Raw genomic sequence first — 57,671 nt, 5'->3', positions numbered from 1 at the left:
GTCCGATGCCGAGATTGCCGAGGCGTTGGAGATCGCGCACGCAACGGATTTCGTCGAGCAGTTGCCGTGGGGTCTGGACACTCGCATCGGTGAGCAGGGCATGAGTCTGTCCGGTGGGCAGCGGCAGCGGCTCGCACTGGCGCGGGCGGTGCTGGGCAAGCCACGGGTGCTGGTGCTCGACGACCCACTGTCCGCGCTCGACGTGGACACCGAAGCCAAAGTGCAGAAGGAATTGCGGCGTGTGTTGGCGCATTCGACGACAGTGCTGGTGGCGCACCGGCCGTCGACCGCTGCGTTGGCCGACCGCGTGCTGTATCTCGAGAACGGAAGAATCGTGGAGCAGGGAACACACGAGGGACTGCTGGCGTCGTCGCCGCGGTACCGCGAGGTGATGGGGTCGATTCATGGCTGAGCAAACTGCAGCTGCGGATTGGCGCGGCGTCGGCGGTGAGGAATCCGAGGTCGACGCAACCGGAAACCTGGTGTTGGCCGGGCGTTCTCGCCGGTTGCTCGTCTCGTTGGTGCGCCCGTACAAGAAGCAGGCCCTGCTGTCCTTCCTGATCATTCTGGTCGACAACATCACCTACGTTGCCGGTCCGCTGTTCATCGCCTATGCGCTGGACAACGGCGTCGGTGCTGCGGGACAGGGTGATTGGGGTCCGCTGCTGTGGGCGGTCGGCGGGTACACCGGCTTCGGTCTGCTCGGGATGCTCACCACCTACGCGTTTCTCACCGTCTCCGGTCGGCTGAGTCAGAACATCCTGTACGACCTGCGCGGACGGGTGTTCGACCATGCCCAGAAGCTGAGCCTGTCGTTCCACGAGAAGTACACCTCGGGACGGCTGATCTCGCGACTGACCAGCGATGTCGAATCTCTGCAGACACTGCTCGAGAGCGCGCTCAACGATGCCTTGACGGCCATCCTGTCGATGGTGTCGATCGCGATCATCCTGGTGTACCTCGACGTTCCGATGGCGATGATCGTGCTGGCCGGCTTCGTTCCGCTGGTCCTCGTCACCCGGTGGTCGCAGCGGCGGCAACGCCAGGGATACCGTCGAACACGGGTGGCGATCGCGCGCGTCGTGGTCCATTTCGTGGAGTCGATGGGCGGCATCCGCGCGGTGCAGGTGTTCCGACGCGAGGGCCGCAACGACGCCATTCTCAGTACCGAGGACTCGGAGTATCGCGACGCCACCACCGCGGCGCTGCGCGGTATGGCGAGCTACACCGGCATCGTGCGCTGGATCGGCAACGTCACGCTCGCCATCATCCTGGTGTTCGGTAGCTGGCGAGTGATCAACGGCCACATGGACATCGGCGTGCTCGCGGCCTACGTGCTGTATCTGCGCCGGTTCTACGGGCCGCTGGACGAGCTTGCGATGGTGTTCAACGCCTACCAGTCCGCAGCCGCTGCCCTGGAGAAGATCTCCGGTGTCCTCGAAGAGGAGCCGTCGGTGACGGCACCGAAGAACCCGGTGGAGATCGGAACTGCGAAGGGCGACATCACGTTCGACGACGTGCACTTCGCCTACGGCCCCGAACGCGTCGTGCTGCCGGAGTTCTCGCTGCACGTACCCGCCGGACAGGTGGTCGCGATGGTCGGAGCCACCGGAGCAGGCAAGTCGACACTGGCAAAGCTGTTGGCGCGCTTCTACGATCCGACGGCCGGAGCCGTGCGGCTCGACGGCGTCGACATGCGGGAGATCGGCGACGAGGACCTGCGCCGCAACGTCGTCATGGTGACACAGGAATCCTTCCTGTTCTCCGGCTCGGTGGCAGACAACATCCGCCTCGGACGTCCCGACGCGACGGACGCCGAGGTGCGCGCTGCCGCGGATGCCGTCGGACTGACCGAGTTCATCGCCTCGCTTCCAGAAGGGATCGATACCGACGTGCGTAAGCGCGGAGGCCGATTGTCCTCGGGCCAAAGGCAATTGGTGGCCTTCGCGAGGGTGTTCCTCGCTGCGCCGTCGGTGATCGTGCTCGACGAGGCAACGTCGAGCCTGGACATCCCGAGCGAGCGACTGGTGCAGCGCGCACTCGAGACGATCCTGCAGGGGCGAACTGCGCTGATCATCGCGCACCGCCTGTCGACGGTGGCGATCGCCGATCGGGTACTCGTCATGGCCGACGGCAACATCGTCGAGGACGGAACCCCCGAGGACCTCATCGCGGGAGAGGGACGCTTCGCGCACCTGCACGAGGCGTGGGAGGACTCGCTGGTCTAAGTCCAGGGAGTGATCGGCGGCTTGACCCACATGATCTTCTCGTCCGAGTGCTGGGGCGTCGCGCCGTCGTGGCCCGGGTGTTCGGCCGCCCATGCGGATTTACGGTCGAGCAACTCGGCCACGATGGTCCACGTCTCCATCGTGCTCGGTGGGTGCAGGTCGGCAGCGCGGGCCAGCTTTCGGCGGACGGCGTCGGTGAGGTCGAGGAGCTCGGCACCGGTGATGCCGCGATCCCACACGTAACGCGCCAGAGCGGTCGCCTTGTCCTGTCGACTCTTCGCGGCCTGTTCGGAGTGCGCGAAATCGAACTGCCCGCCGCCGGTGTTCTCTGTCGTCACGGGCACAACCTTAATGAACTGCGAGAAAAGGCACGTCCGCTTGATCTTCTGGGGGCCTCGTCGCCTACCGTAGGTGCGTGATCACTCAAGCATCGGGTGCAGAGCATGTCTCCATCCCCGCGACCGGCTCCGCAGACGCGAAAACCTGGCCCTCGATCCTCACGTGGCGAGCGCACGACGTTCCCCGTATGGAATCGGTGCGGGTCCAGCTCTCGGGTAACCGCATCAAGGCTGCCGGACGCATCATCGGTGCCGCGTGCAGCGATCACCCCGCCTTCAGCGCGTCCTACGACCTGGTGACCGACGAATACGGCGTCACCAAGCGGCTCTCGGTGCGCACCTCGCTCGCGTCCGGTGACCGGCAGGCCTCCGTCAGCCGCGACGACGAGGGCTACTGGATGGTGGAGAACAGCACCAGCCATCAGCGCTCGACCTACAGCGGCGCACTCGACGTCGACATGGTGCTCAGCCCCTTCTTCAACACTCTGCCGATCCGTCGATTCGGTCTGCACACCCAGGTTCAGGACCTCGAGGTCCCGACGGTCTACGTCAACGTGCTCGACCTCAGCATTCAAGAGGCGACGCTGACGTACAGCAGCGGTTCCGAGGGCATCCACGTCATCTCACCGGTGTCGACCTCGTCCGTCACGGTCGATGCCGACGGCTTCGTTGTCGACTACCCGGGACTGGCCGAGCGGATCTGACGCACGACGCCACCGCGTCGACCCGCGTTCTGTAGTTCTTCCCGCCAGCCCGGTTCGCCCGGGGTGATGTCGGTGATCTCGAAGCGTCGATGCTGCTCGTACTGCAGGCGCGCGCTGTTGCCGGCGTCGACCAGCGTCTTCGTCGAGCCCTCGTCCAGTTCCTCGCGCGCTGCGGTGAGTGCATCCAGCGCCTCGTCGAGCGCGGTGCGCAGGGCGGCCGCATTGCCCTCGGTCATCGCGCGGACGAGATTCGGCGACGACGACGCCACCCGCGTCCCGTCGCGAAACGAGCCCGCAGCCAGGCCCAACGCCAGCGGTCCGCCGGCCGCCCCCACCATTGCCAGCGCCTCGGCCAGCAGGTGCGGTAGGTGCGAGATTCTGGCGACCGCGCGATCGTGCTCGACGCTCTCGGCCGGTACCACCACCGAACCGCAGTCGAGGGCGAGCCGGGCCACCCGCACCCACACGTCGGAGTCGACGCCCGGGTCCGTGGCCACCACCCACACCGCGTCGGTGAAGAGAGTCGGATCGGTGGCCGACCACCCCGACTGGTTGGTGCCGGCCATCGGATGCCCACCGACATAGCGGGCCTGCAGTCCGCGAGCGGCCACGGCTGCGGCGACCTCGGCCTTGACGCTGACGACATCGGTGATCGGAGCAGCGGGCGCGTGCTCGGCGATTGCCGCCAGAACCGAGTCCACGGCAGGCATCGGAACGGCGATGACGATCAACGCGTCCTGCGCTGCGGCCCTGCTCAGCGCGGCTTCCAGGTCGGTACCGACGTCGTAACCGTCGGCGACAGCACCGGCGATCGCGTCGGCCGATCGGTTCCATCCCCACACCTGACGCCCCGCGTCGTGTGCAGCCTGCAGGATCGACCCGCCGATCAGTCCGAGACCCAGAACGCACACCGAGGAAGAAGTCACCCGATCAGATTGGCACAGGTGGGTGACGTCGACAGGAGGTGGACTTCGAATACCGGCCCCAACCGGACTACCGTTGCGCGCATGGCCGCACAGCGCGCGAACAACAACCGCGCATCCGCACCGGAGTACGACGACCTCGAGGGATTCGGCGTTGCAGTTGTCCGAGAGGAAGGCAAGTGGACCGTCACGCCGCTGTCCGACGACGCACTGACCAGTCTGTCGGCGGCAGAGACCGAACTGCGTGAACTTCGCAGCTCGGGAGCTGTGTTCGGACTGCTCGATGTGGACGAGGAATTCTTCGTCATCCTGCGTCCCGCACCGAACGGCACCCGACTGCTGCTGTCCGACGCGGTCGCCGCAGTGGACTACGAAATCGCCGCGGACGTTCTCGACGCGCTGAACATCGAGATTCCCGACGTCGACCCCGATGAACTCGACGACATCGAGCCCTACGAGGAAGGCGACCTCGCGCTGCTCGCCGACCTCGGACTGCCCGAAGCCGTCCTCGGCATCATCGTCGCCGAGACCGACGACTACCCCGACGAACAGCTGCAGTCCATCGCCGAACGCCTGGGCTTCGAGGACGAGTTCGCCGCAGCGGTGAACAAGCTGCGGCGGTAATCGATGCCGGTGTCCGACGCGGACATGATCCGAGCGGCCCTGTCGGCTGCGGCCGAGGCATCGGATGCCGACGTCCCCGTCGGAGCCGTCGTGTTCGACGCCTCGGGACGCGAGATATCCCGGGCCTGCAATGCGCGGGAGGCGTCGGGCGACCCCACCGGACACGCGGAAGTGATCGCGTTGCGTCGAGCAGCGGCTGTCCACGGTGACGGCTGGCGACTCGAAGGCTGCACCCTGGCCGTGACGTTGGAACCCTGCACGATGTGCGCTGGAGCGCTCGTGCTGGCCCGCGTCGGAGCGGTGGTGTTCGGAGCGTGGGAACCCAAGACCGGAGCCGTCGGCTCGCTGTGGGACGTCGTACGAGACCGTCGACTCACCCACAGGCCACAGGTTCGCGGTGGTGTGTTGGAAGCCGAGTGCGCCGAAATGCTGACCCGATTCTTCGCCCGTCAGAGATAACGATCTCGTCACATGGTGGCCTGGATGTTCGATTTTGTGGAGGGTGGAGGGCAGAGCGCAACGCTGCGCTCCGAACTTGCGAAGGAGACACTTATGGGACTCGGCGACAAGATCTCGAACAAGACCGAAGACCTCGGCGGCAAGGCGAAAGAAGCCGCAGGTTCGGCGACCGGAGACAGGGACCTCGAAGCAGAGGGCAAGGGCGACCAGACCTCGGCAGCATTCAAGGACGGTGCCGAGAAGGTCAAGGACGCAGCCTCGAACATCAAGGACAAGCTCACCGGCAACTAGATTCGACGGCTGAGCAGGCGATTTAGCCTCAGGCCGTCATTCCGGTACAGTCTTCTGCGGTGGCGTGTCCGAGCGGCCTAAGGAGCACGCCTCGAAAGCGTGTGACGGGTAATCCCCGTCCGAGGGTTCAAATCCCTCCGCCACCGCCAGGAACTCCCCACCCGATCCGTCGGGTGGGGAGTTTTTTGTGTGCTCGGTCTGGGGTGGGGCCGGCAGGGTTGGGTGCCGCCGCAAACGCGCGCGCATTCGTCGTACGCGCGCGGATTCGCCCCCGATTCGGGGTCTATTTTGCGCGCTCCTGGCAAATGCGCGCGCGTTTGCGGGATTACGGGGCGGGATTACGGGGCGGACGTGGGCGCACTCAGGAGTTCACGGGTGCTGGTGCACGGGTGCAGGGTTTCGGTCCTCTGCGGCTGAGTCTGTCGCAAACGCGCGCGCATTCGTCGTACGCGTTCGGATTCGCTAGCGATTCGGGGTCTATTTCGCGCGCACCTGGCAAATGCGCGCGCGTTTGCGGGGAGTGAGCCGGGGGCGGGGTGCGGGGATGGTGGCAGGGCGAGACCACGCAGCGACTCAGACCCTCAGCACTGTCCCGCACCCGCGGCGTCGAGTCCCCGCAGAATTTCGTTCTGATCGCTGGGTGGGACGTCGTTCCAGCTGGGTGCGGTGGTCATTTCGTTGCGCAGACCTTCGACCGACGTGGCGCGATCGGAGATCCCGGTCTGCTCCAGTGCATCGATCGACGTCATGAACTGCGTGCAGGTCTGCTGGTAGAGCGCTTCACCGGTGACGCCGGAGGTCGCGTCGCTCGGGGCCGCGGGCTCGGCGGCGGGCGGTGCCTCCGGTGCTTCGGCAGCAGGAGCAGGGGCAGGAGCCGGAGCGGGCGCATCGACCGTGGTGCTGGCGGGCACTGTCGTGGACGTTGCAGACGTCGTCGTGGCTGCGGCGGAAGTGGTCGACGCTTCCTCGGTCGACGGGTCGCTGCTACATCCGGCAATCGAGACGGCCACGATCAGCCCGAGCAACCCGGTCGCGATTTTTCCGTTCATCGCCACTGTGTACCACCCCGGCGAAACCACCGACGTCAGAGCAGTGTCTGCGCACGTCCGGTGATGGTGCTCAGAGCCGTCGACCAGGCGCGGTTCTTCGGGTCGAGGAACGCGCCGTGACCGGCTCCGGGCAGTACGACGAGCTCGGTGTCGGTGCTGCCTGCCTTGGTCGCGGCATCGACGTAGACGCGGCTCTGGTTCACCGAGACGGTTTGGTCGGCGTCACCGTGCAGCGCGGTCAGTGGGACGTCGAGCGGGAGATATTCGATGGGGGAGGCGATCTTGTAGCGTCCGGGCACTTCGTTGGGCATGCCGCCGAGGAAGGCAGGCACGAACTTGTCGCCGCCGATGTCGGCCGCTCGCTTCATGTCGAAGACGCCGGCCATGATGGTGGCGCTGCGGGGCTTGATCTTCGGTTCCGCTCCGGGCGCATCGACCGGCATCAGGTGTCGAGCGGCAACCCATGCGGCCAGCTGTCCACCGGCGGAATGTCCGGCGACGTGGACGCGATCGAGGTCGAGTCGCCCGTCCGCCGCACCCTGCACGACGGTTGCCAGTGCCTCGGTGGCGTCGTCGACGTCGGAGAGGGTGTTGGCCCAGTTGTTCGGGCCGCGCCGGTACTCGACGTTCCAGACGGCGATGCCTTGATCGGCGATGGCCTTCGACATCTGTTGGAAGTACGACAGGTCGAGGTCTTCCTGCCACCCGCCGCCGTGAATCATCACCACCACCGGAAGCGAACTGGCGGTGTTCTCGGGTAGGTACAGATCGCCGATGTTGTCCGAGTCGTATCCGTACTTCAGTCTGATGGGATCCCCGGCTGGGGCCGATACCGGTTGCAGCGCAGCCGAATACGTCTCGGCGGTACTCGGTGACGAGTCGGTGTCGGCGGAGCTGCAGCCGACCAGTGTTACAGCGAGCAGGCCGGAGAGGAAATGACGACGATTCACGCGCGCTGCGCCGTCCACTCGAGCAGTTCGGCGAGCGGCCAGGTGTTGATCACACGCTCGGTGGGGACGCCACGCGCTTCGGCGCGGATGCAGCCGTAGCCCTGCCAGTCGAGCTGCCCGGGTGCATGCGCGTCGGTGTCGATGGAGAACAGACAGTCGCGTTCGAGGGCGATGTCGATCAGTCGCTCGGGGGGATCCTGGCGCTCGGGCCTGGCGTTGATCTCCACTGCTGTGCCGAACTGGCGGCAACCCTCGAACACCACGGGAGCGTCGAACGTCGATTCGGGCCGGGTGCCGCGGCCGCCTTCGACGAGCCGTCCGGTGCAGTGACCGAGAACGTCGACGTGCGGGTTGGCGATGGCGGTGACCATGCGCTTGGTCATGGTCTTGGAGTCGGTTCGCAGATTGGAGTGCACGCTCGCCACCACCACGTCCAGCTCGGCGAGCAGACCTTCGTCCTGGTCGAGTGATCCGTCGTCGAGAATGTCGACTTCGATTCCGGTGAGGATGCGGAACGGTGCGAGCCGCTCGTTGAGCTCGGCGATGACGTCGAGCTGTGCTCGCAGGCGCTCGGCAGTGAGGCCGTTGGCGACCTTGAGGCGAGGGGAATGATCGGTGAGAGCGCAGTATTCGTGGCCGAGCCGCGCGGCGGTGCGCATCATCTCCTCGATGGGGCTGCCGCCGTCGGACCAGTTGGAATGGGTGTGCAGATCGCCCTTCAGTGCGCCGCGAAGTTCGTTGTCGCCGATGGGTTCTGCCGCGTCACGTTGCTCGCGGAGATAGTCCGGGACGTCCTGGGTCAGAGCCTGGCGAATGATCAGCGAGGTCTTGGCCCCGATGCCGGCCAGCGAGGACCAGCTGTCTGCCTTCTCGTGCTCGGATCGTTGTGCGGGAGTGAGGGATTCGACGACATCGGCGGCCCGGCGGTAGGCCTTGACTCGATGGGTGTCCGAGCGTGAGCGTTCGAGCCAATACCCGATCTCTCGAAGTGCGTCCACCGGATCCATGGGTTCCATTGTGCCTGGCGATACCGACACGTGTTCACGGGGTAAACGGACAAAACTCTCAGGGAGTTACCAGGTCGCTCACTACCCATAGGCTTGAAGCTGCAACTATCATCGGCAGTCATGACCAAGAAATGGTGGATCGTCGGAGTAGTTGTCGTCGTCGTGGCGGCGCTCGGGCTGTACTTCGGCCCCAAGATCTATGCATCGCTGCAAGGAGACGACGCACCGGCAGCATCGGTGTCCACCTCGGGCGCGCAGGCCGCCAGTACCGAGAGCATCGACGGGCGGTGGATCGTCACCGCAGGTGACGCTGCCAACGCGACCGCTGCGGGCTACACCGTCGACGAGGTGCTCAACGGATCCGATGTCACGGTCGTCGGGTCGACGACCGAGGTCGCGGGCAACGTCGTCATCGCCGACGACACCCTCACCGAGGGCCAGGTGGTCGTCATGACCAACTCGATCAGCACCGACAGTGATCGTCGTGACAGCCAGTTCCGCGGCAACATCTTCGACACCGCCACGTACCCGACGGCGACGTTCAACATCGACTCGCCGATCGACCTGTCCTCGCTGCCCAAGGACGGCACCACCGAAACCGTCACTGCCGAGGGCACATTGACGCTCAAGGATCAGACGCGTCCGGTCTCGGTGCAGATGGAGGTACTGCAGTCCGGTGACACGCTCATCGCGTCGGGCGCAATTCCGACCACGTGGGCCGATTACGGAATCGAACCGCCGTCGCTCGGCTTCGTCACCGTGGAGGGCTCGGGAACCGTCGACTTCCTGATCAATCTGAGTCAGCAGTAGCGCGTTCTCTCGCGGCCCCGGGCGTCCATCCCGGCGGTCCGACGAGATACCCGACGCGTTCCTTCCATGACCGCGATGCCGCAACATCCCGCGCGATGTTGCGGTATTCGTGTGTTTGGAGGGTCCAGATGTTGAACGTGTCGACGGGCTTGGTGAGGCCGTAGTTCGGGCGCTCGACCTCCTCGGCGTAGGTGCCGAACAAGCGGTCCCAGATGATGAGGATGCCGCCGTAGTTCTTGTCGAGGTACAGCGGATCGCGACCGTGATGGACGCGATGGTGCGAGGGCGTGTTGAAGACGAACTCGAACGGACGCGGCAGCCGGTCGATGCGCTCGGTGTGGACCCAGAATTGGTAGACGAGGTTGATGGAGAAGCCGACGAACACCATCCACGGCGGCATGCCCAGCAGGGGGAGCGGTAGCCACATGATGACCTCGCCGCTGTTGTTCCACTTCTGTCGTAGCGCCGCGGCGAAGTTGAAGTACTCGCTCGAATGATGGGCCTGATGCGTCGCCCAGATCAGTCGGGTTCGATGCGCGATGCGGTGATAGCCGTAGAACAGCAGGTCGACGCCCAGGATCAGGATCACCCACGTGTACCAGGCGTCGGCGGGGAGATGCCACGGCGCGACGTAGACATAGATGGCCGTGTAGCCGACGAGGGCCAGCGCCTTCCAGGCCGTCGTGGTCGCAATGGACACCAGGCCCATGCTCAGGCTGGAGCGCGCATCCCTGGCGGAGTAGCTACCGCGTTCACCGTCTTCGAGCTTCGCGGCCGCAATCCACTCGATTGCCAGCAGCAGTGCGAACGCGGGGATGGCCAACGCCACGGGATCGCGCAGCGGTTCGGGCAGAGCGTTCCACGCCGAACCGATCCAGTCGCTCATCGAACCTCCCGCGTGACAGTGAGAGGCCAAGTGTAACGCTGCCTGGCCGGCTTTCCTACGGCTCGTACCGTGGAGGACGCACCTATCGACCAAGTGATCGGAGTCGGACTTGTTGCAGAAAATCGCGTCCACGGCTGGAGAGGTGGTCTCGTCGGTGTTGGGTGTCGTCGGGATTCGGGTCGGTACCGAGGAACCGCAGCACACGAGCCGGCGACTGACCGACGCGGTGGAGATCCGTCGGTACGAACCACGCATCGCGGCGCAGACGACCGTGGACGCCGACGAGGAAGAGGCGCGCCAGGAGGGTTTCCGTCGCCTGGCCGGATACATCTTCGGTGGGAACGGGGGCAAACAGAAGGTCGCGATGACCGCTCCCGTCAGTCAGTCGTCCGCAGGCTCGCAGAAGATTGCGATGACTGCGCCCGTGTCGAGCACGCCCGGCAGCGACGGCTGGGTCGTCCGGTTCTTCATGCCGGCCGAGTGGACGATGGACACGCTGCCCACGCCCGACGACGACCGTGTGACGTTGACGGAGGTTCCCGCCGAGACGGTGGCCGTGTTGCGTTTCAGCGGTGGCCGCGGCCGGGGCGACGTCGAACCGCGGATGGCAGCGCTGACCGAAGCGCTGCGCGCACACGGCATCGAGATGCTGGGTGAGCCGATGACCTGGTTCTACGATCCTCCGTGGACCTTGGCGCCGTTCCGACGCAACGAGGTGGTCGTGGCGGTACCGGAAGGGTCCTGACGCGTCGGGGTATTCCGGCAACTGCTCGCTAATTTCCTACCGAAATGATAGGAATTTAGCGTGCACATCACGGCCAAGGCGGACTATGCGGTTCGGACGCTCGTCGAACTCGCTGCGGTCGGTGGGCAGCAGCCCGCAAAAGCCGAGGCGCTGGCCACCGCGCAGGGCATCCCGCACAAGTTCCTCGAATCGGTGCTCTCGGATCTGCGTCGTGCAGATCTGGTGTGCAGTAGAAGGGGACCCGACGGCGGCTACTGGCTGGCGCGGGAGGCGTCGGACATTTCTGTTGCCGACGTGATGAGGGCCGTGGAGGGCCCGCTGGCGTCGGTGCGCGGTCAGCGGCCCGAGGATGCGGAGTATTCCGGTCCGGCCGAGCCGCTCACCAGAGTGTGGCTCGCGGTACGCGCCAATCTGCGTGCGGTACTCGAATCGGTGTCGCTTGCGGACATCGTCGAGGACGACTTGCCGGACTTCGTCGGGGAGCTGATCAGCGAGCCGACCGCATGGGCGCGTCGATGACGTGAGTCACATCTGCTGGTCGGTGTGGCGCGATCGTCAAAATTGCACATCACTGCAAACTTGCAGGATCGTGCAAGTTCCGTAGGTTGGTATGCGTGACCTCTCCGACGGGCCTTCGCGATCTGAAGAAGGCCGCCACCCGCGACGCCCTCGGGATGGCCGCCGTGCGTCTGGGTAAGGAGCACGGCTTCGACGCGGTCACCGCCGACGCCATCGCGCACGAAGCGGGAGTCTCCACCCGCACGTTCCACAACTACTTCTCCAACAAGGAAGAAGCAGTTCTTCATCACATCGAAGTGTCTGCCCTCGAATGGTTCGAGCTGCTGCGCGCCAGGCCGTCTACCGAGCCCATCTGGGACTCGTTGCGGCACATCGCAATCAACCTCGTCGCGGACCCCGGTCGGGATCTGGACGACACCTTCGCGGCGGCGCGGCTGATCGAAGCCAACCCCGCCCTGATGGCCCGCAAGCTCGAGATGCACCAATCGCTGACCCGCAAACTCGGCGAAGCCATCGCCGAGCGAACCGGCACCGATATCGACACCGACCTCTACCCCAACCTGCTCCAGATGGCCGTCGGTGGTGCCGTCACGGCAGCACTGAACATCTGGGTCACCGACTCCGCCGGCGCATCGACGCCGAGGGCCCTCATCGAGGACGCCTTCGATCAACTCCGAGCCGGGTTGCCCGAGCCTCAGGGTCGTTCCGCAGGCTCCACTCCCGAACCCAACACCCTCACGTCCGAACCCAACCGAGGAGCTTGACAGTGGCCACCTATCTCTACCGAATCGGAAGATTCGCGTACCGACGCAAGGGCATCGTCCTCGGACTGTGGCTGGCGATTCTGGTTCTCGCCGGAGTGGGCGCTGCGACGCTGTCCGGCCCGACGGTCAACTCGTTCTCCATCCCGGGCACGCCCGCGCAGGCCGCGTTGGATCTGCAGTCCGAGCGCTTCGGCTCCGCAGAGGATCCGCTGACCGCAGTCAGCGCGGAATACGTCTTCCAGGCACCGGACGGGCAGACGCTGGACACCCCGCAGTACACCTCGGCCATCGATGCCAGCATTGCCGAGATCCAGAAGATCGACGCAGCCAAGCCTGCGGAAGGTGCTCCGGCACTGGCCAACCCGGTCGCGGCCAACCAGTCGATCGTCGAGCGGTACACCGAAGCGGCGACGGAGGCTGGCACCCCGGCCGACCAGGTAGCCGCCGACGCCGCTGCCACGTCACCGCTGAGCCCCAACGGCAACGTCGGCACGGTCACCGTGCCGATCAACGTCGAACTCGCCGACGTCACCGACCAGATCCGCACCGAACTCGACGAGGCCGCGCAGCCCGCCCGTGACGCCGGCCTGACCGTCCTGCTCGGCGGTACCGTCGCGCAGGAGAACGTCTCGCCCGGCGGAACCTCGGAGCTCGTCGGTCTGGCCGTCGCCGCCGTTGTGCTGCTCATCATGTTCGGCTCCGCAGCAGCCGCGAGCCTGCCGCTCATCACTGCCATCGTCGGCATCGGTATCTCGAGTCTGGCGATCACCACGGCAACCGGCTTCGCCGACCTGTCGTCGTTCACGCCGGTTCTCGCCATCATGATCGGCCTGGCCGTCGCCATCGACTACTCGCTGTTCATCCTCGCCCGCTATCGACACGAGTTGACGCTCACCGACGACCGCGAGGAGGCCGTCGGGCGGTCCGTGGGAACCGCAGGCTCGGCCGTCGTGTTCGCCGGCGCGACCGTGCTCATCGCCCTCGTCGCACTGCGCGTCGTCGGCATCCCGTTCCTGTCCCAGATGGGTGCGGCAGCCGGGTTCGCGGTGTTCATCGCGGTACTTATCGCACTGACGTTCCTGCCCGCCATGCTCGGCCTCTACAAGGGCAAGGCCTTCGCAGGCAAGATCAAGGGCGTCAACACCACCGACCCGGAAGACCCGAACGCCAAGCCCACCAACGGACTCCGGTGGGCCCGCTTCCTGGTCAAGAAGCCCGCTCTCGGACTCATCGGCGGCATCGTCCTCCTCGGCGTCATCGCAGGCCCGACCACAGGACTGTCGTTGGCACTGCCGTCCACCGCCACCGCCGACCCGTCGACGCCCGCGCGTCAGGCCTACGACATCGTCGACGAGGGCTTCGGACCGGGACGCAACGGACCGCTGCTGGTCATCGCCGACGCGTCGAACGTGGCCGAGGCCGATCGGACTGCCTCTTTCGGCAAGGTCGTCGAGGCCATCACCGGTCAGTCGGACGTCACGAACGCGCAGATCATCGCCGTCAACCCGGCCGGTGACACCGCACAGATCCTCGTCACCCCGTCGTCCTCGCCGAACAGCGAGCAGACCAAGAACCTGGTGGCGAACCTGCGTGACGCCGAACCGGGCGTGGTGGCCAGCGACGGCGTCTCCTACGGCGTCACCGGCCAGACGGCGCTCGAGCTGGACGTCTCCGAGCGACTGCAGGACGCGTTGATTCCGTACCTGGCGGTGGTCGTCGGCCTGGCATTCGTGCTGCTGATGCTGGTGTTCCGTTCCATCCTGGTGCCGCTGACCGCAACACTCGGCTTCCTGCTCAGCGTGCTGGCCACGTTCGGTGCCACGGTGTTCATCTTCCAAGAGGGTGGGCTCGGCCTGATCTCCAACCCGCAGCCGATCGTCAGCTTCATGCCGATCTTCCTGATCGGTGTCGTGTTCGGCCTGGCGATGGACTACCAGGTGTTCCTCGTCTCGCGAATGCGTGAGGAGTTCGTCCACGGAGCCGCCGCCAAGGATGCCGTCGTCAACGGCTTCAAGTACGGCGCACGCGTGGTCACCTCGGCAGCGATCATCATGATCTCGGTGTTCGCCGCATTCATCGCCGAGCCGGACTCGTTCATCAAGTCCATCGGATTCGCGCTCGCCGCCGCCGTGTTCTTCGACGCGTTCGTCGTGCGCATGGTGCTGATTCCGTCCGTGATGGCGCTGCTCGGCGACAAGGCCTGGTGGCTGCCGAAGTGGCTGGACAAGGTTCTGCCGGACGTCGACATCGAAGGTGCCAAACTGAAGACTGCACCGGAGAAGTCCGCGTAGTTCTCGACTGCAGCCGGTCGGCCGAAGATTGCCCGCAACACTCGAAAAACGGAGAGACTGTTATCCATGTGTACGAGTAATCTTCGGCCATCATGCTGATCCCCCTGCTGCGCACGTATCTGGCTCCCTACAAGATGCCGATCGTCGCGCTGATTCTGCTCCAACTGGTCGCCACGCTGGCGGCACTGTTCCTGCCCAGTCTCAACGCCGACATCATCGACAAGGGCGTCACCACCGGCGACACGGGCTACATCCTCTCCGCCGGCGGAGTGATGTTGCTGGTGTCTGCAGTGCAGATCATCAGCTCGGTGTCCGCGGTGTTCATCGGTGCGCGCGCGGCCATGGGTGTCGGACGCGACCTGCGTGGGGCCATCCTGCATCGCGTCGGCACGTTCTCCGCCCGTGAGGTCGGCCAGTTCGGCGCGCCGTCGCTGATCACCCGCAACACCAACGACGTTCAGCAGGTGCAGTTGGTGATCGTCATGGGGTTCACCATCGTGGTGATGGCCCCGATCATGTGCGTCGGCGGCATCGTGATGTCGCTGCGCGAGGATCTCGGGTTGTCCTGGATCCTGATGATCGCGGTGCCGGGGCTCGCGATCTCCATGGGCCTGATCATCATCAAGATGGTGCCGGCCTTCCGCTCGATGCAGAAGCGGATCGACGCCGTCAATCGTGTTCTGCGTGAGCAGATCACCGGAATTCGCGTGGTGCGAGCGTTCGTTCGCGAGGATTTCGAGATCGACCGTTTCGGATCGGCCAACGCCGCGCTCACCGGTACCGCTCTGCGCGTCGGACGGCTCATGGCCCTGATGTTCCCGACGGTCATGCTTATCAGCAACGTCACCAGCGTCGCCGTCATCTGGTTCGGCGGCCATGCGATCGACGAGGGCACGATGCAGATCGGCTCGCTCACAGCACTTCTGAGCTACATCATGCTCATCCTCATGTCGGTGATGATGGCCTCGTTCATCGCGATGATGGTTCCCCGCGCGTCGGTGTGCGCCGATCGCATCAGCGAGGTACTCGCCACCGAATCCTCGGTCGTGTTGCCCCGCGAGCCCAAGACGTTCGCGTCGTCGCCGGGAACCGTCGAGCTCGTGAACGCCGAATTCTCTTTCCCCGGAGCCGAATATCCGGTGCTGTGCGGGGTGAACCTCACAGCCGAGGCAGGCAAGATCACCGCCATCATCGGCGGCACCGGCTCGGGAAAGTCCACTCTCGTCAACCTGATTCCGCGACTCATCGACGTCACCGGCGGTGAGGTACGCGTCGGCGGAGTCGATATCCGCGAACTCGATCTGGACCTGCTGCGTTCCGAGATCGGTCTGATCCCGCAGAAGCCGTACCTGTTCTCGGGCACCATTGCGAGCAACCTGCGCTACGGCAAATCCGATGCCACCGACGACGAACTGTGGGAGGCACTCGAGATCGCCCAGGGAGCCGACTTCGTTCGCGCCATGCCCGAGGGATTGGAGACGCCCGTCGCACAGGGCGGTACGACGGTCTCCGGCGGTCAGCGGCAACGCCTCGCCATCGCTCGCGCGCTGGTGCGCAAACCCAGCATCTATCTGTTCGACGACTCGTTCTCCGCGCTGGACCTCACCACCGACGCCAATCTGCGCGCGGCTCTGAAGGCAGTGACGCGAGATGCGTGCATGATCGTTGTCGCCCAGCGCGTCTCGACGATCATCGACGCCGATCAGATACTCGTACTCGACGACGGAAAGCCGGTAGGTGTGGGTACCCACGACCAATTGATGGCCGATTGCCCCACCTACGCGGAGATCGTCGACTCGCAGCACGCAGTGGGTGCACTGTGACCGCGCAGGTGGAGAAGGCGGAAGAGGAGGACATCGCCCCCGTCTCCAAGACTGTGAAGCCGGGAACCAAGGCCCGCAACTTCAAGGGTTCGTTCAAGCGTCTGGTGGGCCTGCTCGCTCCCGAGCGAATGCTCCTGTCGGTGATGCTGGCATTCGGTATCGCCAGCACCGTGCTGACCGTCGCAGCACCCAGCGTCCTCGGACACGCGACGGACCTCATCTTCAACGGGGTTGTCGGCCGCGAGCTCGATCCGGGTCAGACCAGAGATCAGGCCATCGACCAGCTCCGGGCGGAGGGGAACGATTCCATCGCAGATCTGGTGTCCGGGACGAACCTGACCCCCGGAGCCGGAATCGACTTCGGTGCAGTGGGAACCGTGCTGTTGTGGGTGCTGGTTCTGTATGTGCTCTCTGCGGTGCTGGCCTGGGCGCAGGGATACATCCTCAACATCGCGCTGCAGCGTCGAATCCTGTTGCTGCGCGGCAGCGTCGAAGCGAAGGTGCATCGACTGCCGCTCAAGTACTTCGACAATCATGCTCGCGGTGAGACACTGAGCCGCGTCACCAACGACATCGACAACGTCTCCACGAGCCTGCAGCAGACGCTCAGCCAGTTGATCACCGGCATTCTCACCGTGCTGGGCATCCTTGGCGTCATGATCTGGATCTCGCCGTTGCTGGCTCTCGTTGCGGTGCTGACCATTCCGGCGTCGTTCGCGGTGACCGCCGTCATCGCCAAGCGTTCACAGCCGCACTTCGTGGCGCAGTGGAAGCACACCGGCAAGCTCAACGCGCAGATCGAAGAGACGTACACGGGCCACGAGATCGTCAAGGCCTTCGGTCGTCAGGCAGAGGTGGAACGCGAGTTCGGCGAGCGCAACGAGAAGCTGTTCCAGTCGAGCTTCCGGGCGCAGTTCATCTCGGGCATGATCATGCCCGTCATCATGTTTCTCGGGAACATCAACTACGTGGTCATCGCCGTGGTCGGCGGGCTGCGGGTCGCGTCGGGCACGCTCACGCTGGGTGAGGTGCAGGCGTTCATCCAGTACTCGCGTCAGTTCACGCAGCCGCTCACCCAGGTGGGTTCGATGGTGAACCTGGTGCAGTCGGGTGTCGCGTCGGCCGAGCGCATCTTCGAGGTACTCGACGCCGAGGAAGAGGACGCCGACCCGGCCGATGCGGTGCGGCCCACCGAGCGCCGAGGACGCGTCGAATTCGAGGACGTCTCGTTCGGCTACTCGGCCGACCGTCCGCTGATCGAGAACCTCTCGCTGGTTGCCGATCCCGGGCATCTGGTCGCGATCGTCGGACCGACCGGCGCGGGCAAGACCACCCTGGTGAACCTCATCATGCGGTTCTACGAGATCGATTCCGGCCGAATCACCCTCGACGGCGTCGACACCAGGAAGATGACCCGCGAAGAACTACGCGCTCGCACCGGAATGGTGCTGCAGGACACCTGGCTGTTCGGCGGAACCATTCGCGACAACATCGCCTACGGCGACCCGAGTGCCAGCGAGGAAGAAATCCTCGAGGCCGCGCGCGTCAGTTACGTCGACCGCTTCGTGCACTCGTTGCCCGACGGCTACGACACGATCATCGACGAGGAGGGCAACAACGTCAGCGCCGGTGAGAAGCAGCTCATCACCATCGCCCGTGCCTTCCTGGCCAAGCCGCTGATCCTCATCCTCGACGAGGCCACGAGCTCGGTCGACACCCGAACCGAGCTACTGGTGCAGAAGGCCACCGCGAAGCTACGCACCGATCGCACCAGCTTCGTTATCGCACATAGGCTTTCGACCATCCGCGACGCGGACACCATCGTGGTGATGGAGAATGGCAGCATCGTCGAGCAGGGCAATCACGAGGAACTGCTCGCGGCCAGGGGTGCGTACTTCCGCCTCAATGCGGCTGGAGCGGCTCCGCCGCAGGTGCACGGCTGAGTCACCGGTCGTTCCGCAGGCTCCACTCCTGCCTCGTAGTGGGCTACGAATTTCCACTCACAAGCAGCGAAGCCGCATACTGACGTGGTGAGTTCCTCCAGTTTCGGCTTCGATATCGGCACCCGGCTCGACGGTGAGCTGGGCCGCACCGGCACCATCCACACCCCACACGGTGACATCGCCACCCCCGCGTTCATCGCGGTGGGAACCAAGGCGACCGTCAAAGCGGTGCTGCCCGAGGCGATGAAGGAACTCGGCGCGCAGGCTGTGCTCGCCAACGCGTACCACCTGTATCTGCAGCCGGGCTCGGACATCGTCGACGAGGCAGGTGGGCTGGGCAAGTTCATGAACTGGGACGGGCCGACGTTCACCGACAGCGGCGGCTTCCAGGTGATGTCGCTCGGTGTTGGGTTCAAGAAGGTCATCTCGATGGACGCCACGCGCGTGCAGTCCGACGACGTCATCGCCGAGGGCAAGGAACGGCTGGCTCACGTCGACGACGACGGGGTGACGTTCAAGTCCCATCTCGACGGCTCCAAGCATCGGTTCACTCCCGAGGTGTCGATGCAGATTCAGCATCGCCTCGGAGCAGACATCATGTTCGCGTTCGACGAGCTGACCACGCTGATGAATACCCGCGGCTACCAGGAGAAGTCGGTCGATCGGACGCAGGCGTGGGCGAAGCGGTGCGTCCTCGAGCACGAGCGTCTCACGATCGAACGCGCCGACAAGCCGTATCAAGCGCTGTTCGGGGTGGTGCAGGGCGCGCAGTACGAGGATCTACGACGCAAGGCCGCACACGATCTCGAGACCATCACCGGAGAGACGGGTCGCGGTTTCGACGGCTACGGCATCGGCGGTGCACTCGAGAAGCAGAACTTGGGCACCATCACTCGGTGGGTGAACGAGGAACTGCCCGAGCACAAGCCGAGGCACATGCTCGGCATCAGTGAACCGGACGACTTCTTCACCGCCATCGAGAACGGTGCCGACACGTTCGACTGCGTCAATCCCTCACGCGTGGCACGCAATGCGGCGATCTACGTGTCGACGGGGCGCTTCAACATCAACACCGCCAAGCATCGACGCGACTTCACCCCGATCGACGAGAACTGCGACTGCTACACCTGCGCGCACTACACCCGCGCGTACATCCATCATCTGTTCAAGGCCAAGGAAATGCTCGCCTCGACCTTGTGCACCATCCACAACGAGCGCTTCACCGTCAAACTCGTCGACGACATTCGCGCCGCCATCGATCAGGGACGCTTCGCGGAATTCAAGACGGAGTTCCTGGGTCGTTTCTATGCGTCGAAGACTGCGTGAGCTGATCTTCGAGCTCCGAAATGCGCTGTAGCAGCTCCTGTTCGCGCTCGGCGGCCTTGCGCTGGTAGACCTCGGACAGCTCCGCGAGGTAGGCCGCGTCGTAGCGGGGGATGATGCTGCGAGTGCAGTTCCAGTCGAATGCCTCGACGTCGATGACGACGCTGCGTTCGCACCTGGCCGCGACGGTCATGTCGCCGATCTTCCGCAGTCGGTCCAGCAGCTCGGGGTCGTCGGCCTTCTCGACGGTACGTGCCCGTCCGTAGAGCTTGAGCCGTTGGCGCAGAGGGTAATTCACCAGAAGCAGCGCGACGCGATCATCGTGATCGAGATTGGCCGCCGTCACGTACTGGTGGTTTCCGGCGAAGTCGGCGAAGCCCACCGTGCGATCGTCGAGAACCTGCAGGAAGCCTTTCGGTCCACTTCGATACTGGATGTAGGGCCAACCGGTCTCGGCGACAGTGGCGATCTGAAACTGATCCAGCGCGCGAATCATGGCCTTCTCGCGAGTGTCGAGAGGCGTCGGACCGTCGTCGGGTCGTTCGGTCTGTGAGCCGTGGGCGGTGTAACTGCCGTCGACCTTCTGCCGCGCAATCGCAGCAGGACCGAACATCAGATGGTGATAGTGGTTGCTCTGCGGCACGGGGTTCACCATAGGGCAACCACCGCGTCGACGTAGCTCCGCGACGTTGCTGCGGGGCTACGTCGACGCGGTTGTCGATGGCGGTCGGTCAGGCCGGGAGGCCCAGCCCGATAAGGGTGCCGATTCCGACAACGGTGACGAAGATCAGCGGGATGCAGATGATGTCGATGAAGACACCGGTGCCGATCATGCGCTTCATGGGAATGAAGCCCGATCCGTAGACGATCGCATTCGGGGGTGTCGATACCGGGAGCATGGCTCCGGCATTGGCGCCGAAGACGCCCGCCATGGCGGGAATGATCGGGTCCACTCCGATCGCGATGGCAATCGGAATGATGATGGGGACAACGATTCCGACACTTGCGGTGTTGCTGGTGGTCTCCGAGATCACCAGGGCGATGACGATTGCGATCAGACTGAGCATCCATGTGCTGTTGACGCCGGTCAGGTCCGCCAGGCCTTCACCGAGGGTGGCCGCGAGTCCGGTCTTGTTCATCATCGCACCGATGGTCAGTCCGACACCGACGAGAACGACAGTGCCCCAATCGATTGCTGCCGCCTCCTTCCACGTCAACGTTGGCTCACCCGAGCCGTTTCCGCGAGGAAGGAAGAACAGAACGCAGGCAGTGAGGATGACGACGGATCCCTCGTTGAGGTTGTCGGTGACATTGGTGACGACGGCCGTGGTGACGCCGAAGGTGGTGACGAGTGACGGCAGAATCCACAGCACCACGGTGCCGACGAAGACGATCAGAACGTTGCGCTCCGGAACGGTCATCGAACCGAGCTCGGAGTACCGTGCGCGGAAGTACTCCTGGCCTCCGTGAATCTTTTTCACTTCCGGTCGATTGACGATGATCAGTGCAATCCACATGACTGCGGCCATGGCCACCAGGTAGGGGCCGGACATGGACACCCAGTCGAAGAGGTCGACCTTGTAGCCGGTCATCGTCTCGATGGTTCCGCGTCCGATGACGTTGGCAATCCCGGTGATCGGCGTGAGTACCGAGCCGACGCTTGCGCCGTACGCGATCGCCAACATGAGCAGGCAGGAGAATTTGGTTCGATTGGTCTTGATGTCGGGGTTCTGCTTCTGGATGAGATCGCCGATGGTCTTGACGACACCGATTCCGATCGGCAGCAGCATTGCTGCTGTGGCCGAGGCGGATACGAACATCGACAGAATGCAAGCGACCAGTCCGAACGCGCCGGCAGTGCGGTACGTACTGTTACCGACCCCGGGCAGTGACAGGACCTTGAGGGCGAATCGTCGGTCGAGTCCGTGCACGGTCATGGCCCTGGCGAGGATGAAGGCACCGATCACCAGGAATACCGTCGCCGATCCGAATCCTCCGTACACCTCGGTCGGTGTGCCGACTCCGAGGACGACCATCGCGGCGATACCGAGCAGTGCGGTGACGGGAATCGGAACGGGCTCGGTGATCCACATCAGGACCACCACGGTGAGCACGGCCAGCATCGATTGTTGGTTGCCCGGTAGATCGAGTGGGGCGAACAGGATGCCGAGAAGCAGAATCGGAGCCCCGATCATGCCGATACGGCCCCTGATCAGATCGAAGCGCTCTTCGCTGGCGAGTTTTGCGGGTTCTTCCGTGGTGCTGTGGGGTGCGATGGTCATGAGGTCACCTGTGCAAGGTCGTCGATACGGGTCAGCGTGGGCCTGGTGACAGGGAGCTGCTGCCAGGTACGAACAGCATTCGAGACGATTCCGACGGCCTCGCCGAGATAGTCGTCGGCAGTGGTGAGCTTCTCGGGCAGAAGCGATTCCTTCCCGGCTTCACGGGCGACTTCGGGCAGAGTGTCGGCGAGCACGCGACGAGTCGATCGAGCGCGCGCAGCTGCTTCGTACACCAGGTCGTGGGCGTGCTCTCGGCCCATGGCGTCGGCGAGATGGATCATGTGGGCCTCGGCCATGACGAGTCCGCCGTCGAGGTCGAGGTTCTCACGCATACGGTCTGCGTCGACGCGCATACCTTCGGCAATGACGATCGCCTCCGAGAGGGCACTGCCGGCGAGAACGGCCAACTGAGGAATGACGTGCCATTCGATCTGCCATTCTCCGGCACTGCGCTCGTGTCCCGCCTCTTGGATCCGGGGCAGGGTGGATGCAAGTGCCGCTGCGGTTCCGGACAATCCGATGATCGCCTCGGAGGATATGGGATTCACCTTCTGCGGCATGGTCGAAGACGCCCCACGGTGGCTCGAGTAGGGCTCGAACACCTCACCGATTTCGGTACGGGACAGGTCGACGACGTTGCGTGCGAGCTTGGCGCACGCGCCCGCGATGGTGGCACACAGCCACCCGAACTCCGCCAACCCGTCGCGTTCGACGTGCCAGGGTGTGTCGGTGTCGTGCAGTTCCAGCAGCTCCGCGACCCGGTGTCGTACGGCGACGGATTGTGGCCCGTACGCGGCCGAGGTGCCGCCCGCACCGAACATGGAGATCATCGCGACGCGCGGCCGCGCCTCGGCCAACCGTGTTCGATGGCGGGTCAGCTGCCCGAGCAGCGTGGACAGCGTGGCTCCGAACGTGGTGGGGACGGCCTGCTGTGCGTGGGTTCGGCCCGGCATCACCGTGGACGCGTGTTCTTGTGCCAGCACGGCCAGTGCGTCACCGAACTGCTCGAGCTGTGCGTCGAGAGCAGTCATGGAGCGCGAGAGTTGCAGTGCCAGTGCGCTGTCCATGATGTCCTGGGTAGTGGCACCGTAGTGAACTCGTCCGTCGGGGCCTGCGGGGAGCTGCGCGCTGATCTGCCGTACCAATCCCAGAATGGGGTAGCCGACGTTCTTCGACGACTTCCAGAGTTCGTCCCTGTCCACGATGTCGATCGTCGCGGCGGCGGCAATCGCGCGAGAATCCTCGACGGTGATGATGCCGAGCTCTCCTTGGGCGATCGCCAGTGCGCGTTCGGTCGCCAGCCATCCTTCGATGCACGAATCGGCGGAAAAGATGTCGATCTGGGTGGGGTCCCCTGCGAGGTGCATGAGCATCGAGAACGGTCCCGACGAGGCGGCTTCCATACGGCGTCCTTTGGTCGACATGAGTGGCGACACTCGATCGATTGAATGTGATCGAGGTCATGTGGAATCGGTTCCATATCAATATGGGGTGAAGTGGTGGATTTGTCAATCCCCGCTGTCGGCGACGCTCTGCGGGCAGTCCAAGTGCGGTTATGCTCGACGGCGTGGCCAAACTGCGCGATGTCGCTCTCCGCGCCGGTGTCGGCGTCGGTACGGCATCACGGGCAATGAGCGGTCGCGGCTACGTCGATCCGGCTACTCGTCAACGCATCGTCGACGCCGCCGACGAACTCGGCTATCGGCCCAACAAGGTCGCGCGCGCACTGCGTGAGAATCGCACCGGGGTTGTCGGCTTGCTACTCCCCGATATGGCGAACGAGTTCTACACCGAAAGCGCCTCGGTCATCCAGGCCGTTCTTGCCGATGCGGGCCTCCAGCTTGTCGTCGCGACGAGCGGGCCCGATACGGACTCGGAGGATCGAGGTATCAAGGCGCTCTTGGACCATCGGGTGGACGGTATCGTGCAGGTCCCGGTCGATGCGGACCGGAATCTGCCCGCGGGCATACCGATCGTTCAGCTCAACCGTCGATCCAACGTGCTCCAGTGCGACGCGGTGGTGAGCGACGACGAAACTGGAATCCGCGAATTAGCCGAAGCGGCAACGGCTCTCGGGCATCGCGACATAGCGTTTGTGACCGGGGATCCGGAGCACAGTACGAGCCGTGATCGTCTGCGTGGGTTCATGTCCGCTGCGCGGGATGCCGGACTGCAGGTGGACGGGGGGAGAGGGGGCCGAGTCCGCGTTCTCGATGGAGAGTTCTCCTCGAAGTGGGGTCGGCAGGCTCTCCATTCCCTTCGTGACGACCTTCCGACGATGGTGGTTGCAGCCAGCAGTCGTATCGCACTCGGCGTCCTGCATGGGTGTGCCGATCTCGAGCTGAACATTCCGGCGGAGCTGTCGGTCGCCGCGCACGGCGATCCCGAGTGGTACCAGGTGTTTCCGCCTGCGATCGCATGCTACGCACCGCCGTTGGCAGAGATGGGACGGGTGGCGGCGACCCTGTTGCTGGATCGAATGCAGACGGACGCGGTGCTGCAGGGGCCCGAGATCACCCGGCTGCGCGGCGAGGTACACCTGCGGAAGTCTTTGGCGTCGACACCTGGCCGCTGATTCGGCGAGGTAGCCTATTACTACCGACTGTGTAGTAATAGAGCCGCCCTGGGGGGACCAGCATGTTCGACGACGCCTTACCTGTGAGTTCGTCCCAGGCCGACATCTGGATTGCCCAACAGTTCATGCCCGACGTGCCCTTCACCATTGCCTACTCCGTCGACATCGTCGGTGCCGTCGACGTCGACGCGTTGGCCGCCTGTGGCGGCAGGGCACATCGAGAGTTCTCGTCGTCGACGATGCGAATCATCGAGGTCGACGGCACTCCGATGCAGCGGTTCGAGCCTCGGGAGACCGAGGCGGTAGAGATCCTCGATTTCCGCGGACACGACCGTCCGGCCGATGCCGCCAGGAGGTGGATGGACGACGATTGCCGCACGCCCTTCTCGATGGACGGACAGCTGGTGCGCTTGCGGGTTCTGCGCGTCGGGGACGATCGCGTCTTCTGGTACACCCGAGCCCACCACATCGCGCTCGACGGCTATGCCTCGATGAAGGTGCTCGAACGGGCGGCGGCTCTGTATGCGGCCGAGTCTTGTGGCGTCGAGCCCGAGCCGATGAGTCCCACTTCACCGGCTGCCCTCCTTGCCGAGGACGAGCGCTACCGCGCATCCGCCCGCGCGCGACGCGATCGGGCGCATTGGGAATCCGCCGATCTGGGCCATGCCGCACCCTGGGGCCGAAGTGCTCAGCCTGCGTCGGTGCCGATCGTCGTCGGGGAGGATCGATCGATCTCCCTCGCCGGTCCCAGTCATGCGACCTCGACAGTGGTGATCGCAGCGTTCGCCGCGTACCTGGCGCGCATGAACGACACCGACGACGTGGATCTGTCGTTGCCGGTCTCTGCGCGGCCGACAGCATTGCTGCGCCGGGCCGGATCGTCGTTGTCGCATGTGGTGCCGTTGCGGTTGCCGGGCGTCGGATCGGCGACGGTGAACAGCGTGGTCAAGTCGGCCGAGGTGGCGATCGGGGCCGTGCTGCGGCATCAGCGCAGCAGACCGCCGGCGGCCGAGAGTGGACATGCCCTGCGCGATGGGCGTTTCGGGCCGACGATCAACGTGATGATGTTCGCGAACACCGTGGCCATCGGCGACTTCGACGGTGAGATCGACATTCTGACCACGGGCCCGGTGTCGGACCTCGCCGTCAACATCTACCCCGGTCGAGGTGGAGAGCGGCCGCGCATCGACTTCGAGGCCAACCCCGCCGCGTACACGCCGAGCGACCTCGCTCGCCACCACCGACGGTTCCTGCACTTTCTCGACCGTTTTGCCGAGTCCGGTTGCGGGGACACCGCGGTAGCAGACCTCGACCTGTTCTTGCCGGAGGAACCGCGTACGAACCCCGCGTCGGTGGGCGTGGCCGTGACGGAGCAGGGATCACTGAACGATGTGTTCTCGACGGCAATCACGCAGCACAGCAATCGAATTGCAATCCAGGACGCCGAAGTCTCCATCACCTACGGAGAATTGGGCTCGAGAGTCGCGACACTCGCATCCGCCTTGATTACCCGAGGAATCGGTGCAGAGGACCGGGTCGCCGTTCGCGTCGGCCGATCCGCCGAGGGGGTCGTCGCGTTCTGGGCGATAGCACGAGTGGGCGCGGTGTACGTTCCGGTCGACCCGAATCACCCCCGCGAGCGGGCGCAGTTCGTACTGCGCGACAGCGGGGCGGTGTTGAGCCTGTGCACGGGCGGTAGCGAGTGCGGTGAGGTCGAAGGGTTGGACCTCGATACCGTTATCGCAGAGGGAGACTCCGGCAACGTTGCCGCGACGACAGCACCGCACCAGGCGGCGTACGTCATCTACACCTCCGGTTCCACCGGCACACCCAAGGGCGTCGTCGTGACCCACGATGGCATCGCCGCTCTGGTGCAACAGATTCGGAGCAGCTACGACCTGAACGTCGAGTCCCGAGTCTGTCACCTCGCCTCACCCGGATTCGACACGGCCATAGTCGAAGTGTTGGCCGCAGCGACAGCAGGTGCGGCAGTGGTCATCGCGCCGCCGGACAGCTACGGCGGCGCAGAACTGTCGGAACTGATTGCTCAGCAGACGATTACACATCTGCTGATCACACCCTCGGCTCTGGCCACGTTGGATCCCGCAGCTCTGGCGGGCGTCGGGACGATCATCATCGGCGGCGAAGCGGCCCCTCGGGATACGGTCGACCGCTGGTCGATGGGTCGACGACTGCTCAACGCCTACGGCCCCACCGAGACGACCTGCAGTGTCACGATGACCGCGCCACTGCATCCGGGCAGCACGGACGGAATCGGGCGAGCCATGGTCGGGTCGGTGATTCACCTCCTCGATCACACGCTGCGGCCTGTTCCGTCGGGTGCGGTCGGCGAGATCTACATCGAGACGCCCGGCGTTGCGCGCGGATATCTCGGCCGCACCCAGGACACAGCGGGGCGCTTCGTCGCGAACCCGTTCGGCAGCAACGGTCTTCGGATGTTCCGCAGCGGAGACCGGGCGCGTCTGCGCTGCGACGGCACGCTGGAGTTCCTCGGCCGCACCGACGATCAGATCAAGATCCGGGGAAATCGCGTCGAACTGGGTGAGATCGACGCAGCGCTGCGAGCGCTTCCGGAGGTTGCCGCGGCGTCATCGGCATTGCGCCGCAGCCACACTGGCGACATGCGTATCGACGGTTACGTCGTGGCCGCCCACAGCGAACACGTGCTCGACACCGAGCGCATGCGCAAGGAAATCACCGGGCGATTACCTGCCCACATGGTGCCGGCGACCATCTCGATTCTCGACGAGATTCCGCTGACGATCAACCGTAAGGTCGATCGCGGCGCACTTCCTGCGCCGGACCTCACCACGTCGACGACCGGTGCTCCAACCGAGCCGTCCGGTGCCACCGAGGAGATGGTGGCGGCAGCGTTCGTACGCGTCCTCGGTAGGGACGGTATCGATTGCGCTGCGTCGTTCTTCGATCTCGGAGGTGACTCGCTGGCGGCGACCAGAGTCGTCTCGGCGGTGCGGGCCGAGGCATCGGTGGACATCGGTGTGCGAGACCTCGTCGAGGCCCCGTCCGTGCAGGCCTTGGCGGCGCGGATCGATACACGTCGCTGTGATGGGCTGCAGCAGAATCCGCGGCCCGAACGAGGTATGTCGCAGGGTGTGGCGGCGATCCCGCTGGCTCCGCAGCAACGTCACATCGATCGGAGTGCTCGGCTACCGCTGTACAACCTGCCGTTCACGGTCACGATGTCCGGGGAGTTCCACGCAGCGGCAGCCTCGCAGGCCTTGACCGATCTGATCGATCGGCACAGCACGCTGCGTACGCGCTATCCGGATGTCGATGGGGCTCCGGCTCAGGTCGTCGAGCCGGATTCTGCTGCGGTGGCACCGAATCTCGACGTTGTCGACTTCGATGACGCCGCAGTGACGTACACCCTCGAGAGACCGTTCGATATGCGCACCGAGTTCCCCATCCGGGCTCGCCTGTTCGCGGTAGCGCCCGATCGCCATGCACTCGCGTGCGCTGTTCACCACAGTGCAGCGGACGGTTGGTCGCTGGGGTTGTTGGCGTCGGACTTCGTAGTGGCGTATCACGCCAGGATCGCCGGCACCGCACCGTCGTGGCCCGAACTACCCCTGCAGTACGCCGATTACAGCGTCTGGGCCGCTGACCGCGACGTGTCGGCCGACATCGAGTTCTGGCGCGCGGAACTGGCGGGTGTCCCCAGCCGCGCCGAGTTGCCGTTGGACCGCCCGCGGGCACGTGAGTGGGACTTCTCCGGCGCACGCACGTCGCTTCGTTTCGATGCACACGCGACGGAAAGGATGGCCGATTTGGCACAGCGTTGCGGGACAGGACGATTCACCGTGCTTCGTGCGGCGCTGTTGATTCTGCTCGTAGAGGCCACGCAATGCACCGACCTCGTTATCGGAACCCCGGTTGCCGGACGCGACGATCCGAGGCTCGAGCAGGTCGTCGGTACCTTCACCAACACCGTCGCGATCCGGACGGACATCGCAGCCGCAACGACCGTCGACGACGTCGTGCAGGCCTCTCGGTTCAGCGAATTACGGGCCTTCGACCATGCGTCGGTGCCGTTCGAGGACGTCGTCGCCGATCTCGCTGCCGAGTCGGTAGAGGCGCGGCACCCGATCTTTCAGGTCGCACTGTCGTGGGACGTCTTCAGCGCCGCGACCGTCGACGTCGGGAATGTTCGCTTCGAGACCACGCCGCGGCCGATCGACATCGCCAAGTGCGATCTCCATTTTCACGTCACTGAACATCGACACAGCGAAGGTAAGTCGATCGAGACTGCGGTCGATATCGTCTATCCCACAGCACTGTTCGACGCGAATACCGTTGTCGCGCTGGGGGAGCGTCTCGAGCAGATCGTGCATGCGATGGTCGCACAACCCGACTCGACGTGGCGATCCCTGGCAGCACTCGAACCGTCGGCGCAACTACTACATGGTGTGTAGCATGTGCGGTGCGTGAGGTGCACGCGACTTCGAAGCCAGCGGGAGAACGCATGTCCACCTTCAACGGCCTACCGGCCCACATTCTGCTCGTTCACTTCATCGTGGTGTTGGCACCGTTGACCGCGCTGCTCGCCATCGCGGCAAGTATCTGGTCCGGGGTGCGCAGCAGGCTCGTGTGGCTCATCGCAGCCCTGGCGGTGTTCACGTTGGTGTTGACGCCGTTGACGACCGAGGCGGGCGAGTGGCTCGAGAAGCGCGTCCCCGAGACCGCTGCGGTCGAACAGCATGCCGAAATCGGCGACTGGATGATCTTCTTTTCCGTCGGTCTTGTCGTCGTCGCCGCGGCGCTCGTGTTCCTGCATCTGCGTGAGCGTCGCGGCAACGCGCCCGTGCGGTGGCAGTCGATCGCGGTGGTGGTCTTGGCAGTGGTGATCGGAGCGACCACAATCGTCCAGGTGTACAGAATCGGAGAGTCCGGCGCGCGCGCCGCGTGGGACGACGTATCGGTGACGGCCGGCGATGAGTGAGCCCGAGCCGAGCCTGCACGAGCACGAACCGCACGGAGATCTGTCCGGTCGGCTGAACTGGTTGCGGGCCGGGGTGCTCGGTGCGAACGACGGCATCGTGTCCACCGCCGGTCTGGTCGTCGGTGTTGCTGCCGCCACCACCGACCGTGGGTCGCTTCTGACCGCAGGCGTTGCGGGGCTTGTCGCGGGAGCGGTATCCATGGCACTCGGTGAGTACGTATCGGTGAGCACACAACGTGACGCCGAGCGTTCGCTGTTGATCAAGGAACGCCGAGAACTCGACGAGCAGCCCGAGCAGGAATTGGCCGAGCTCGCGGCGCTTTACGAGGCCAAGGGCCTGTCGGCCGACACCGCGCAGACCGTCGCTCGCGAACTCACCGAACACGATCCGTTTGCCGCACACGTGGACATCGAGTTGGGGATCGACCCCGATGCGTTGACCAATCCGTGGCAAGCAGCCGCGTCGTCGGCCGTGTCGTTCATCAGTGGTGCGCTCCTGCCGTTGCTCTCGATCCTGCTTCTGCCTGCTTCGCAACGTATTCCGGTCACCTTTGTCGTCGTGTTGCTCGCTCTGGCGTTGACCGGAACCATCAGCGCGCGCCTCGGTGGAGCTCCGAGTCGCCCGGCGGTGACTCGAATCGTGATCGGTGGCGCGATCGCGATGGCGGTCACCTACGCGATCGGCCAACTGGCGGGCGTCGCGGGCATTTGACCGAGATCAGCGGAAGATCGAGGTGGCGACTTCTCCGGTTTCGGGGGCCACCACATCTTGGACGACATCGAACAACGCCACCGAGATCACGGTGAACGCGAGGATCAGGACCAGTCCGGCCGCAAGGATTCCGCGATCCTGACGGTGTCGTGGTGGTTCGCTGAGGGCCTGCACGCGGCGAACGACGTCGCCGCCGGTACTGGCGAGAGTGCGGGTTCCATGGTCGAGGTGTTTGCGCAGCAAGGCGGTTCTGGCGATGGCAGACAACGTATCTCGACGGCCGAGTGCCGCTGCGCTCTCGTCGGCCTGACGTTCGGCGGCGTGCCGGACCTTCGGGGGCACCGGCCGAAGAATAGGGTCCAGCCGAGCCGCGATTTCACACATCTGGATCCACACGCTGTGGCGATGCCGTAGGTGCGCGCGCTCGTGTTCGACCACGGCGCGTAATTCGTTGTCCGACAGAGCCTCCGCGAGGCCGGTGGTGATCACGACTGCACCTCCGCCAGAGGGGACGGCGAAAGCGTCGGGAACGTCGGAGTCGACCACGACGATGCCGCCCGTCGCCCGCGCCTCGTCACCGAACTCGGAGGCGATCGACGCGCCGACGGCGACGCGTCGAACATGGCGGGCGACCTCGACCACGCGCCAGAACATCCACGCGGAGATGATGATTCCCACCGTCATCCAGGCAAGCTCACCTGACGCCAGCAGCACCGCGGCAACCGCGGCCAGGGATGCGGCGACTGCAAACGCGGTGACCATCGACAGGATGGGCAACAGGACGACGGCAGTCGACGGGTTGAGTCGACGGTCGATGTGGTCGGCTCCGAATCCCAGCAGCAGTGACAGCACCCAGGGCAGGACTGCGACGACCAGGAGCAGGGTCATGGGTGTTGCTCGGCTGCGTCCGACTTGGCCAGAAGTTCTCGCAGCGTTGCCTCGTCCTCGGGGTCGAGTGCGGCCACGAAGCTGGCCAGTACGTCTGCGCGTTCGGCTCGGGCACCGAGTTCGGTCCGCATCCGCATTGCGGCCCGGAGTGCGGGGATCTCGTCGACCGGGGCATTGAGGGTGTAGACGAAGGATCGCCCACGCCGCTCGCGATCGACGAGGCCTTTGCCGTGCAGGCGCACCAGCGCGGTCATGACAGTGGTGTGGGCGAGCTCGGAGTCCAGATGCTCGCGGGCCTGGGCCACCGAGAGTTCCGTGTGCTCGCCGAGCAACTCGAGGATCGACTCCTCCAACTGTCCGGACGCTCTACGCACTGCGATTCCTCACTCGGGTCGGTTACTTCGAGGATAGGCGACGGGTGGCTTTCACGAAACCGATGTATGTCGTATTACTGGCGGACGGCACAATGCTGTAATACGCTGTCGGTATCAGCCCATCACCACGAGGACCAGCCATGAGCGTCGAAGCGAATACTCGCGCGATAGAGAAGACCGTCGTCACCGACTTCAGCGACCGTATGAGCTACGGCGCGTACCTGGACCTCGACACGTTGCTCAGCGCCCAGAAGCCGGTGAGCACCCCCGAGCATCACGACGAACTGCTGTTCATCATTCAGCACCAGACCACCGAACTGTGGCTCAAGCTGGTGCTGCACGAGACGCTGGCCGCGCGGGCGGCTCTCGATGCCGACGACATCGGCACCGCCCTCAAATGCGTCGCCCGGGTCAAGCGCATTCAGAAGACGCTGACCGAGCAGTGGTCCGTCCTGGCCACGCTCACCCCGACGGAGTACTCACAGTTCCGTGGGTTTCTCGGCAACTCGTCGGGTTTCCAGTCGCATCAGTACCGGGCCGTGGAGTTCGTTCTCGGCAACAAGAATGCGGGCATGCTGACGGTCTTCGAGTCCGATCCGGCTGCGCATCAATTGCTTTCGACGCTGCTGCACGAGCCGAGCCTGTACGACGCCTTCTGGCAGTCGCTGGCGCGTCAGGGGTACGACGTACCGGCATCGGCGCTCGATCGCGATGTCACCGCGGCATACACGTTCAACGAGGATCTGATGCCGCTGATCAAGTTCGTCTACGAGAATCACACCGAACATTGGGCGGTGTACGAAGCCTTCGAGGAGTTCGTCGATCTCGAGGAGAACTTCCAGCTGTGGCGCTTCCGGCACATGCGGACGGTGCTCCGTACCATCGGAATGAAGAGCGGGACCGGAGGCTCGAGTGGTGTCGGATTTCTGCAGAAAGCGCTCGAACTCACCTTCTTTCCCGAATTGCTCGCTGTGAGAACGGAAATCGGCCGATGATGGAACACGCACTCGAACTCGACAACAAGGACCCGCTCCGCAGCTACCGCGACAAATTCCTCGGCAGTGACGACCCGTCCATCAGCGCATATCTCGACGGCAACTCGCTGGGCCGGCCCACCAAGGCAAGCGTCGTACGCATCAATGCCTTCATGACGCAGGCCTGGGGCGGACGCCTCATCCGCGGTTGGGACGAGCAGTGGTTCGATCTCCCCGTCACCATCGGCGACGCCCTGGCCCACGCCACCCTCGGGGCAGCGTCCGGACAGACCACGATTGGCGATTCGACGACGGTACTGCTGTACAAGCTGGCACGGGCGGCGATCGCCATGCGGCCGGGTCGCACCGAGATCGTCATCGACCGCGACAACTTCCCGACCGACCGATACTTGCTCGAAGGCATTGCAGCAGAGTTGAATATGACGCTGCGATGGATCGATACGGACCGCCGCAGTGGTATCGAACCCGAACAACTCGCCGAGGTGGTGGGGGAGAACACCGCCTTGGTGGTGATCACCCACGTCGCCTACCGGTCCGGCTTCCTCGTCGACGTGGCCGAGACGACGCGCATCACGCACGCAGCCGGAGCGCTGATGCTGCTGGATGTGTGCCACTCCGTCGGGTCGGTACCGCTCGAACTCGATTCCTGGGGAGTGGATCTGGCCGTCGGATGTACGTACAAGTACCTCAACGGAGGACCCGGATCACCGGCCTTCGCGTACGTGCGCAGTGATCTTCAGGGCGATTTCGTCCAACCTATCTGGGGCTGGATGGGTCGCGCCGATCCCTTCGAGATGGCGCAGGGTTACGTTCCGGCGCAGGGTATTCGACGCGTCATCAGCGGCACGCCGTCGGTGTTCGGGATGATCGCGATGCAGGACACCATCGAGATGATCGCCGAGGTGGGGATGGACGCGATACGCGCGAAGTCCGTCGCACTCACCGAATACGCGCTCGAGCTCGTCCGCGAGATGCTGATACCGCTCGGGGTGGAGATCGCCTCACCCGAGGATTCGAATCGACGCGGCGGTCATATCACCATCGACCATCCCGAGTTCAAGGCGATCAACGCTCGCCTGTGGGAGAAGGGCGTCATCCCGGATTACCGCGCGCCGCAGGGTATTCGCCTGGGATTGAGCCCACTGAGTACCTCGTACCGAGAGGTGTATCTGGGAATCGTGGCGATCCGTGACGAACTCCGCGCCTAGCACTGCCGGGGCCATCCTCGACGACTTCGACTCTCGCCCGGGAAGCGCCACCTCCTTGGTGCGTACCGTGCTCGGGGCTTACGTTCGCCCTCTGGGAGGGTGGTTCGCCATCGCCGATTTTGTGGTCTGGATGGACGCACTCGGAGTGCCACCGGAGAGCACGCGCATCGCGGTGGCCAGGTTGAAGAAGAAGGGCGTCGTCGAATCGAGTAATCGTGACGGCCGCACCGGCTATCGCATCACCGAGCAGGCCGACGCGATGTTCGCGCGCGGCGACGGTCGGATCTTCGGGTTCCGGCGGATGGCCGACGGCGATCCGTTTCGGCTCATCTCGTTCACCATCCCCGAGACCCAACGCGCCGCGCGCCACCAACTGAGGCGTCGACTCTCCGGAATAGGATGCGGCACAGTCTCACCCGGTCTGTGGATCGCACCCGAATATCTCGCGGACGAGGCCGGTGCCATCGTCGACGCGTTGGAGCTCTCGCCCTACGTGACGACGTTCGTCGCCTCCGAGGTCGCGCCGCCGACCACGCTGCGTGAGAGCGCCGCGCAGTGGTGGGATCTGGCCGGCATCGCCGATCGGCATCGAGCATTCTTGGCCGCCTACGACTCCGAGGTCCCGGCCGGGGACCCCCGCGACGCGTTCGTCACTTTCGTGCCGTTGCTCGACGAATGGCGCGTCATTCCCTACGTCGACCCGGGCCTTCCGCCGTCCATGACGCCGAAGGACTGGCCGGGAACCCGGGCCGTCGCGACCTTCGAGGCAGCGCGAGAGCGCTACCTCGAGGTCAGTCGAGAATGGGTCGCGAGCTAACTGCTCTGGTACGACGGTTCGCGCTTCTTGATGTACGAGATGACGCGGTACGTGATCGGCATGACGATGACCTCGGCCAGTGTCTTCCACAGGAATCCGACGATGACGTAGTTGATGAAGTCGGTCCAGGTGGTGATGCCGATGACTCCGGCGGCGATGGAGCAGAAGATCAGGGTGTCGAAGAATTCGCCGACGATGGTCGAGCCGATCAGTCGCGCCCACAGGTGCTTTTCCTTGGTGCGTTCCTTGATCTTGACCAGGACGACGGAGTTGAGCAGCTGCCCGACGGTATAGCCGGCGAGACCGGCGAGGACGAGTCGGGGGACAACACCGACGACGGTTTCGAGGGCCTCTTGGTTCTCGTAGAACGAGGCGGCGGGAAGTTCGATGGCGATCCAGAAGCACACGGAGGTGAGCAGCAACGATCCGAAGCCGAGGTAGATCGCGCGGCGTGCGGCCTTGAAGCCGTAGACCTCGCTGAGGACGTCGCCGAGGATGTAGGCGAGGGGGAACAGGAAGAATGCCCCGTCGGTGTTGATCGGCAGGATTTGGAAGGGTCCGAGCATGACGTCGGACGAGGCGAAGAAGGCGACACCTTTGCTGGCGGCCACGTTCGAGATCAGCAGCGTCGCGACGAAGAGAGCGACGATGGTGGGGTAGTAGCCCCGGCTGATGTGAGCGAACGTGGCCTGCCCAGACTCGGTGCCGCCGTTGGCGGCGGTGTGTTCGGTAGTGGTCACTGCTCGATCCAAGCACCGAGACGACGATGGGCGCGAATCCCGGGTGAGGGATACGCGTCCATCGGGGCAGATCTCAGGTCAGGCGACGCGTCCGCGCACCGTGACGCGGTAGGCGTAGGTTCCGGCGATGATCGTGATCGGGATGGAGACCAGCAGACCGATGCCGATGAGGACGGCACCGACGATGTTGATGCCGACCAGGGCGAGGGCCAGCACGAAGAGGGTCCCACCGTTGGACGCGATCGCCTGGGCGCTGGCCTTGATGGCGGGAATCGGCTCGTCACCGCGATCGATGACGAACTGGAAGGTCCACCACGTGAAGAACGTGATGACGATGCCGGGGATGACCAGCAGGACGAAGCCGATGCTGGTGGCTATGCCGACGAGGATGCCGGCGATGATGACGGCGGCAACATTGCCGAACTGGAAGAAGGACCCGAACCCGGGCTTGATCCCGTCCACCTCGTGCAGGGCACCGCGGACGAGTGCCGCCTGAATGAGGAGCGCGACGACTCCGACGATGACACTGAAGATCAAGCTGAGGACGACGTTGTCGGAGCTCAACACGACGTTCAGGACGCCCTGGATGATCGCGGCGACGAGGACGATGCCGACCCAGACGAGGGCGTTCTCCTTGAACTTGCCGAAGCCATATCCGATTGCCGTTCCCACGGACAGCTGCGTCGGCATCGGTGACTCACCGAAGGCCGGAGGCGGCGGGTAGTTGCCCTGCGGGGGCGGTGGGTAGCCACCGGGTGGTGGGTAGCCGCCTTGCTGGGGGTAATCGGCGGGAGGAGGCGGGTAGTTCCCGGGTGGTGGGTAGCCGCCCTGCGGAGGTGGTGGGTAGTTGCCCTGGGGAGGTGGCGGGTAACCGCCCTGCGGGGGCGGGGGATAGCCGCCGGGGTTCTGTGGATCCTTGTCGGGGTCGTAGCCGCCTGAGGTCATCGTGTCCTTCTCCCTCGGGAAGAGTTGTCGCGGTCACTGTACGTCCGATTCGTCCCCGAGTTGGGTCCTGTCGCATTGCAACGTGATCTCGATCGGTTCGTAGATCAGAGATTCGAGGGGTCGAACACCCACGGTTCGCGCGGCACCAGCGTCGGCTTCCACCGCTCGAGCAGTTCCTCGGCGTTCTTTACGTCCGGCATTCCGAGGGATGCTGTGATGAGCGCCCACGCATCGGGCCGTTCGCGCAGCGTCACCGCGCCGTCCCGCTTGGCCAGACGCTTGCCCTCGACATTGAGTGCGAGGGGCACATGGACGTAGGTGGCGGGGGTGAGGCCGAGAAGTTGCGCCAGATATCCCTGCCGCGGGGCAGAGGTGAGCAGGTCGTCGCCGCGCACGATCTGGTCGACGCCCTGCGCGCCATCGTCGACGACGACGGCGAGGTTGTAGGCGGGGACGCCGTCGGATCGGCGAAGGACGAAGTCGTCCACCTGGCCTCGGAACAGTCCGTGCAGCTGGTCGACGATGGTGAAATCGGTTACCTGCGAACGCAATCGGATGGCTGGCGGGCGGTCCTTCGCTGCTTTCTGGTCCGCGGTCAGATTGCGACAGGTTCCGGGATACGCGCCGTCGGGTGCATGGGGCGCCGATGCGGCCTGAAGGATTTCCCGACGCGTGCAAAAACACTCGTACGTCAGCCCGGCTGCGGTGAGCGTGCGAATCGTGGCGTCGTAGATTTCCCGACGCTCGGATTGCCGCATGATCGGCCCGTCCCAGTCGAGTCCGATGGCGGCGAGGTCGTCGAGTTGGCGTTGCTCGGAGCCGGGTTCCACGCGATCGAGGTCTTCGACGCGCATCACAAAGCGTCGTTCGGTGGAGCGGGCGAAGAGCGAGGCCAGTAACGCGGTTCTTAGATTCCCGAGATGCAAGTCGCCGGAGGGACTGGGAGCAAAGCGTCCGGCGGGCATGGAAGCAGCTTAGTTTCTGGTGCGTTGGGTTTTGGAATGGAGGGCGGTGTGCGGCCGGCGCCGGCCGACATTGCCAGAGGCGCTGATCTGGGCTCTCCCCACGACCGACTACATCAAGGCGTCGAAAATCGACTTTCCGCGCCAGCGTCGGCAAGCCAGCAGTTCAGCACAATCTCGCATCGTAAACCGGTCGATGACCTGCGCCAGCTGCGAACATAGCCTTCCGACCAGGCGAAATACCAGCGGTGCGCACCGCCACTTGCGACCGCGCGAGAACTCGGGCGAGCCATGCTAAACGCCCACACTATGGCTGCCGCCAAGCAGGAACAGAGGTCGTCATCCTTATCGCCGACAGAGCAGGGGGGGGGGGGGGGGGGGGTAGTCGCGAGGGACGCGGAGCGGCTACAAGCCGGTGTGCACCTTCTCAAGTGCATCGGGTTGGTAGGCACTGTTACTTCTCTCGAAAGCGCGGCAGGTGGTGAGGACCTCTCGGGAAGAACCGTGATCCAACAGTTGTACGGTCGACTCCGCAGCCTCGACGACGCACTTCCGCCGCTGGATTCCACCAACATTAGTATCTCGCGTGCTGGCAGCGGCGTCAGCCAAGCCCCGGGCAGTTGACTCGCACAGAATGGCTTAACAAAAAGCTGAATTTACCCAAAGCGAGGGCCAACCTTGAGGGTAGAGTCGCCTTCAACTAGTCAGCAAAGCCGACGCTCTGAATAGCGACGCCAGGGGAGCCCATGACCTACCTATACGAACAGAGCAACGCTGAACGCTTTCAGGAACTAGTTCAGACAATTTTCCTCGCGACTTACCCCCACCTTCAATGCTATCCTATCGGCCAACCCGACGGTGGCCGCGACGGGTGGGATCCAGCCTCCGACACTGTCCTTCAGGTGAAGTTTAAGAAATCCACTGAAGCGGACGAGGATGTCACCGCCGACTGGATGATCAAAGCCCTCGAAGGAGAGAAAGAAAAAATAGCGCGGCTAGCGCTAAATGGCGCACAAAGTTATGTCATGATCACCAATGCAAAGGGTACTGCGCATTGGGAGGCCGGTAGAATAGATAAAGTGCAATTCTGGATGGATAGCAACCTTGCAATTCCAGGAAAATGTTACTGGCGCGACGATGTCGATCGACGGTTGGATCGAGAGACATCCTCGTTGAAGTTGAAGTATTCCGAGATGCTGACTCTGCAGGATGGGGTAGAGATAGCGTTATCGACCCTTACGGGGGGTGACATTGAACGTCGTCGAAATGCCCTGCAAGCATTCATTGCCAAACAGTTTAAAGATGATGCGACGGTCAAGTTTAAGCAGGTAGATATGACCAATGAACAGGTCACTCAATTGTTTGTCGATGTACCGGTTGACCTGAGCGCGGGTACACCCGAACTAGCGCACAGCAGGCCAAGCAAAAAGAGCGGCTACTTAAATGTTGCAGCCCTACTCGCCAAAAAGCTTAACATGACTCCTTTCAGAACCAGTAGACATACTGCTGGGTTTATCATCCGACAGCCTTCAGGCCGTCTAATTGAGCGTACCTTTGGGACCGCCGAACTCTTACTCGAAAGTCGTTTGGAAGAGCACCTCTCGCGGACAGTGATCGAAGGTGCCCCCGGTCAAGGAAAGTCTACGTTGGCGCAATATCTTTGTCAGATTCACCGCGCGAAACAGCTTGGAAAGCAAGATGTTATAGACACAATACCAGAGAACTTCAGGCGGATCGCTTTTCGGTTTCCTATCAAGATAGATCTAAGAGATTTTGCCTCTTTTCTCGACGGAAATTCTCCCTTCTCATACGACGGAGCGCGTCAGATTGGTCCGCGTTCTTTTGAAAATTTTGTCGCAGAGCTTGTCTCGTTCAAATCTGGCGGATTCGAATTTGATGTAAACGACGTATCGTCACTGTTGAAGTCGTCACCGGTCCTTATCTTCCTGGATGGTCTAGATGAAGTAGCCGACCTAGATCTACGACGATGGCTGATTAACGAAGTAGTAGATGCGGTCGAACGCTTCAGTGCATTGGAAGCCGACGTCCAGGTAATAGTGACTAGTCGTCCATCGATTTTCGGTAATGTTCCGAGCTTTACAGATCACGGTTTTTTAACAGTAAAGCTCGACAACCTTGACGAACCAACGATTAATCGTTACGCGGATAAGTGGATTGCGGCAAGGAATTTGGAGGAACAGGAAAGTCTAGACGTCAAGAAGATATTGGGCGAGAAACTTCGTCTTCCGCATATAAGAGAGCTGACCCGCAATCCAATGCAGCTCACAATACTCCTTACCCTCATTCACCAAGTAGGGCATTCGCTGCCGGACCAGCGAACAGACTTGTATAGACGCTATGTTGATCTCTTTCTTACGAGAGAGGCCGACAAATCGTCTGAGGTCCGAGAGCATCGTCAAGTTTTGTTGGAATTTATTCAGAAACTAGCATGGATCTTGCAGGCTGAAGCAGAATCGGCTAAAGGTGTCGGAAGCATCTCCACCGATGCACTGACGGATCAAGCTCGCATGTATCTGAAGTCGCAGTCGCTTCCTGAAAAACTGGCTGACGACCTCTTCGGCGGCGGACTCGAACGCGTATTCGTTCTGGTGGCAAGAATTCAGGGGCAGTACGAATTTGAGGTTCAACCACTGCGTGAGTATTTCGCGGCGCAACATTTATATCAAACTGCTCCGGTTGGCACGTATCGCGATTCGACGCCGCCGGGAGACCGAGCTCAGCGATTTGAGGCAACTGCCTTGAATCCATTCTGGATGAATGTGTGCCGATTCTACGCGGGTTGCTATTCCAGCGGTGAACTAGGAACCTTGGTTCTAAGCTTAGAAGAAATGATCAGCAGTCACGATCTTGGCGTCTCCATACACGCACGTCGGCTAGGGCTGGCGCTATTGCAGGATTGGGTTTTCTCGTCAAAAACTTATGCGCAAGACAAGCTTGTCAGGTTGATATTCGATCAGGTGGGTCTGTCGGTCCTTGAGCACGGACTTGTCAATTCAGGTATCGAGCTCAACGTTAAGTGTGGACGCGACACTCTACGGGACATCCTTGTCAACGGCATCTTGGAGAACCCAACTTCTCGTGCTGCGAGGGAATATGCAAATATCCTCCTTGGGAACGGAGGAAACGATTCTGCATCGACTTTTTACGAGGCAGCCGTGGGGCAGTCCGGCAGCGACCGGACCACATTAATTTACTTGATGTGCGAGGCTATGGTCGGCGAGACCCTTGATGGAGCTCAGCGTAAACGTTTGATTGCTGGAGATAGTCCCGACGAAACTCAATTTTACCGTAGGATTAGCGTCTTTGGCGCGACGTTTCCTGAACTTACGTTGGGAGACTCGTTCTTAGAGTCGAACTATATCGAGTCCGTTTTGCGTTTCGTCAGAACCGACTGGGGCGGCACTGGAAGTTTCACGAAACTGACCAATTTTACCTATGCACATTCAGTTGTAAACGAGGGAATCGAACGTAGCGTTTTATCAAGACGAGTCGGTGTGCAGCCTGACAGTTTGGGCGATCACGCTCCTGCCACACCGCTGGAAGCTTACCTGTATGACGTCTTCAGGACGCCCATCGCGAATGATGATTCCATGGACTTTTCCGCAGGAAAGCAGGTCAAATATCTAGTTGACACCTCTGTTAAACATTTTGGCGTGACCCCATCAAGCGTTATTATGTCTCTGTATTATGCAGGAATACCTACTGCAAGCTACGGCGAAGCGCGTTCGATGAAGAATTTGTTTGATCCAGATATTTCGCTAGCTGAACGAGCAAGGTCTGCCAGAATGAAGCGTGCCACTTCGTCATGGTGGCTTGAGCAAAAGGGAAATGCAAGAAACACGATCGATGTCATGCTATGGGCGGGCCTAGTCGCACTGTGGAGCAGTCCCTCAATATTGACCGATTTATCCATGCAGTTAAATGAGGCAACGGCCGAACTTACCGATCTTCAGTTCGAATGCATTCGCGGCGGAATAAGATCCGTAGTGCAAGGTCCGGTCACGAAACGCGCTGACCGTAATCGGTTAGCGAAGGTTGACCTTCGGCAATTCTCGCCTTACGCTGGTACGTTAGTGGCAGAAGCGTTTCAACTTAATTGGTCCAGTTTTAAGAGCAGCCCCGACCAAAATAAGTCAGATCCGCTAGGAAGTTACCTCGGAGGGTTGAAGGACCTGGAAAAATTGAAGAGAGTACCTTCTCAAAGTAATCATTTGAGGAACCTTCGGTGGTTGCAGGGTGTGTCGGACAGTCAGGATCGAGGGCTCGACGTCAATTTTGCATATCCTCGCATCACGAAGATAACGAAGGATCGTGCACTCGCCGAAAGCGTGATCATTGAGGCACCAACAGTGCTTCCTGAAGCGGTATCGTTCAGTTTAGAAACGGTTGAGTCGGGTTACGTACCTAAGGTCGTGTCATTGATCGCCGATAACGAAGGGTGGAGTTACGAGTAGACGCCGTCCTACCTAGTAGGCCGAGGTCAGAAGATAGCTGCCACTGCGCGGATTTTAAGAACGTTCTCTAATGTCAACGTTCGATGGCGATTCAGCGACCTCAGTTTTCGTAAGTCGGTGAATGTGAGCGCCGGAGACGAATCCCAGGGCGTGTGGTCTGCGAACAGCCACATGCTCAACCTCAACCCCCAACAATGAACCGCGCCCCACCCGGAATCGTCAACCCCACTGGATCCCCAATTCGCACCGCAGATCCCCCCGCCAATTCCACCTTCACAACCGTCGAGCCCACCGTCACCTCAGCGATGCTCCGAAATCCGGTAGGCCGCAGACCAGAAACAACCCCACGAATCCCGTTGTCATCCAACGTGATCAATTCATGCCGCAGTAGCAACACGGCTGGCCCAGCAGCAAGTGAAACCCCCTCCACCTCCAACTCCCCGAGCTCGGAGCGATGCACCCCAACCCCGTCCCACTGACCCTCGATTTCGTTGATCCCACCCATCAGGCGCGACACTGCCAGCGTGCTCGGACGTGTGTAGGCAGTCGCAATATCGGAGCGATGCTCCAATCGACCGTCGATGAGCACCGCCACCGAATCGGCCAGCACCGCCGCCTCCTGTTGATCGTGAGTGACGAGCAGCAGAGTCTGATCCAACGTCGAGCGCAATTCCCGGACGAGGTCGTGCATCTCGGTGCGCAACACCGGGTCCAGTGCACTGAAGGGCTCGTCCAACAACAGCACTCGCGGGGATCCAGCGAGTGAACGCGCCAACGCAACCCGTTGCGCTTGCCCACCGGATACCTCGGACACTGCTCGGCCCCCGATGTCACCGAGATTCACCAGGTCGAGGTACTCCCGGGCCCGCTCGCGCGACCGCTTGCGACTCTCCCCAGCTGCGCGGTAGGCGAAGCCGATGTTGTCCAGTACCGACATGTGCGGGAACAACATCGGACGCTGAAACACCATCCCGACGCCGCGATTCTCGGCCGCGACACCGTTCACCTCGCGGCCGTCGATGCGCACCGTGCCGGCAGTGGGTGAATCGAGGCCGGCGATGAGCCGTAGCGCAGTGCTCTTGCCCGAGCCCGATGGGCCGAGAATCGCCGTGCAGGATCCCGGTGACACGGTCAGATCCAACGAATCCAGAGCTGCAACCGATTGACCGGCATGGACTTTCGTGAGTCCGTGTACGGACAGTTCGACGCTCATCGTGCACTCCTACGACGCAACCGGGCCAGCATGAGCACCAGCAACAACGGTGGCAAGACGGCGGCGACCGACAGCGCAGCCACCACCGAATCGTTGCCGGTGCCTGCAGCGAACGAGGCGACCAGAATGGGCACGGTGACCAGTCTGCCGCCACCGATCAGCAGCGTGATCACGTAATCGCTCCACGCCACGAGGAAGGCGAGTAACGCCGCCCCCGCCAACGCCGGAGCCAGCAGCGGAATGCGAATCCGCCGCAGCACCATGGCACTCGACGCACCGAGAGTGCGCGCCTCCTCCTCGTAGCCGATGTCGTACGCGCCAAACGCGACTCGCATCAGATACGTCGTGTACGGAACGGCCGCAACGGTCAGCAGCGCGATCACCGCCACCGTGCTCGGAATGCGCGAGCGCAGCACCAGCACATCGAGTCCCAATGCCACGGCGAACGGGGGCAGGGCAAGTGGTGCGAAGAGAACCCCGGCCACGAAAGCGGGGAAGCGCACCGTTCCGTTCACCAGTGCGCGAGCCGCCAACGCGCCCAATGGCGTTGCGATGGCGGCGACAGCGAGAGCGAGCACCGTCGATCGCACGAACGCATCGACGCCACCGGCGTCGAGAGCACTCCGAACGCCGTCGAATCCCCACTCCTGAGGAACCGAACCGGGAAACGACCAGCGATTGCTGATGGCCCACAAGACAACCGGAATCAGCGGCAACAGGAACCACAGGACCAGAACGGACCTGCCGACAGCGGGAAGAATCCTGTTCATTTCCACGCTGCCGATCTGCGCAGATAGTGCAGTGCCACCGCGGCCACGACCACCGTCAGAGCGGTGGCGATCGTCGCGGTAGCGGCTGCCTGCGGACGTGTCTGAAGATCGATCGAGGTGAACAGGCGAATCGCCATCACCGACAACGGCTCCGGATACGGTCGACCCAGAATGCGGGCCACCTCGTACGAGCCGACGGTGTAGGCGAAGGCGATGGCCGCCGACGCGATCAGCGCGGGCCGAGCCAACGGCAGCGTGACCAAACGGAGCCGAGTCCACCGGCCGGCGCCCAAGGTTGCGGCCGTCTCGTCGAATGCAGCTACTCGGGTAGCGAGAGTCCCGGCCACGACGACGGCCACGAAAGCCGATTCTTTCCAGGCATATTCGGCGACGACGGCGATCGACCACCGCCCGCCGACCAACTCCGGCCAGCCGCCGTCGGTTCTGCCGAGTATGCGGGGCAGCATTCCCGAATCCGCCAGCAACAGGGCCATCGCGGCCGCCCCGATCAGGTGCGGCACCGTGACCGTCAATCCGGCGGCGGCCAACGCGGCGCGTCCACCCGACAACGCCGTCAGCGCAGCCGCGAGCCCGATCACCGTGGCCAAGGCGGTCGACACGACGGCGATCGACAGCGTCAACGCCATCGAGCGCCACAGGTCACCGCCCAGCGCGGAGTACGCGTCGACCGATAGTTCGGGGGTTCCGACCAACGGCATCAGACCCAGGCTCTGCAGCACCACGGTGCCGAGACCGCCGCCGACGACGAGAACGACCAAGACTACGGCGGGGAGTACCGCCGCTGTGCCGCGAAAGCTCTTCGTGGACGCGCTCACTGCCCGGCGAGCACGCTTCGGCGCCATCCCTCGTCGAGCGGGGTGACCCAGTCGGCCGAGAGTTCGGGATGCGCGTTCGCCGAGAGCTCCTCGTAGGAGGGCAGAACCGTCGAACTCGGCAACGCCTCGAACTGCGCGCGGGCGTCATCGGGCAATCGGTCGATATCGAGCACAGTGAACTGCCCCCACACGTCCGGCGTCGCCTTCTCGAGTTGTTGCTCGGGCGACAACGCGAGATTGGCAACCACCTGTGCCGCCGCCGACTTCCCCGATGTCGACGGAATGGCAAGGAAACTCGCATTCCCGACGGTTCCCTCGTCGAGCGTCAGGACGCGGGTCTCCGGGGGGAAGGTGCCGTCGGCGACGAGTTTCGGGAGGGTCGCGGGGCCGTACGTCATGGTCATGTCGACCTGGCCACCGGCGTAGAGGGCGTCGAGCTCGGAGGAGGACTGCGGGTACGTCGTTCCTTCGCGCCACAGTGACGGGGCGAGCTCGTTCAATCGATCGAACAGTGCCGGGGCCAGGCGATCGTAGGAGTCCTGATCGAACTGAGCGGGAACCTCGTCGACACCGCCGGAGGCATTGATCAACGCCTCACGCACGAACACCGAGCCGGTGAAGTCCGGGGGAGCGGGATAGGTGAAGCGGCCCGGGTTCGCGCGAGCCCAGTCGAGCACGCCGTCGAATGTCGTCGGCGGATCGGGGATGGCCGCTGCGTTGTAGACCAATGTGAATTGAGCTTTGTGCCAGGGTGATTCGCAGTTCTCGACCGGAGTACCGAAGTCGTCGAGCAGCAGCGGATCCTCGGGATCGGTCAGTTCCATGTTCGGCAGATTCTGCGTCCACCCGCACAGCCACGCGCCGGCCTGCTTACCGGTGCCGAAGTTCGCGCCGTTGACCCACACCAGATCGACTTCGCCGTCGGTGACCCCGGCCTGCCGCTCGGACAGGATGCGGTTGACGGCATCGGTCGTCGATTCCACTGGCACGCGCCGCAGTGTGACGCCCTCTTCGGCGGCCGCGGGCGTCAGCACGTCGTCGACGTAGGCATTGCCCTGCTCGTCGCCGCCGTACATCCACAGCGAGACGGTCTGCCCCTGCGCCTGCTGTTGGATCTCGCTCCAGGACAAGTCCTCGGCGCGCGGAGCCTCCGATGATGGTGCTGCGCATGCGGTCAGCAGCAGCCCTGCGCTCGCCGCAATCGTCACTGCGCACCGTACTGAACGAATCACCGTGGGCCCTCCAGATCAACCGAAGCAGCCGTCGTCGACGCTGCCCTCACCACCGTAATCGGTCGAATGAGACAACCGCTGAACACGCGGGCACACCGGTCGTGTGCACAATGGATCCTGACCGCCGGACGAGAGGCACACACCGTGACGCAGGACCGCCCGACGCGTAGTCGCCGCGGCACGACCCTGAAATTGCTCGCGGCTGCCGTGGTCGTCGTCGCTCTGGTGATCGTGCTCGGCACCGTCGACCTGCCCGATCCGTCGTTCATCCGTGACCGAGTGGCGTCGGCCGGGCCCTGGGGCATCGCGCTGTTCGTCGTGCTCTATGCCGTCCTGTCGGCCACTCCGTTCCCCGCCAGCACGTTGACCATCGCGTCGGGACTGCTGTTCGGTCTGGCTGTGGGCGCAACCGTCGTGGTGTTCGCCGCCACGATGGGGGCGTATCTCGGGTACTGGGGAGCGCGGGCGCTGGGACGCGGCCAGGTGGCCCGCACCGAATGGGACAGGCTCCGCCGGCTCGACGCCATGCTCGGACGCCGCGGATTGCTGTCGGTACTGCTCGTGCGACTCGTGCCGCTGCCGTTCTCCTTGGTGAACTACGCGGCCGGAGTCAGTGCCGTGGGGCAACGTGACTACGTGGTGGGCACCATGATCGGCATCGTGCCCGCGACCGTCGCCTACACCGCACTCGGTGCGTACGGGACCTCGCCGCTGTCGTGGCCGTTCGCCATCGCATTGCTCGCGGTACTGGCGATCGCGGCCGGTTCGGCCCTGTTGGCACGCCGCCTGGGACTCACCGGTGCAGCCGAATGATCGACAGCTTTCTGCGTCGCCACCTCGAAAGCCCGCTCGATCGCTGCGCCCGCGCCCTCGATCGCCCCGCGATCACCCCCGACCGGATCACCGCCGCCGGACTGGTGCTCGGCCTCGGTAGTGCACTGGCCGCCGGCCTGCAGTTCTGGTTGCTCGCTTTGTTCTTGTGGGTCGTCTCCCGGATCGCCGACGGCCTGGACGGGCCATTGGCGCGCAGGCGGGCGGCAACAGCCGGAGCCGGCGGATTCTTCGACATCACCGCCGATTTTGTGGTCTACGGCACGACGGTGGTGGGCGTCGCGGTAGGTGCCTCGGCCGGATACGACGCCCCGTGGTGGCCGTTCCTGCTTGTGCTGCTGGCGTACTACATCAACGGCACCGCGTTTCTTGCGTTCTCCTCGATCGCCGAGCGCACCGGTCGCACCATCGACGACGGCCGTTCGCTGTCGTTCCTCGGAGGGTTGGCCGAGGGAGCCGAAACCATTGCAGTACACAGTCTGTGGCTGCTGTTGCCCGGCATCTCGTGGCAGATTGCGGTGGTCTGGGCGGCCGTGGTCGCGGTGAGCTCCACCCAACGGATCATCGCCGGGTATCGCGCGCTCTCCTGATCCACGCGCCGCGCACCTTCGCCAGCGCGGCCGTTGCTCGGGAAATCACCGGAGAACCCAACTGCAACTTCACGTCCGCTATCGCCGCGTTCCACGGCCCGTCGTTGTACGTCGGATACGGATGCGTCGCACCGGCGAGATCTCGGGTACGCAACCCCTGCTCGATGGCGATGATCAGCTCCCCGATCGTCTCGCCCGCTCGCGGTCCCACCACGCAGGCCCCGACGATGCGACGCTTGGCATCGAGCACCAGCGTCGTCGATCCGTTGGTTGCCCTTTCGGTGACGGCCCGATCGACGTGGTGGTGGTCCAGAATTTGCAGCCGTAGTCCGCGACCGCGAGCGGTACGCACATCGATTCCCGCCGAGGCGATCTCAGGATCGGTGAACGTCACCCGCGGGGTTCCGGTCCTACTCACTGTTCGGTTCAGACCGAGTGCCGCGTTGCTCGCAGCCAGGCTGCCGTGTACACCGGCGGTGTGCGTGAACTGAGGATGACCGGTGAGATCTCCGGCCGCCCAGATACGGGGATTGGTGGTCCGCAGATGCTCGTCGACGCGCACGAATCCGTTGTCGTCCAACGATACTCCGGCCGCATCCAAGCCGAGTGATGCGGTACGCGGAGTCCGCCCGGTGGCGATGAGCACTCGATCGAATTGGATCTCGACACCCGTATCGGTCACGGCCGAACTTTCGTCGATACGCACGACGGCGGTGGAGGTCAGGACGCGCACACCCTCGTCGGTCAACGCGTGCGCCAGGATCGACGAGGCCTCAGGGTGCTCCCGAGGCAGGATCGTCGCCGACCGTCCAACCAGAGTCACGTCCGATCCGAGGCGCGAAAATGCCTGCACCATTTCACAACCCACCGACCCGGCCCCGACGATCAGAAGTCGCTGCGGCAAATCCTTCAGATCCCACAGGGTGTCGCTGGTCAGGTAGTCCACGTGCTCGATGCCGTCGATCGCCGGCACCGCGGGATGCGCACCGGTGGTCACGATCGCCTGACCGAAATGCAGTATCCGCGTACCGACGCTCACGGTGTTCGGACCGGTGAACACGGCGTCACCGCTGATCACGTGGACTCCGGCCGCGGTCAGTGCCTCCGGCGAATCGATCGGCGCGATTTCGGCGATCGACCCGTGCACGTGCTGCATCACGCGCCCGAAATCGACGCTCGGCGGCTGGCTGACGATGCCGAAGCGGGACGCGGATCGAACCGTCTGCGCCACCGACGCCGCCGCGAGCAGTGCTTTGGACGGAACGCATCCGGTCCACAGGCAGTCGCCGCCGGTGCGGTCCCGCTCGATCAATATGACGCGAATGCCGAAGCCGGCCGCGGTCTTCGCCGCCACGATGCCGGCGGTGCCGCCGCCCACCACGACCACGTCGGCGCGGTTCTCGGGCACACTCGAAGACGAACGACGGATTCCCATACCTCCCACTATGCCCGCGCCCTGGAGAGACCCGAGATGAGACGACCGACCAAGTACACGACGTCGGCGCGCCTGTACGACGTGATCTCCTTCGAACGGCCGGTGTATCGCGCCGGCCGGGAGTCGGCGTTCGAGTTGCTGAATCTGCCTGCCGGAAGCCATGTTCTGGACCTCGGCTGCGGGACAGGGCTGAACTTCGCGGGGCTGCAGCGGATGATCGGCCCGACCGGCTCGATCACCGGAGTCGACGCCAGCCCGCAGATGCTCGAACAGGCCCGACGGCGAGCCGACCGGGCCGGTTGGGACAACGTCACGCTCGTCGCAGCCGACGCCACCGCCCCCGCCAGCGCGGATCTGGGCAAGCGCGCCCCGTTCGATGCGGCCCTGAGCACCTACGCACTCTCGCTGATGACGCCGTGGCAGGCGGCCCTCGAGGCAATGATCGCGGCGACGCGAGTGGGCGGCGTCGTGGCCGTCGTCGACATGCAGCGCCCCGTCGGACGCGCGGCGGTGTGGACCCCGCTGGCGAAACTTGCGTGCCGACTCGGAGGGGCGGACATCGAGGCTCATCCGTGGACGGCGATGACGCCACTGCTGCACGATCTGTCGACTCGGGCCGTCCGCGGCGGCCACATCCAGGTCCGCGTCGGGACTGTCGTCTCTCGCCCAGCAGCGCCGAGTTCGTAACCGACGCTCGCCCCCGTGGCAACCGGACGAGCGTTCCCGGTGAGTTTTCGCTCGGGCCGAGGTCCACACGACCATGACGACACAGACAGTTTCCGTTCCCGGTGCGACCCTGACCTACGACGTGATCGGCGAGCTCGAGCCCGGGGTCACCCCTTTGGTGCTCATCGGCTCACCCATGGATGCCAGTGGGTTCGTGACGTTGGCGTCGCACTTCCGCGACCGGGTGGTCGTCACGTACGACCCGAGAAATGTCGGACGCAGTCGACGAGACGACGCGACCGCCGCAGTCACCTTCGGCGAACATGCCGACGACCTGCATACAGTGCTCACCGCCGTCGGCCACGGTCCGGTGGATGTGTTCGCCTCGAGCGGGGGTGCGGTCAATGCGCTGGTGCTCGTCAGCAAGTACCCGTCCGACATCCGGACGTTGGTGGCCCACGAACCACCCGCCGGAGGCACGCTTCCTGACCGGGAGAACATCGCGACGGTGTGCGCACACATGGTGGCCACATACGACGCTCACGGACGCGGCCCTGCCATGGCCGAATTCATGTCGCTGCTGATGCATGCAGGCCCCATCGACGACGCGTTCTTCGCTCGCCCGGCACCGGACCCCGCGCAGTTCGGCCTTCCGACCGAGGACGACGGAACCCGCGACGATGCCCTGATGTCCAACATGCGCGGGGGAGGCGTCGACTTCGCGCCGGATGTCGACGCATTGCGTGCTGCTCCCACCACAGTGGTGATCGGAGTAGGGGAAGAATCCGGCGGCCCCGAGGACGGTCACATCGCGGCTCGCGCAGCGTATTCGACTGCGGCGCTCCTCGGATCGGAGCCGATCGTCTTTGCCGGCGGCCACTCGGGATTCCTCGGCGGCGAATTCGGTCAGACCGGAAAGCCGACCGAATTTGCCGAGAGTCTGCGAAAAGTATTGGGCTGAACAAGGTTTGTCCCGAAGAAGACCCCACCGAACCAGGAGACATCATGGGCCTCATCACGTTGGAGCTGTTCGCCACCCTCGACCTCGTCGCACAATCGCCCGGAAGCCCCGAGGAAGATCCCGAGAACTTCCCCTACGGTGGCTGGCAGGTTCCTCTCCTCGACGAGGTCTCCGGGGCGCAAGTCGACGCTGCATACGAGGGCACGGATGCGCTCCTGCTCGGGCGGCGCACCTACGACATCTTCGCCGCGTACTGGCCGAGCCAGAACGGCCCGTTCGCAACGCTGTTCAACGCCATACCGAAATACGTGGCCTCGCGCGGCACACCCGATCTGCGGTGGGACGGTTCGACCCAACTCGGACCGGACCTGGTCGGTGCGGTGCGTGAGATCCGAGATCGACACGACCACATCAAAGTGGTCGGAAGCCTCGATCTGGTTCAGACTCTGTTGCGCGAGAAGCTCTTCGATCGACTCGATCTGTGGGTGCATCCCATCCTTCTCGGAGTGGGAAAGAGAGTGTTCGCCGACGGCACCGTGCCCAGCAACCTGACGTTGCTCGAGCCACCGGCCGTCGACGGCAAAGGCACCGTCTACCTGCGTTACGGCCTCGACGCCGGAACCCTGGACGTCGGCAATATGGACGACGTGCTGGGCGACTGATGCGGCCGAAGTCTCACTTCTTCTGGCGTCGGCTCCCGGCGTGCCAATCCTGCTGCACGCCCGCCTCGTCCTCCTGAACGCCGAGGGCCTTCAGTTGGGGGAGCTCACGCAGGCTGCGCTTCATCTCGGCGAAGCCGGGGAATCGAGCGAGTCCGATGACGTTGTCCCACAGCGCTACTGCCTCCTCGTCGCTGGGCAGTCTGCTGATCACCGGACCGAAGAACGCGACGCCGTCCGGTGGCTCGAAGGCGATGATGGGGGTTCCGACGTCCTTGCCGGTCAGCGAGAGAGCATGATCGGTTTCGGCCTGGATCTCGTCGTCCAGGGACGAATCATCCAGTGCTGCAGTGTGACGGGTGGGCAGCCCGACTTCTTCGAGGATCGGGGCCAGGAATGCAGCGGTGCCGCGATGGCCGTGGCTCGCAGCATCGTCGGGCACCACCTCGGTGTCGAAGATGTGGGTGCCGAGGGCCTGATACAGCGGCCCGACAGCGTCCGACCCATGCTCACGACGAACAGAGGCAGCCGCCCGCAACAGTCGCAGGCCCGCGGTGTGGCCTGCCTCGTACTCGGGTGGAAAGTGCGCGTCGTAGTCGATGTGGGAGTTGAGCAGGCGCAGCGAGATGAACCGCCAGTCGACGGTGTACTCGCGCTGGGCCTGGACCTTGCGAACCCATTTGCTGGTCATCCAGGCGAACGGGCACACCGGATCGAAATAGAAGTCGATATCGGCCATCGAGTGGACGCTCCTTCTCGGGGACGGAAGTTCTGTCCACTCGACGGTATACGCCACCTCCCGGCGAATCAGCGGGCCGCCGCCTGCGCCGGTATCACCGAGACGGCAGGCCGTGGCAGATTCCATCGGCTGCACCCGTCACGCAGGGCAGCGTCCACAGAGCGCACGACGGACGTCAGGTACGGGACGGAGAAGTTCATCCACTCCTCGGTCGATCCGCCGCTCAGAATGATGCGGTGCACCGGCGACCCGCACGACGTGGAGACCGACGTGCGGCGCAGCGCTATCTCGGCGGCCGAGGCCCATTCAGTCGGGTCACCGGAGTCGTCGACGTCGCTGTGGAGACCGACCACCTGCACTCGGTGACCGCAGAGTGCTGCCGGCGCATCGTTGTCGAGGTAGACGTATTTGGTTCGTTGCGCGCACTGTGCCAATCGAGCGATCTGCGAATCCGTGCCGACGACAAAACGGAACACCCCGCGGTGCACGGCACTGCGGATGCCGTCGGTGCTGGCCCCGCATCGAAACACTATGTGGTTCGGTCGAATCCCGCTGAGCTGCACACGATCGAGCTCGTCGTCATCGTGCGCGAGGACGGTGACACCGGAGTTCCGTACCCAGGTGGCGAGACCGTGATCGCCGAGCGCGTTCGCACGGACACCGAAACCGACCCCTGGAATGACCCGACGCATGAGGTGGATCGAATTGTGCAGTTGTGTCGAGTGATCGGGCGCTTCGAGCGAGAGTGTCATGCACTCAGATATACGCCCGCGCGAACCGCTCGGGCAGTTCGTTGACGGAGTTTTGACGCGACGTACCGAGATTCTTACGGGGTGCAGATGGGTCGAGGCGCATCTGTTACCGCGGTGTCAAGGTCATCGTCCCCAGCGTCAATTTCCCGTCAAGGCAGGGCTGTTCGCCTCCGATCGGGACGATGATCGACTGCAGGCCCGCACTCGGTCCGGTATCGACGAGGAGATGTGTTCGATGACGTTGTTGGATTATCTGCCGTCGCTCAGAGGTGCACTGTCGTCGCGATTGGACCATGCCGTGTGGCCGAGTACGACGCACTATCGACACGGTCGAGTGACGGTGGCAGGAATGTTCCTCGACGACATCGCCGATCGCTACTCGACGCCGGTGTGCGTGATCGACGAGACCAGCCTGCGCGGCAGGTGCAATCGCATCGCGCTCGGGTCGTTCACAGCCGAAATGCTCTACCGGCCAGGCAGTGTGCTGGCTCCGGTTGTCGCGCGCTGGATAGGGGAGCAGCACTTGATACTGGTCGTCGAGTCGATGGCAGCGTTGTCGTCCGCCCGGCAGCTCGGTGTCGATCCCTCCCACATCGTCGGCAGAGCGCACAGCGCACAGGCTGCAGATCTGCTTCTGTCACTTCCGGTGGGTGAGCGAGTGGGCCGAATCGTCGTCGCCGCAGGTCTTCACCGGATTTCGGATGCGGACCGTGCCGTAGCCGTCGCCCAGTCGACTCTGGTCAGCACCGACGGCAATCGTGACTACGCGGAGAACGTCATCGCTCAGGTTGTCGATTGCCCTGCAACGGTATTCGACGGTGTCGAATGCAGCGCGTCCACCCTCGACGGCGTGTTCGCACGGATCGTCGAGTCTCTCGGGGTGATGGCTCAGGCCTACCGAGATCACGGCGTGCTCGGCAATCGCCTGCATCTACGGATCGATTCTCCGACGGGACTCGATACTGCGCTCCTGTCCGACGTCGTCGAAGACGCCATCGACGAAGGCTGCATCCGGCATCGCTTTCCGCGTCCGCAGCTTGCCGTCGAGACCGGGGAGTCGATCACCGACGCGTCCATGGTGACGGTGTGCCGCGTCCGGTCGATCGACCGGACGGATTCACACAGAGTCGTCGTGGTGGTGGACGGTGGAACCGGTTGCGTCCCTGCCGGTCCGGCCGCGGCGGTTATCGCCAACCGCCACAGCCTGGGCGGCGAGGAAGTGTTCGTACTCGCCGACGGCAGTGATCCTCTGCGTCGGTGCGTGATCGACTCCGAAGTGTCGCTCCCGGCAGATGTTCGGGTCGGTGACGTCCTCGCGATCGCCGACGGTCCCGGCGACTGCCCGAGCGTCCTGACACTGTCCGACGGGCAGGCCCACCATCTGGATCTGCTCCCCGAGATGCCTGCTCCGGTCCGCTTCACTCCACGAGTCGATACCCCATACCCGTCTCGGTGATGAGATGCCGAGGCTTGCCCGGATCGATTTCGAGCTTGCGTCGAAGTTGAGACATGTAGATCCTCAGATAGTTGGAGCCGTGATCGTGCCCTGGACCCCAGACAGTTCGGAGTAGTTCTTTCTGCCCCACCAGCTTGCCTGCATTGCGGGCCAGCATCTCGAGGACTCCCCATTCTGTACGCGTGAGATGCACGATCTCGCCGTCCCTGGTCACCCTCTTGGAGGCCAGATCGACGGTGAAGGACGAGGTGGTCACCAGCGGGTCCGTAGGGGACGTCGTGATGGCTCGTCTGCGGACAGCGACGCGTAGCCGGGCCAGGAATTCGTCCATCCCGAACGGTTTGGTGATGTAGTCGTCGGCACCGGCGTCGAGAGCGTCGATCTTGTCACCGCTGTCGGTGCGCGCGGACAGCACGATCACCGGAATCTCGCTCCATCCTCGCACACCGGCGAGCACGTCCAGGCCGCCGATGTCGGGCAGTCCGAGGTCGAGAATGACGACATCGGGGTGCTCGGACGCAATGGCGCGTAGCGCGCCGGTCCCGGTGGCCGCGGTGACGACGTTGTAACCGCGGGCGGCGAGGTTGATGCGCAGTGCGCGCACGATCTGCGGCTCGTCGTCGACAACCAGAACCTTGATCGCGGAACGCGATTCACCCATGGGTCTGCTCGGAGAAGTCGCCTCTGGCAGTCGATTCCGCTCGGGCCAATTCGACGGTCATGGTCACTCCGCCACCTGCAGTATCGGACACCGTCACCGAGCCTCCCATGGCCTCGACGAACCCACGCACAACGGAGAGTCCGAGCCCGACGCCCGTGGTGTTGTCGCGGTCGCCCGATCGTTGGAAGGACTCGAACACAGCCTCTTCGCTTCCGGGCGCGATCCCAGGGCCGCTGTCGGCAACGGTGATCACCGCTCGGTCGCCGATGTAGGCGGCCCCGACCCGCACCGGCGATCCGGGTGCGTGTCGCAGCGCATTGTCGATCAGATTCGCCAGCACGCGCTCGAGCAGACCCGCGTCGGCCGAGACAGCGACGTCGTCCACATCGACGATGACGAGCTCGCGACCCGTGTGCGTTCCGACGAGCGCTGCGTCCACGGCATCCTCGACGTACACGATGGACCGACTCGGCTGAATGACCCCCGCGGCCAATCGCGATGAATCGAGCAGGTTGCCCACCAGACCCGTCAGCTGGTCGGTCGATTCCTCGATGGTCGCCAACAGTTCAGCGGTGTCCTCGGCAGAGAATTCCACATCGGTCGCGCGCAGACTCGACACCGCAGCCTTGACCGCGGCGAGCGGTGTTCGTAGGTCGTGGCTGACCGCGGACAGCAGCGCCCGCCGAAGACGGTCGACTTCCTTCAGGCCTGCGGCGGTGCTGGCCTCCTGAGCGAGTTCGGTCTGCCTGATCAGACCCATTGCCTGGTTGGCCACTGCGCTGAGCACACGTCGATCGTGGGCACCGGTTTTGGTACCGGACAGGAGCAACGTGAAGGAACCGTCGGGGGTGTCGATCGCGGTGTCGGCGTCATCGGGCACGGCGGGTGGAGAGTCACCGACAGATTCGACGATGACACCAGCACCTCTGATGATCGAGACCGCGCGTTGGGAGTACGTCTCTCGCACTCGCTCCAACAGCGTTCGAATGTCGCCGCCGCGCAACACCGTTCCGGCGAACAGTGTCAGGAGTTCGGCTTCCTGTGACGCTCGCCGTGCTTCGCGGGTGCGTCGGGCGGCCGCGTCGACGAGAAAGGCCACTGCCACTGCCATGATGAGCAGTACAACGGTGGTGACGAAATTGTCGGGTTCGGCGATGGTGAAGCTGTACCGCGGATCGGCGAAGAAGTAGTTGAGCAACAATCCTGCGATCAACGCCGACAGTGCCGCGGGCGCAACGCCGCCCAGGAGCGCAACGGCGAGTACGACCATGAAGAACAGGGCACTCTCGCCGCCGAGATCGAGATATGGATCCACCAACAGCATCGCCATGGCCGAGACGACGGGTACGACCACTGCGGCAACCCAGGACAGAATTCGTCGGTGCTTCGGGTTGGGCGGGATCAGCCGCCCGAGCCGAAAACCTCGACTGATCTGGTTGTGGGTGACCATGTGTACGTCGATTTTGCCCGAGTTCTGAATGACCGCAGCGCCGATGCCCTCGTCCAGTATTCGAGCCCAGCGAGACCGCCGCGAGGTTCCGATGACGAGCTGGGTCGCGTTGGCCCCCCGTGCGAAGTCGAGCAGCGTGGTCGGCACGTCGTCACCGACGACACTGTGCATACTTGCGCCGAGACTTGCTGCGAGTACGCGGACTTTCCCCATCTGCGGTGCCGAGACGCCGGTGAGGCCGTCACCGCGGATCACGTGCAGCACCATCAGTTCTGCGCTGGACCGCGAGGCGATCCGGCTCGCGCGACGCAACAGGGTCTCGGACTCCGGTCCACCGGTCACCGAGACGACAACACGCTCGCGTGCCTCCCACGTGTCGGTGATGTCGTGTGTACTGCGGTATTTCGCCAACGCAGCGTCGACCTGATCGGCGATCCACAACAACGACAGTTCGCGCAGGGCAGTCAGATTGCCCTGACGGAAATAGTTGCTCAGCGCTGCGTCGACCTTCTCGGCTGCGTAGATGTTTCCGTGGGAGAGCCGGCGGCGCAGCGCTTCTGGAGCCACGTCGACCAATTCGATCTGTTCCGCTGCCCGCACAACCGAATCCGGGACGGTTTCTCGTTGCGGCACACCGGTGATCTGCTCGACGACATCGTTGAGGCTTTCCAGATGCTGCACATTCAGGGTGGAGACCACATCGATTCCCGCTGCCAGCAATTCCTCGACGTCCTGCCAACGCTTCTCGTGGGCGCTACCCGGAGTGTTGGTGTGGGCGAGTTCGTCCACGAGCACCAGCGAAGGTTCACGCTCGATGATCGCTGCGACATCGAGTTCCTGAGCGATCGATCCGCGGTAGTGAACTATCCGCGGAGGAACCAGTTCGATGCCGTCCAGTAATGCAGCGGTGCGGGCGCGGCCGTGGGTTTCCACCACGCCCGCGACCACATCGCACCCACGTTCTTGCCTGCGGTGCGCTTCACCGAGCATCGCGAAGGTCTTACCGACCCCCGGCGCGGCCCCGAGATAGATGCGCAATTCACCGCGATCGAGTCCTCCGGACCCCCGCTTGCCTGTCTTTTTTCCCATGTCGTCTACCCGCTGCCCTGGACCGTCGAGGCTCAGCTCGTACCGCACCCCGGTGCCGTCAGTCCCAGAGCGACATTGAGCTCCGGCACGTTCACCGTCTCGTTGCCGAGGAACCCGAGCTGCCTGCCGTCGGTGTGTTCGGCCACCAGAGCCGTCACCGCGTCGACGCTCATGTCGTTGACCTGCGCGACACGTTGGATCTGAATCGCGGCGTAGGCGGGGCTGATATCGGGATCGATACCCGAGCCGGATCCGGTGACCGCGTCCACCGGCACAGCGGCCGGGGCGACGCCTTCACGCTCGGCGATGACGGCACGACGTTCCTCGATGAATGCCGCCAGTGCTTCGCTACTGGGGCCCTGGTTGGTCGGCAACGACGCGGCCGGGTCGCTCACGGCAAAGGCATCCTCGTCGGAGATGGATCCGGTAACTCGGTTGTGGAAGAACGGATCCGGCGCTCCCTCTTCGACCTGCGGGTCGACCCCGATCAGGCTGCTGCCGACGATGCACCCGTTCGCGTCACGCAGCGGCGACCCCTCGGCAGAGCTGGATCCGATGCGGCTCACCGCCCATACCGCCGCCGGATACCCGATACCGACGATGACCGTCAGCGCCAGCAGCACCGACAGTCCTGCCACGATCTGACCGAGAAATCTCTGTACGAAACGCATGTCAGCCTATCCCTGGGATGAAACGAACG

General features: G+C 63.8%; 53 protein-coding genes and 1 tRNA gene (2 of these 54 only partly in view). 29 read left to right on the top strand and 25 right to left on the bottom strand.

What is annotated here, in order from left to right; all coding sequences use genetic code 11:
- Positions 1 to 412: the final stretch of an ABC transporter ATP-binding protein gene (locus CH271_RS28255; protein WP_094635744.1), read on the top strand. It extends 1,382 nt beyond the left edge of the window; only the last 412 of its 1,794 coding nucleotides appear in the window; its start codon lies beyond the left edge, outside the window; its stop codon occupies positions 410 to 412.
- Positions 405 to 2,228, top strand: coding sequence for an ABC transporter ATP-binding protein (locus tag CH271_RS28250; protein WP_094635743.1), 1,824 nt, complete (start codon positions 405 to 407; stop codon positions 2,226 to 2,228). Before CH271_RS28255 ends, CH271_RS28250 begins: the two co-directional genes overlap by 8 nt.
- Here the strand turns inward: CH271_RS28250 and CH271_RS28245 are convergent.
- A complete protein-coding gene (locus tag CH271_RS28245) occupies positions 2,225 to 2,566 on the bottom strand; it encodes a hypothetical protein (protein WP_037188837.1) in 342 nt (113 codons plus the stop codon). The genes CH271_RS28250 and CH271_RS28245 overlap by 4 nt on opposite strands.
- A 77-nt stretch (positions 2,567 to 2,643) precedes the next feature.
- On the opposite strand from CH271_RS28245, the gene CH271_RS28240 reads away from it, so the two are divergent.
- Entirely contained in the window at positions 2,644 to 3,270 is a 627-nt protein-coding gene (locus CH271_RS28240) for a putative glycolipid-binding domain-containing protein (RefSeq protein WP_230596146.1), read from the top strand.
- On the opposite strand, the gene CH271_RS28235 is transcribed toward CH271_RS28240, so the two are convergent.
- Complete coding sequence (locus CH271_RS28235; protein WP_094635771.1) at positions 3,243 to 4,214, bottom strand: prephenate dehydrogenase; 972 nt, start codon at positions 4,212 to 4,214, stop codon at positions 3,243 to 3,245. The genes CH271_RS28240 and CH271_RS28235 overlap by 28 nt on opposite strands.
- A gap of 63 nt (positions 4,215 to 4,277) precedes the next feature.
- On the opposite strand from CH271_RS28235, the gene CH271_RS28230 reads away from it, so the two are divergent.
- From CH271_RS28230 to CH271_RS28215, 4 genes are all read left to right on the top strand, one after another.
- Entirely contained in the window at positions 4,278 to 4,817 is a 540-nt protein-coding gene (locus tag CH271_RS28230; protein WP_094635770.1) for a tRNA adenosine deaminase-associated protein, read from the top strand.
- Positions 4,818 to 4,820: 3 nt separating this feature from the next.
- Positions 4,821 to 5,276: a nucleoside deaminase gene (locus tag CH271_RS28225; RefSeq protein ID WP_094635742.1), complete on the top strand. Its 456-nt coding sequence runs from the start codon at positions 4,821 to 4,823 to the stop codon at positions 5,274 to 5,276.
- Positions 5,277 to 5,369: 93 nt separating this feature from the next.
- The gene (locus CH271_RS28220; protein WP_094635769.1) at positions 5,370 to 5,567 is read left to right on the top strand and encodes a CsbD family protein; all 198 of its coding nucleotides are present in this window, start codon (positions 5,370 to 5,372) and stop codon (positions 5,565 to 5,567) included.
- 58 nt (positions 5,568 to 5,625) lie between these two features.
- Positions 5,626 to 5,716, top strand: a tRNA-Ser gene (locus CH271_RS28215).
- Between the two features lie 432 nt (positions 5,717 to 6,148).
- Here the strand turns inward: CH271_RS28215 and CH271_RS28615 are convergent.
- From CH271_RS28615 to CH271_RS28200, 3 genes are read right to left on the bottom strand one after another with little or no spacing between them, the layout of a single operon-like run.
- Positions 6,149 to 6,616 carry a hypothetical protein gene (locus CH271_RS28615; protein WP_143546136.1) on the bottom strand — a complete coding sequence of 156 codons (468 nt, stop codon included), beginning with the start codon at positions 6,614 to 6,616 and terminating at the stop codon, positions 6,149 to 6,151.
- A gap of 35 nt (positions 6,617 to 6,651) precedes the next feature.
- Positions 6,652 to 7,566, bottom strand: coding sequence for an alpha/beta hydrolase family protein (locus CH271_RS28205; protein WP_037188839.1), 915 nt, complete (start codon positions 7,564 to 7,566; stop codon positions 6,652 to 6,654).
- Entirely contained in the window at positions 7,563 to 8,573 is a 1,011-nt protein-coding gene (locus tag CH271_RS28200) for a PHP domain-containing protein (RefSeq protein WP_094635768.1), read from the bottom strand. Before CH271_RS28200 ends, CH271_RS28205 begins: the two co-directional genes overlap by 4 nt.
- A gap of 120 nt (positions 8,574 to 8,693) precedes the next feature.
- Here CH271_RS28200 and CH271_RS28195 point away from each other — a divergent pair, with 120 nt between their 5' ends.
- Positions 8,694 to 9,383, top strand: coding sequence for a YceI family protein (locus CH271_RS28195; RefSeq protein WP_037187657.1), 690 nt, complete (start codon positions 8,694 to 8,696; stop codon positions 9,381 to 9,383).
- On the opposite strand, the gene CH271_RS28190 is transcribed toward CH271_RS28195, so the two are convergent.
- Positions 9,364 to 10,269: a sterol desaturase family protein gene (locus CH271_RS28190; protein ID WP_094635741.1), complete on the bottom strand. Its 906-nt coding sequence runs from the start codon at positions 10,267 to 10,269 to the stop codon at positions 9,364 to 9,366. The two genes, CH271_RS28195 and CH271_RS28190, sit on opposite strands and share 20 nt — an antisense overlap.
- A gap of 109 nt (positions 10,270 to 10,378) precedes the next feature.
- Here CH271_RS28190 and CH271_RS28185 point away from each other — a divergent pair, with 109 nt between their 5' ends.
- From CH271_RS28185 to tgt, 7 genes are all read left to right on the top strand, one after another.
- Positions 10,379 to 11,014 carry an SOUL family heme-binding protein gene (locus tag CH271_RS28185; RefSeq protein WP_094635740.1) on the top strand — a complete coding sequence of 212 codons (636 nt, stop codon included), beginning with the start codon at positions 10,379 to 10,381 and terminating at the stop codon, positions 11,012 to 11,014.
- A gap of 60 nt (positions 11,015 to 11,074) precedes the next feature.
- The gene (locus CH271_RS28180) at positions 11,075 to 11,533 is read left to right on the top strand and encodes an RrF2 family transcriptional regulator (protein ID WP_037187662.1); all 459 of its coding nucleotides are present in this window, start codon (positions 11,075 to 11,077) and stop codon (positions 11,531 to 11,533) included.
- An 86-nt stretch (positions 11,534 to 11,619) separates the two neighbouring features.
- Positions 11,620 to 12,297 (top strand): acyl-CoA-like ligand-binding transcription factor, encoded by a 678-nt coding sequence (locus CH271_RS28175; protein ID WP_094635739.1) that lies wholly within the window; start codon positions 11,620 to 11,622, stop codon positions 12,295 to 12,297.
- Positions 12,298 to 12,299: 2 nt separating this feature from the next.
- A complete protein-coding gene (locus CH271_RS28170; RefSeq protein WP_094635738.1) occupies positions 12,300 to 14,588 on the top strand; it encodes an MMPL family transporter in 2,289 nt (762 codons plus the stop codon).
- Positions 14,589 to 14,680: 92 nt separating this feature from the next.
- Positions 14,681 to 16,411, top strand: a complete 1,731-nt coding sequence (locus CH271_RS28165) for an ABC transporter ATP-binding protein (protein ID WP_037187667.1) — start codon at positions 14,681 to 14,683, stop codon at positions 16,409 to 16,411.
- An 8-nt stretch (positions 16,412 to 16,419) separates the two neighbouring features.
- Positions 16,420 to 18,354 (top strand): ABC transporter ATP-binding protein, encoded by a 1,935-nt coding sequence (locus tag CH271_RS28160; protein WP_306437426.1) that lies wholly within the window; start codon positions 16,420 to 16,422, stop codon positions 18,352 to 18,354.
- Between the two features lie 87 nt (positions 18,355 to 18,441).
- Positions 18,442 to 19,680 (top strand): tRNA guanosine(34) transglycosylase Tgt, encoded by a 1,239-nt coding sequence (gene tgt, locus CH271_RS28155; protein WP_179274693.1) that lies wholly within the window; start codon positions 18,442 to 18,444, stop codon positions 19,678 to 19,680.
- Here tgt and CH271_RS28150 read toward each other — a convergent pair.
- From CH271_RS28150 to CH271_RS28140, 3 genes are all read right to left on the bottom strand, one after another.
- Entirely contained in the window at positions 19,634 to 20,320 is a 687-nt protein-coding gene (locus CH271_RS28150; RefSeq protein ID WP_256986586.1) for a pyridoxamine 5'-phosphate oxidase family protein, read from the bottom strand. The two genes, tgt and CH271_RS28150, sit on opposite strands and share 47 nt — an antisense overlap.
- 88 nt (positions 20,321 to 20,408) lie before the next feature.
- Complete coding sequence (locus CH271_RS28145; protein ID WP_094635735.1) at positions 20,409 to 21,959, bottom strand: SLC13 family permease; 1,551 nt, start codon at positions 21,957 to 21,959, stop codon at positions 20,409 to 20,411.
- Complete coding sequence (locus CH271_RS28140; protein WP_256986585.1) at positions 21,956 to 23,383, bottom strand: class-II fumarase/aspartase family protein; 1,428 nt, start codon at positions 23,381 to 23,383, stop codon at positions 21,956 to 21,958. The genes CH271_RS28145 and CH271_RS28140 overlap by 4 nt, the downstream gene beginning before the upstream one ends.
- A 143-nt stretch (positions 23,384 to 23,526) precedes the next feature.
- On the opposite strand from CH271_RS28140, the gene CH271_RS28135 reads away from it, so the two are divergent.
- From CH271_RS28135 to CH271_RS28120, 4 genes are all read left to right on the top strand, one after another.
- A complete protein-coding gene (locus tag CH271_RS28135; protein WP_218828512.1) occupies positions 23,527 to 24,534 on the top strand; it encodes a LacI family DNA-binding transcriptional regulator in 1,008 nt (335 codons plus the stop codon).
- 83 nt (positions 24,535 to 24,617) lie between these two features.
- Positions 24,618 to 28,988: an amino acid adenylation domain-containing protein gene (locus CH271_RS28130; RefSeq protein ID WP_256986584.1), complete on the top strand. Its 4,371-nt coding sequence runs from the start codon at positions 24,618 to 24,620 to the stop codon at positions 28,986 to 28,988.
- Positions 28,989 to 29,038: 50 nt separating this feature from the next.
- On the top strand, positions 29,039 to 29,515 hold the full coding sequence (locus tag CH271_RS28125; RefSeq protein ID WP_094635732.1) for a DUF2231 domain-containing protein: 477 nt from the start codon (positions 29,039 to 29,041) through the stop codon (positions 29,513 to 29,515).
- Positions 29,508 to 30,227, top strand: coding sequence for a VIT1/CCC1 transporter family protein (locus tag CH271_RS28120; RefSeq protein WP_037187678.1), 720 nt, complete (start codon positions 29,508 to 29,510; stop codon positions 30,225 to 30,227). The genes CH271_RS28125 and CH271_RS28120 overlap by 8 nt, the downstream gene beginning before the upstream one ends.
- 6 nt (positions 30,228 to 30,233) lie before the next feature.
- On the opposite strand, the gene CH271_RS28115 is transcribed toward CH271_RS28120, so the two are convergent.
- Both CH271_RS28115 and CH271_RS28110 read right to left on the bottom strand, forming a co-directional pair.
- Positions 30,234 to 31,115, bottom strand: a complete 882-nt coding sequence (locus CH271_RS28115; protein ID WP_094635731.1) for a M56 family metallopeptidase — start codon at positions 31,113 to 31,115, stop codon at positions 30,234 to 30,236.
- Complete coding sequence (locus CH271_RS28110; RefSeq protein WP_094635730.1) at positions 31,112 to 31,489, bottom strand: BlaI/MecI/CopY family transcriptional regulator; 378 nt, start codon at positions 31,487 to 31,489, stop codon at positions 31,112 to 31,114. Before CH271_RS28110 ends, CH271_RS28115 begins: the two co-directional genes overlap by 4 nt.
- Positions 31,490 to 31,629: 140 nt before the next feature.
- Between CH271_RS28110 and CH271_RS28105 the strand changes: the two genes are divergently transcribed.
- The 3 genes from CH271_RS28105 to CH271_RS28095 are packed head-to-tail and all read left to right on the top strand — an operon-like array spanning position 31,630 to position 34,509.
- Positions 31,630 to 32,484 carry a tryptophan 2,3-dioxygenase gene (locus CH271_RS28105; protein WP_094635729.1) on the top strand — a complete coding sequence of 285 codons (855 nt, stop codon included), beginning with the start codon at positions 31,630 to 31,632 and terminating at the stop codon, positions 32,482 to 32,484.
- Entirely contained in the window at positions 32,484 to 33,692 is a 1,209-nt protein-coding gene (locus tag CH271_RS28100; protein ID WP_094635765.1) for a kynureninase, read from the top strand. The genes CH271_RS28105 and CH271_RS28100 overlap by 1 nt, the downstream gene beginning before the upstream one ends.
- Positions 33,673 to 34,509, top strand: a complete 837-nt coding sequence (locus CH271_RS28095) for a PaaX family transcriptional regulator (protein WP_094635728.1) — start codon at positions 33,673 to 33,675, stop codon at positions 34,507 to 34,509. The genes CH271_RS28100 and CH271_RS28095 overlap by 20 nt, the downstream gene beginning before the upstream one ends.
- Here the strand turns inward: CH271_RS28095 and CH271_RS28090 are convergent.
- The 3 genes from CH271_RS28090 to gluQRS all read right to left on the bottom strand — a co-directional run bounded on the left by CH271_RS28090 (position 34,506) and on the right by gluQRS (position 37,159).
- Complete coding sequence (locus CH271_RS28090) at positions 34,506 to 35,249, bottom strand: queuosine precursor transporter (protein ID WP_037187689.1); 744 nt, start codon at positions 35,247 to 35,249, stop codon at positions 34,506 to 34,508. The genes CH271_RS28095 and CH271_RS28090 overlap by 4 nt on opposite strands.
- A gap of 78 nt (positions 35,250 to 35,327) precedes the next feature.
- Positions 35,328 to 36,194, bottom strand: a complete 867-nt coding sequence (locus CH271_RS29065) for a hypothetical protein (protein WP_094635727.1) — start codon at positions 36,192 to 36,194, stop codon at positions 35,328 to 35,330.
- Between the two features lie 104 nt (positions 36,195 to 36,298).
- Positions 36,299 to 37,159 (bottom strand): tRNA glutamyl-Q(34) synthetase GluQRS, encoded by an 861-nt coding sequence (gene gluQRS, locus CH271_RS28080; RefSeq protein WP_094635726.1) that lies wholly within the window; start codon positions 37,157 to 37,159, stop codon positions 36,299 to 36,301.
- An 899-nt stretch (positions 37,160 to 38,058) separates the two neighbouring features.
- Here gluQRS and CH271_RS28605 point away from each other — a divergent pair.
- A complete protein-coding gene (locus tag CH271_RS28605) occupies positions 38,059 to 41,631 on the top strand; it encodes an NACHT domain-containing protein (protein ID WP_143546135.1) in 3,573 nt (1,190 codons plus the stop codon).
- A gap of 181 nt (positions 41,632 to 41,812) precedes the next feature.
- On the opposite strand, the gene CH271_RS28060 is transcribed toward CH271_RS28605, so the two are convergent.
- The 4 genes from CH271_RS28060 to CH271_RS28045 are packed head-to-tail and all read right to left on the bottom strand — an operon-like array spanning position 41,813 to position 45,658.
- Positions 41,813 to 42,844 carry an ABC transporter ATP-binding protein gene (locus tag CH271_RS28060; protein WP_094635722.1) on the bottom strand — a complete coding sequence of 344 codons (1,032 nt, stop codon included), beginning with the start codon at positions 42,842 to 42,844 and terminating at the stop codon, positions 41,813 to 41,815.
- Complete coding sequence (locus CH271_RS28055; protein WP_094635721.1) at positions 42,841 to 43,614, bottom strand: ABC transporter permease; 774 nt, start codon at positions 43,612 to 43,614, stop codon at positions 42,841 to 42,843. Before CH271_RS28055 ends, CH271_RS28060 begins: the two co-directional genes overlap by 4 nt.
- Positions 43,611 to 44,450, bottom strand: a complete 840-nt coding sequence (locus tag CH271_RS28050) for an ABC transporter permease (RefSeq protein ID WP_094635764.1) — start codon at positions 44,448 to 44,450, stop codon at positions 43,611 to 43,613. Before CH271_RS28050 ends, CH271_RS28055 begins: the two co-directional genes overlap by 4 nt.
- Complete coding sequence (locus tag CH271_RS28045; RefSeq protein ID WP_179274692.1) at positions 44,447 to 45,658, bottom strand: ABC transporter substrate-binding protein; 1,212 nt, start codon at positions 45,656 to 45,658, stop codon at positions 44,447 to 44,449. Before CH271_RS28045 ends, CH271_RS28050 begins: the two co-directional genes overlap by 4 nt.
- 168 nt (positions 45,659 to 45,826) lie before the next feature.
- On the opposite strand from CH271_RS28045, the gene CH271_RS28040 reads away from it, so the two are divergent.
- Entirely contained in the window at positions 45,827 to 46,495 is a 669-nt protein-coding gene (locus CH271_RS28040; protein WP_230596149.1) for a TVP38/TMEM64 family protein, read from the top strand.
- On the top strand, positions 46,492 to 47,103 hold the full coding sequence (locus CH271_RS28035) for a CDP-alcohol phosphatidyltransferase family protein (protein WP_094635720.1): 612 nt from the start codon (positions 46,492 to 46,494) through the stop codon (positions 47,101 to 47,103). The genes CH271_RS28040 and CH271_RS28035 overlap by 4 nt, the downstream gene beginning before the upstream one ends.
- Here CH271_RS28035 and CH271_RS28030 read toward each other — a convergent pair.
- Complete coding sequence (locus CH271_RS28030) at positions 47,075 to 48,538, bottom strand: dihydrolipoyl dehydrogenase family protein (RefSeq protein WP_094635719.1); 1,464 nt, start codon at positions 48,536 to 48,538, stop codon at positions 47,075 to 47,077. The two genes, CH271_RS28035 and CH271_RS28030, sit on opposite strands and share 29 nt — an antisense overlap.
- A gap of 36 nt (positions 48,539 to 48,574) precedes the next feature.
- On the opposite strand from CH271_RS28030, the gene CH271_RS28025 reads away from it, so the two are divergent.
- The 3 genes from CH271_RS28025 to CH271_RS28015 all read left to right on the top strand — a co-directional run bounded on the left by CH271_RS28025 (position 48,575) and on the right by CH271_RS28015 (position 50,827).
- On the top strand, positions 48,575 to 49,225 hold the full coding sequence (locus tag CH271_RS28025; protein ID WP_094635718.1) for a class I SAM-dependent methyltransferase: 651 nt from the start codon (positions 48,575 to 48,577) through the stop codon (positions 49,223 to 49,225).
- A 73-nt stretch (positions 49,226 to 49,298) separates the two neighbouring features.
- Positions 49,299 to 50,165, top strand: coding sequence for an alpha/beta fold hydrolase (locus CH271_RS28020; protein ID WP_094635717.1), 867 nt, complete (start codon positions 49,299 to 49,301; stop codon positions 50,163 to 50,165).
- 44 nt (positions 50,166 to 50,209) lie between these two features.
- On the top strand, positions 50,210 to 50,827 hold the full coding sequence (locus CH271_RS28015) for a dihydrofolate reductase family protein (RefSeq protein WP_094635716.1): 618 nt from the start codon (positions 50,210 to 50,212) through the stop codon (positions 50,825 to 50,827).
- A 13-nt stretch (positions 50,828 to 50,840) separates the two neighbouring features.
- Here the strand turns inward: CH271_RS28015 and CH271_RS28010 are convergent, their stop codons facing one another.
- Both CH271_RS28010 and CH271_RS28005 read right to left on the bottom strand, forming a co-directional pair.
- A complete protein-coding gene (locus tag CH271_RS28010; RefSeq protein ID WP_094635715.1) occupies positions 50,841 to 51,563 on the bottom strand; it encodes a mycothiol-dependent nitroreductase Rv2466c family protein in 723 nt (240 codons plus the stop codon).
- Between the two features lie 68 nt (positions 51,564 to 51,631).
- The gene (locus CH271_RS28005) at positions 51,632 to 52,315 is read right to left on the bottom strand and encodes a hypothetical protein (protein ID WP_094635714.1); all 684 of its coding nucleotides are present in this window, start codon (positions 52,313 to 52,315) and stop codon (positions 51,632 to 51,634) included.
- A gap of 235 nt (positions 52,316 to 52,550) precedes the next feature.
- Here CH271_RS28005 and CH271_RS28000 point away from each other — a divergent pair, with 235 nt between their 5' ends.
- Positions 52,551 to 53,771 (top strand): hypothetical protein, encoded by a 1,221-nt coding sequence (locus CH271_RS28000; RefSeq protein WP_094635713.1) that lies wholly within the window; start codon positions 52,551 to 52,553, stop codon positions 53,769 to 53,771.
- Here the strand turns inward: CH271_RS28000 and CH271_RS27995 are convergent.
- The 4 genes in view from CH271_RS27995 to kdpB are tightly spaced (at most 32 nt apart) and all read right to left on the bottom strand, a layout consistent with a single transcriptional unit that may run on beyond the window.
- On the bottom strand, positions 53,734 to 54,432 hold the full coding sequence (locus tag CH271_RS27995; protein ID WP_037187725.1) for a response regulator: 699 nt from the start codon (positions 54,430 to 54,432) through the stop codon (positions 53,734 to 53,736). The two genes, CH271_RS28000 and CH271_RS27995, sit on opposite strands and share 38 nt — an antisense overlap.
- On the bottom strand, positions 54,425 to 56,971 hold the full coding sequence (locus CH271_RS27990; RefSeq protein WP_094635712.1) for a sensor histidine kinase: 2,547 nt from the start codon (positions 56,969 to 56,971) through the stop codon (positions 54,425 to 54,427). The genes CH271_RS27995 and CH271_RS27990 overlap by 8 nt, the downstream gene beginning before the upstream one ends.
- Positions 56,972 to 57,003: 32 nt before the next feature.
- The gene (locus CH271_RS27985) at positions 57,004 to 57,642 is read right to left on the bottom strand and encodes a potassium-transporting ATPase subunit C (protein ID WP_094635711.1); all 639 of its coding nucleotides are present in this window, start codon (positions 57,640 to 57,642) and stop codon (positions 57,004 to 57,006) included.
- A 1-nt stretch (position 57,643) separates the two neighbouring features.
- Positions 57,644 to 57,671, bottom strand: the 3' end of a protein-coding gene (gene kdpB, locus CH271_RS27980; protein ID WP_094635710.1) for a potassium-transporting ATPase subunit KdpB. The gene runs 2,069 nt beyond the window's last position; 28 of the gene's 2,097 nt are visible here — the last part of the coding sequence; its start codon lies off the right edge, out of view; its stop codon occupies positions 57,644 to 57,646.

The organism is Rhodococcus sp. 05-340-2 (assembly GCF_002258915.1).
In the GTDB taxonomy this organism is placed as follows: domain Bacteria; phylum Actinomycetota; class Actinomycetes; order Mycobacteriales; family Mycobacteriaceae; genus Rhodococcoides.
Note: the sequence above shows the minus strand (reverse complement) of the source record. Positions and strands in the feature narration are given on the sequence as shown.

Excerpts from the sequence above, each read along its gene's own strand:
- CH271_RS28250 (WP_094635743.1), top strand. The coding sequence starts at position 405 with ATGGCTGAGCAAACTGCAGCTGCGGATTGGCGCGGCGTCGGCGGTGAG.
- CH271_RS28230 (WP_094635770.1), top strand. The coding sequence starts at position 4,278 with ATGGCCGCACAGCGCGCGAACAACAACCGCGCATCCGCACCGGAGTAC.
- CH271_RS28225 (WP_094635742.1), top strand. The coding sequence starts at position 4,821 with ATGCCGGTGTCCGACGCGGACATGATCCGAGCGGCCCTGTCGGCTGCG.
- CH271_RS28220 (WP_094635769.1), top strand. The coding sequence starts at position 5,370 with ATGGGACTCGGCGACAAGATCTCGAACAAGACCGAAGACCTCGGCGGC.
- CH271_RS28615 (WP_143546136.1), bottom strand. The coding sequence starts at position 6,616 with ATGAACGGAAAAATCGCGACCGGGTTGCTCGGGCTGATCGTGGCCGTC.
- CH271_RS28200 (WP_094635768.1), bottom strand. The coding sequence starts at position 8,573 with ATGGATCCGGTGGACGCACTTCGAGAGATCGGGTATTGGCTCGAACGC.
- CH271_RS28195 (WP_037187657.1), top strand. The coding sequence starts at position 8,694 with ATGACCAAGAAATGGTGGATCGTCGGAGTAGTTGTCGTCGTCGTGGCG.
- CH271_RS28190 (WP_094635741.1), bottom strand. The coding sequence starts at position 10,269 with ATGAGCGACTGGATCGGTTCGGCGTGGAACGCTCTGCCCGAACCGCTG.
- CH271_RS28165 (WP_037187667.1), top strand. The coding sequence starts at position 14,681 with ATGCTGATCCCCCTGCTGCGCACGTATCTGGCTCCCTACAAGATGCCG.
- CH271_RS28145 (WP_094635735.1), bottom strand. The coding sequence starts at position 21,959 with ATGACCATCGCACCCCACAGCACCACGGAAGAACCCGCAAAACTCGCC.
- CH271_RS28140 (WP_256986585.1), bottom strand. The coding sequence starts at position 23,383 with ATGTCGACCAAAGGACGCCGTATGGAAGCCGCCTCGTCGGGACCGTTC.
- CH271_RS28125 (WP_094635732.1), top strand. The coding sequence starts at position 29,039 with ATGTCCACCTTCAACGGCCTACCGGCCCACATTCTGCTCGTTCACTTC.
- CH271_RS28120 (WP_037187678.1), top strand. The coding sequence starts at position 29,508 with ATGAGTGAGCCCGAGCCGAGCCTGCACGAGCACGAACCGCACGGAGAT.
- CH271_RS28115 (WP_094635731.1), bottom strand. The coding sequence starts at position 31,115 with ATGACCCTGCTCCTGGTCGTCGCAGTCCTGCCCTGGGTGCTGTCACTG.
- CH271_RS28105 (WP_094635729.1), top strand. The coding sequence starts at position 31,630 with ATGAGCGTCGAAGCGAATACTCGCGCGATAGAGAAGACCGTCGTCACC.
- CH271_RS28100 (WP_094635765.1), top strand. The coding sequence starts at position 32,484 with ATGGAACACGCACTCGAACTCGACAACAAGGACCCGCTCCGCAGCTAC.
- CH271_RS29065 (WP_094635727.1), bottom strand. The coding sequence starts at position 36,194 with ATGACCTCAGGCGGCTACGACCCCGACAAGGATCCACAGAACCCCGGC.
- gluQRS (WP_094635726.1), bottom strand. The coding sequence starts at position 37,159 with ATGCCCGCCGGACGCTTTGCTCCCAGTCCCTCCGGCGACTTGCATCTC.
- CH271_RS28060 (WP_094635722.1), bottom strand. The coding sequence starts at position 42,844 with ATGAGCGTCGAACTGTCCGTACACGGACTCACGAAAGTCCATGCCGGT.
- CH271_RS28055 (WP_094635721.1), bottom strand. The coding sequence starts at position 43,614 with ATGAACAGGATTCTTCCCGCTGTCGGCAGGTCCGTTCTGGTCCTGTGG.
- CH271_RS28035 (WP_094635720.1), top strand. The coding sequence starts at position 46,492 with ATGATCGACAGCTTTCTGCGTCGCCACCTCGAAAGCCCGCTCGATCGC.
- CH271_RS28030 (WP_094635719.1), bottom strand. The coding sequence starts at position 48,538 with ATGGGAATCCGTCGTTCGTCTTCGAGTGTGCCCGAGAACCGCGCCGAC.
- CH271_RS28025 (WP_094635718.1), top strand. The coding sequence starts at position 48,575 with ATGAGACGACCGACCAAGTACACGACGTCGGCGCGCCTGTACGACGTG.
- CH271_RS28020 (WP_094635717.1), top strand. The coding sequence starts at position 49,299 with ATGACGACACAGACAGTTTCCGTTCCCGGTGCGACCCTGACCTACGAC.
- CH271_RS28015 (WP_094635716.1), top strand. The coding sequence starts at position 50,210 with ATGGGCCTCATCACGTTGGAGCTGTTCGCCACCCTCGACCTCGTCGCA.
- CH271_RS28010 (WP_094635715.1), bottom strand. The coding sequence starts at position 51,563 with ATGGCCGATATCGACTTCTATTTCGATCCGGTGTGCCCGTTCGCCTGG.
- CH271_RS28005 (WP_094635714.1), bottom strand. The coding sequence starts at position 52,315 with ATGACACTCTCGCTCGAAGCGCCCGATCACTCGACACAACTGCACAAT.
- CH271_RS28000 (WP_094635713.1), top strand. The coding sequence starts at position 52,551 with ATGACGTTGTTGGATTATCTGCCGTCGCTCAGAGGTGCACTGTCGTCG.
- CH271_RS27995 (WP_037187725.1), bottom strand. The coding sequence starts at position 54,432 with ATGGGTGAATCGCGTTCCGCGATCAAGGTTCTGGTTGTCGACGACGAG.
- CH271_RS27990 (WP_094635712.1), bottom strand. The coding sequence starts at position 56,971 with ATGGGAAAAAAGACAGGCAAGCGGGGGTCCGGAGGACTCGATCGCGGT.
- CH271_RS27985 (WP_094635711.1), bottom strand. The coding sequence starts at position 57,642 with ATGCGTTTCGTACAGAGATTTCTCGGTCAGATCGTGGCAGGACTGTCG.